This window comes from Acidovorax sp. 62 (assembly GCF_002754495.1).
In the GTDB taxonomy this organism is placed as follows: Bacteria; Pseudomonadota; Gammaproteobacteria; order Burkholderiales; family Burkholderiaceae_C; genus Acidovorax.
On record NZ_PEFJ01000001.1, the window covers coordinates 4,954,017 to 5,009,243 of the forward strand.

The following is a 55,227-nucleotide window of genomic DNA, read 5'->3' on the forward strand; positions in this document are numbered from 1 at the left end:
CCATAAGAATTTTTGAGGAGGAATGCCAGGGTTTGCCGACTGTGCGATACAGGTAGTCACAGGCAGGCAAACGGGTCGGAGCGAGTCTAAGCCATGCAGGGCATTGGTTAACAGTTTCCAAGTCACCACTGAGCAGGCGTGCGCGCCTGAGCAGGATGCCGCGCTTATGTGCTGGGTCGGGTCTGGAGGCCTAATCCTGACAAGACCAATTGGCAGATCAGCGCCTCCGCCTTCTCATAGTCCTTCTCCGTCAGCGCAGGCTTGCCCAGCAGCAGTGCAAACTGAGCCTCCTGGTCGGCGTAGGCCTGGGTGACCGACCAGATGATGAACATCAGATGGGTGAAGTTGACCTTGGCGATGCGGCCTTCCTTGGCCCAGCGCTCGAAGGTGCGCACTTCGGCCTTGAGGCGGGGGCCAACGCGCTCGGCGATGGCTTTGCCGTAACGTGGTGCACCGGCAATCACCTCTTTGGTGAACACCTTGGCGCCATCGGGGTGCTCACGGGAATACCGCAGTTTGGCCTGGATGTATTGGCGCAGGGCGGCCTCTGGCTCGTTGCTGTGCGACAGGTCGTCCATACCTGCCAGCCATTGGTTCAGCACGTCGTCCAACACTCGTTGGTACAGCGCCTCCTTGCTGGGAAAGTAATACAGCAGGTTGTGTCGGCTCAAGCCCGCTGCAGCGGCAATGTTCTCCAGGGATGCGCCTTCAAACCCAAACTGGGCGAAATGGCTCTGGGCTTCCTGAAGGATGCCGCGCTCTTTCAGTAAGCGTGATGGCTTGGGGGCTCGCGCGGTGCGCTCTGTGGTTGACGGGTTGGCAGTAGTCCGGGTTGCGGCGGTGCGTTGGCGGGCCGGGGACGGGGTTGGAGATGTATGGAGTGGGCGTGCGGCTGTCATCGCACCATTGTGGAACAAGCGCGGCCGCCAGAAGCTGGCACAGGCTTTGCTCTAGGGATTTTACCAATTGGTAAATTTTTACCACTGGGTAAATTGAACCACTGGCCGAGCACTGAGCGATTCAAACGCCGGGCATCGGCCGCCCTACCGAGGACCACGATGAAACCTCCGGAAATTGCAAGCGCTGGCACGCCTGGGCTCCAGGCTGTGGTGCCGCGACGGCGCGGCGCGGCAGCTTTGCCCGCGCCTTACCCCTCACCCACTCTCCACCTTCCGGAGGCTTTCTGATGGACACACCCGCAAGCCGTGCCTGCGGCATTCATGCCGCACGCCTGAACCTGGCCGACTACACCGCCAACTTCAGCGACGCACACCCGCCGCTGACCAAGCCCCAGGCCCTGATTGAGGCCGAGCGTTGCTACTACTGCCACGATGCGCCTTGCGCCACGGCGTGTCCTACGGGCATTGATATCCCGTCGTTCATCCACCGCATCGCACAGGACAACAACCGGGGTGCCGCTCGCGCCATCCTGGAGGCGAACCCGCTGGGCGGCATGTGCGCCCGCGTCTGCCCCACTGAGGTGCTGTGCGAGCAGGCCTGCGTGCGCAACACCAACGAGGACAAGCCGGTAGAGATCGGCTCACTGCAGCGCTACGCCACCGATGCCTTCTTTGCCCGGCCCGGTGCACCGCTGTTCCAGCGCGCAGCCGCCACCGGCAAGCGCGTGGCCGTGGTGGGCGCAGGGCCTGCGGGCCTGGCCTGTGCGCATGGCCTGGCCGTGCGCGGGCATGAGGTGGTGCTGTTTGAGGCGCGTCCCAAGCTCGGCGGTCTCAATGAATATGGTCTGGCCAGCTACAAGACGACGAACAATTTTGCGCAGAAGGAAGTGGAGTGGTTGTTGTCCATTGGCGGCATTGAGGTGCGCACGGGCCAGCAACTGGGCCGCGACATCACGCTCGACAGTCTGCTGGGCGCGTACGACGCTGTGTTCCTGGGACTGGGCCTGCAGGGTGTGAATGCGTTGGGTGTGGCAGAGCCTCTGGTGACCGGCTTGCGCAATGCGGTGGACTTCATCGCCGAGCTGCGCCAGAGCGCCGACCTCTCGACCCTGCCGGTGGGCCGCCGCGTGGTGGTGATTGGCGGCGGCATGACGGCGGTGGACGCCGCCGTGCAGTCGCGCAAGCTGGGCGCCGAAGAAGTGACCATCGTCTACCGCCGTGGCGCTGACGCCATGTCCGCATCGGCGGTAGAGCAGCAGTGGGCGCAGACCAATGGCGTGACCATCCGCCACTGGGCTGCACCGAAAGAAGTGCTGAGCGAAGGCGGTGCGGTGAAGGGCGTTCGCTTTGCTGCCACGGCCCTGAGCGGCGGCAAGCTGGTGGAAACCGGCGAGACCTTCACGCTCGAAGCCGACATGGTTCTCAAGGCCATTGGGCAGACCTATGTGGCCGGGCCTGCGGGCAAGACCATAGCCTTGGAGGCGGGCCGCATTGCCACAGACGCTGAGGGCCAGACCAGCCTGCCACGCGTGTGGGCGGGTGGTGACTGCCGCGCTGGTGGGCGCGACCTCACGGTAGAGGCTGTGGAGCACGGCAAGGTGGCCGCAGTGTCCATCCATGCCGCCCTGACGGCCCCCGTTGCACAAGCCGCCTGACGCGCAGCGGCATCCCCCACACAGCACAACACACGGGAGCATCCCATGGCAGACATTCGCAGCAATTTCCTGGGCATCCAAAGTCCCAACCCCTTCTGGCTGGCCTCCGCACCGCCCACGGACAAAGAGATCAACGTCACCCGCGCCTTCGAAGCAGGCTGGGGCGGCGTGGTGTGGAAGACGCTGGGCGAAGACCCCTCGGTGGTCAACGTCAACGGCCCGCGCTACTCCACTCTCATGTCGCAAGACCGCCGCGTGATTGGCCTGAACAACATCGAGCTGATCACCGACCGGCCGCTGCAGACCAACCTCGAAGAGATCAAACGCGTCAAACGCAACTGGCCGGACCGCGCGATGATCGTCTCGCTGATGGTGCCCTGCGTGGAAGAGAGCTGGAAGAACATCCTGCCGCTCGTGGAAGACACCGGCGCCGACGGTATTGAACTCAACTTCGGCTGCCCCCACGGCATGAGCGAGCGCGGCATGGGCGCGGCCGTGGGCCAGGTGCCTGAATACATCCAGATGGTCACGGCCTGGTGCAAACACTACAGCAAGCTGCCCGTGATCGTGAAGCTCACGCCCAACATCACCGATGTGCGCCAGCCCGCACGCGCTGCCAAGGCGGGCGGGGCGGATGCGGTGTCGCTCATCAACACCATCAACTCCATCATGGGCGTGGACCTGGACCGCATGGTGATGAGCCCGAGCACGGACGGCTGGGGTTCGCACGGCGGTTACTGCGGCCCGGCCGTCAAACCTATTGCGCTCAACATGGTGGCCGAGATTGCACGCGACGCGCAAACTGCGGGCCTGCCCATCAGCGGCATTGGCGGCATCACCACCTGGCGTGACGCGGCCGAATACATTGCGCTCGGCTGCGGCACGGTGCAGGTGTGCACCGCCGCCATGGTCTATGGCTTCAAGATCGTGCAGGACATGTGCGACGGGCTGTCGAACTTCATGGACGAGCACGGCTACGCTACGCTCGACGACTTCAAGGGCCAGGCCGTTCCCACGGTCAAGGACTGGAAGAACCTCAACCTCAACCACATCGAAAAAGCTGTTATCAACCAGGACGCGTGCATTCAGTGCGGCCGCTGCCATGTGGTGTGCGAAGACACCTCGCACCAGGCCATTACCTTCACCAAAGAGGGTGGCGTGCGCAAGTTTGAGATCAACGAGGCCGAATGCGTGGGCTGCAACCTCTGTGTGTCGATCTGCCCCGTGCCCGAGTGCATCACCATGCGCGCGCTGGAGCCGGGCGAAGTTGATGTGCGAACGGGCAAGAAAGTGACAGGCGAATACGCCAACTGGACCACGCACCCGAACAATCCGATGCGCGTGGCGGCGTAAGCGCGGCCTGCGCGCATGTAGCGGCGCAGCCTGGCTGCCGGGTTGCGCACCACGCCCGTCGCGTTGCTGGCGCAGGGTGCTCTGGTGTAGTTCTTGCGTGCGGCACTGCGGTATCGGCTTCGTTTTTCTCCCGTGGGCTGTCCGGTGTGCAGCGCGGGTTTTGTGCAAACCCTCTGAGGTCTTTGACAGGAGTTTCGGCATGACAAACAGTTCAGGCATCGCGGCCCCCGTGGCAGGGCATGCGCCCGGTGCGGCGGGCAATCCGCTGGCCAACGAAGATTTGCTACCCACCACCCCCGCGCAGCGCCACTGGGGCTGGAAGGACTTTGCCGCACTCTGGGTGGGCATGGTCGTGTGCGTACCCACCTACACCATGGCCAGCTCCATGCTGGACCAGGGTTTCACTTGGCAGATGGCCGTGTGGCTGGTGTTCCTGGCCAACTGCATCGTGCTGGTTCCCATGGTGCTCATCGGGCGCGTGGGGCCCAAGTACGGCGTTCCCTTCCCGGTGCTGGCGCGTGCATCGTTTGGCGTCAAAGGCGCCAACCTTCCCGCCGTGTTGCGTGGTCTGGTGGCCTGTGGCTGGTTCTCCATCAACTGCTACTTTGGCGCGCTGGCGTTGCATGGCTTCTTGAACATCCTGGGCATGGGGCTCGCGGGCCCGGCAGATGGCGAGACCATCAGCACCTCGCAGTTCATGTGCTTCCTGGCGTTCTGGGCCGTGCACATCTACTTCATCTGGAAGGGGCCGGAATCCATCCGCCTTCTGGAGGTCATCGCCGCGCCGCTGATGATCGGCGCCTCGATCCTGTTCGTGGTGGTGCTCGTGATGAAGGTGCCGTCGGGCCAGCTCTTCAACCTGCCCGCCAAGGTGGTGGAAGGCGGGCCCAAGACCTGGGCGGCCCTCACGGGGCTGGTGGGCTTCTGGGCCACGCTGGCGCTCAACATCCCGGACTTCACGCGCTTTGCCAAGTCGCAGAAGGACCAGGTCGTGGGCCAGGCCATCGGCCTGCCGATTCCCATGGCGCTGTTCTCCATGGTGGGCGTGATCGGCTTCTCGGCCTCGGCCATCCTGTATGGCAAGGCGCAACTGTTCCCTGATGGCCTGCTCACCCAGATGGGCAGCGTGGCTGCAGGCCTGGGCCTGCTGGTGATCCTGCTGGCCAACCTGACGACCAATGTGGCTGCCAATCTGGTGTCGCCTTCGTATGACTTCAGCCAGTGTGCGCCTTCCAAGATCAGCTTTCGGATGGGCGGCGTGATCGCTGCGCTGATTGGCCTGGTGTTCATGCCCTGGAAGATCCTGGCCACCTCGGGCGGCTACCTCTTCACCTGGCTGGGCGGCTACGGCACGCTGCTGGGCGCGATTGCGGGCATTTTGCTGGTGGACTACTACCTGGTGCGCAAGAGCGAACTGAAGGTGGACGACCTGTACCGCCGTGGCGGCGAATACGAGTACAGCAACGGCTGGAACCTGCAAGCCCTGATCGCCTTTGCGCTGGGCGTGCTGCCCTGCCTGCCGGGCTACCTGGCGGTATCGGGCGTTGTGGACAAGGCAGGCATGCCCGCCATCTGGTTGTCGCTGTTCGATGCGGGCTGGTTCTTCAGCCTGGCGGTGGCCGGCACCTACTACTACGTCACCGCCAAGAAGAAGTGACGCCCTGGACCCTGCCTGGGCCTGGTGCCAGCGCAGGGTCCCTTTTTTGAATTGATCCGTATCCCTGAAGGAGACCCCCATGAGCCAAGCCCTTGTGATCCGCGGTGGCACCGTGGTCAACGCCGACCGTGAACAGCGCGCCGATGTGTTGTGTGTCGATGGCCGCATCGTGGCTGTGGGGGACGACGCTGCGGCCCAGGCCCCTGCGGGGGCGCAGACGCTGGACGCCAGCGGCCAGTACGTGCTGCCCGGCGGCATCGACCCGCACACGCACATGCAGCTCCCGTTCATGGGCACCGTCACCATGGACGACTTCTTCACCGGCACGGCAGCCGCATTGGCTGGCGGCACCACGAGCATCATCGACTTCGTGATCCCCGACCCGCAGGAGCCCATCTTGGACGCCTACCGCAAGTGGCGGGGCTGGGCCGAGAAGTCGGCGGCGGACTATTCCTTCCACGTCGCCATCACCTGGTGGAGCGAGCAGGTGCGCGCCGACATGGGCACGCTGGTGCAGCAGGAGGGGGTGAACAGCTTCAAGCACTTCATGGCCTACAAGAACGCCATCATGTGCGACGACGAAACCCTGGTGAACAGCTTCAAGCGCGCGCTGGAGCTGGGCGCCATGCCCACGGTGCACGCCGAAAATGGGGAACTGGTGTACCTGCTGCAGCAAGAGGTCGCCAAGATGGGCATCACCGGCCCCGAGGGGCACCCACTGTCGCGCCCACCGATGGTGGAGGCCGAGGCCGCCAACCGCGCCATCGCCATTGCCGATGTGCTGGGCGTACCGATCTACGTGGTCCACGTGAGCTGCATGGAATCGGCCGATGCGATTGCCCGCGCCCGGGCGCGCGGCCAGCGTGTGTACGGCGAGGTGCTGGCGGGCCACCTTCTGGTGGACGACAGCGTGTACCGCGACCCCGACTTTGCCAAGGCCGCCGCCTATGTGATGAGCCCGCCCTTCCGCCCCAAGGGCCACCAGGAGGCGCTGTGGCGCGGCCTGCAGTCGGGCCAGCTGCACACCACGGCGACGGACCACTGCACCTTCTGCGCCGCGCAAAAGGCCATGGGCAAGGAGAACTTCGCAAAAATTCCCAACGGCACGGGCGGCGTGGAAGAGCGCATGGCCGCGCTGTGGGATGGTGGCGTGAACACCGGCCGCCTCACGCCCAGCGAGTTCGTGGCCATCACCTCGGCCAACGCGGCCAAGCTGTTCAACATCTACCCGCGCAAAGGCTTCATCGGCGAAGGCGCCGACGCCGATCTGGTGCTGTGGGACCCCGAGGGCACCAAGACCTTCTCGGCGAAGACGCAGTTCAGCAAGGGCGACTTCAACATCTTCGAAGGCCGCACCGTGCGCGGCATCCCCAGCCACACCGTCAGCCAAGGGCGCGTGGTGTTTGCCAACGGCGACCTGCGGGCCGAGCAGGGCAAGGGCCGCTACCTCAAGCGCCCCGCATTTGGCGCCAACTTCCAGGCCGTGCAAAAACGGGCGCAGGACCTGGCACCCACGGCGGTGGTGCGCGGCTGACGGCGCGAACCGCAGGCGAACGGAGATGGGGATTTCCACAGTTTCGCAACTCCCCCAGACCGTGCTGCCTTAGCTTGTCGAAGGCGGCCTTCGTGCCCCGGCTTCGACGGGCTCAGCCCGAACGGTGGTGGAAGCATTCAACATCCCAGACATCCCCCGGAGAACACCATGGACACCCAAGTCAAACCCAACATCGAAAACCTGCGCATCAACGGCGACCGCCTGTGGGCATCGCTGATGGAGCTGGCGCAGATTGGCGGCACCCCCAAGGGCGGTGTGTGCCGCCTCACCCTCACAGACCTGGACAAGCAAGGCCGTGACTTGGTGCTGGGCTGGGCCCGCGAAGCGGGCATGAGCGTCACTATCGACAAGATCGGCAACGCCTTCATGCGCCGCCCCGGGCGCAACAACAGCCTGCCGCCTATCATGACCGGCAGCCACATCGATACCCAGCCCACCGGCGGCAAGTTCGACGGCAACTATGGCGTGCTGGCGGGCATCGAGGTGGTGCGCACCCTGAACGACCATGGCATCGAAACCGAAGCGCCGATCGAGGTGGCGTTCTGGACCAACGAAGAAGGCAGCCGCTTTGTGCCCGTGATGATGGGCTCGGGCGTGTTCGCCAAGGCCTTCACGCTGGAGCATGCCTACGCCGCGACCGACACCGAGGGTAAAACGGTGAAGGGCGAGCTGGAACGCATCGGCTACATCGGCGAGCAGGAGCCGGGCGACCACCCCATCGGCGCCTACTTTGAAACCCACATCGAACAAGGGCCCGTGCTGGAAGACCACGACAAGACCATCGGCGTGGTCGAAGGCGTGCTCGGCATCCGCTGGTTTGACTGCACGGTGACGGGCATGGAGGCCCACGCGGGCCCCACACCCATGGCGCTGCGCAAGGATGCGATGCTGGCCGCCACGCGCATCATGCAAGACGTGGTGGCCGCCGCCCACCGCCACCCGCCGCACGGGCGTGGCACCGTGGGCATGGTGCAGGTGTTTCCCAACAGCCGCAACGTGATTCCGGGCCGGGTCAAGTTCAGCATTGACCTGCGCAACAGCACCGATGCGCTGGTCGATGCCATGGTGGCCGAGGTCAAGGCCTTTGCCGACCAGGTGGCCAAAGAGCATGGCGTGCAGGTGCAGATCGACCTCGTCTCCAGCTACCCGGCCCAGCAGTTCCACGCCGAATGCGTGCAGGCCGTGGGCCGCGCCGCCGCCAAGCTGGGCTACAGCCACATGCCTGCGGTGTCCGGCGCGGGGCACGACGCGGTGTACATGGCCAAGCTGGCTCCGGCGGGGATGATCTTCATCCCCTGCAAAGACGGCATCAGCCACAACGAGATCGAAGATGCCCAGCCCGCACACATCACGGCCGGGTGCAACGTGCTGCTGCACGCCATGCTGGAGCGTGCTTTGGTCTGATTTGCTATTAAAAACATAGCTGCTAGCGCTTTTAAATAAAGCGCTAGAGCCTGCTTTTATTGAAATTTCTGCACAAACCGACAAGGCCTATGGGGTGGGAGAAGAGAGTGCGCGTTTGCGCTGCGCCTCCCGGTGGCGCTGGGCCTGCGTAAGCAGTCCCCCGCTGCCTTAGGTCAAAAAGTGCGTGGAAAAATGCGCGGGTTATGAGAGCATGTAAGAGCCTGTAACGGATTTTGGAACAGGTTCTCTGAGCAGGCCTTTGGCCTCAGGTGTTCTCTTTGCCCTTTTTGCGTACCGACTGCGCTGCCTTCCCATGTTTGTTCCCGCTCCTTTGCCCACTTGGTGGGATGCCCTTGTCTGTGTCCGGCCCTTGGGCTGGCGGGCGTGAGGCTGGGCACCGTGGTTTCCCCCATCTCTTCTGGCGATTCTCCTGCGGCTTTGGCCATCCCCCTGAGCGAGCCAGACCCCTCGGCGCTGGCTGAACGGGCCCAGCGCTACGCCGCGCTGGAGTGGCTGTCGCGCCCCGTGTGGGTGTTCGACATCGACCACAAGCGGGTGCATTGGGCCAACACGGCGGCGCTGTCGGTTTGGCAGGCCGAATCGCTGCAGGCGCTGTGCGCGCGGGACATGGGGCGCGACATGTCGGGCTCTGTCGCCCAGCGGCTGGCCCAGTACCAGAGCGACTTTGCCGCCTCGGATGCGCGCTTTAACGAGCAGTGGACGGTGTACCCGGACGGGGTGCCCGTGTCACTCAATGTGCGCTTCAGCGGCCACCGGCTGCCCGATGGGCGCATGTGCATGCTGTGCGAGGCCGAGCCCGTGGGCAGCGTGGCGCCCGAATCCCTGCGTTCGGTCGAGGCACTGCTGCACACCGCGGTGATGATCACGCTGTACGGGCAAGACGGCCATGCGCTGTACCGCAACCCGGCGGCGCGCGCCGCCGTGTTCCAGCCCGACGAACGCCTGGAAGACCGCGTGGGCGACCCGGCTGCCTATGCCGCGCTGGCCGCCAGCCTGACCAGCCAAGGCGTGGGCACCTTGACCTTGTCGGTGCCCACGCCCACAGGGCAGCGCTGGCACGAGCTATCGGCCCGCCAGTGCCGCGACGCGGTGACGGGGCAACACGCCGTTCTGGTGAGCGAGGCGGACATCAGCGCCATCAAGCGCACCGAAGAGCGGGCCAACTTCCAGGCCCTGCACGACGCCCTCACCGGGCTGCCCAACCGCACGCACTTCATGCAGCGCTTTGCCTGGGCCGTGTCCGAGGCCCAGGCGCAGGGGCAAGAGGTGGCGCTGCTCTTTATCGACCTGGACCACTTCAAGGACGTGAATGACACCCTGGGGCACGCGGCGGGCGACCAGTTGCTGGTGACCATGGCCCAGCGCCTGCGCCACGCCAAGCGCAGCTCCGACATGGTGGCGCGCTGGGGGGGCGATGAGTTTTTGGTGCTGGTGATGTCAGCCGACATCCGCAAAGACCTGGCGGCGCTGCACGATCGCATCTCGGCCGCTGTGGCCACCCCGGTGCGCATTGGCGATGTGGACGCCCGCGTGACCCCCAGCGTGGGCGTGGCGCTGTACCCGCGCGATGGCGACACCATCGAGATCCTGCTGCGCAACGCCGACCTGGCCATGTACGCCGCCAAGGACCAGGGGCGCGACACCATGGCGTTCTATGACGAGCACATGGCGCAAACCGTGCGCAGCCGCACCGAGCTGGAGGCCGAACTGCGCCACGCCCTGGCGCGCCAGGAGTTCGAGGTGTACTACCAGCCGCGCGTGGCGGCGGGCAGCAACGCCATCATGGGGGTGGAGGCGCTGGTCCGCTGGAACCACCCGCGCCTGGGGCTGGTGTCGCCCGATCAGTTCATCCCTCTGTGTGAAACCACCGGGCTCATCCGACAACTGGGGCTGTGGGTGTTTGCCCGCGCTGCGCAGCAGCAGGTGGCGTGGGCGGCGCAGGGGTTTGACATGGTGGTGTCGGTCAACCTGTCGGCCCGCCAGTTCATGCACCCCGAGCTGCTGGCCGACCTGACCCGGGCGCTGCAGCAAGCGGGAGCAGACCCCGCGCGCCTGGAGGTGGAGATCACCGAATCCATGCTGCTGGGGCACGACCCCCGGCAGCTGGCGGTGTTGCAGTCCATTGCCGCGCTGGGGCTGTCGATTGCGCTCGATGACTTTGGCACGGGCTACTCCAACCTTGCCTACCTGCAGCGCTTTCCCATCCACACCCTCAAGATCGACAAGACCTTCATCCAGGGCTCGGACGCCAACCGTTCGCTGGCCGAGCTGATCGTGTCGCTGTGCCAGTTGATGAAGCTCACGGCCGTGGCCGAAGGGGTGGAGACGCAGGAGCAGCTGGACTGGGTGGTGGCGCAGGGCATCGCGCAGTACCAGGGCTACCTGTATGCCCGGCCTTTGCCGGTAGTGCAGTTCACCGCATTGCTGAAAAACCGCGCCCTTGGGGACGCGTAGGCGCTCACCCACTTCGGTTGTTAGGCGCTGTATTTACGCCACAAAGCCAAGGCTCAAATGCATTGGGTTACCACGTTGCTGTGACATCTCGGTGTATCGTCTGGTTACTTTTTCACCTCTTTTGAGATCACGCAAGCATGAAGCTGAAAACCCGAATCCTGTGGCTGTGCGCTGCCACCCTGCTGGGCCTGGTGGTGCTGTCGGCCGTGGCGCTCACCACGCTGTACCAGTCGATGATGAAAGAGCGCACCGCGCAGCTGTCCAACCTGGTAGTGCTGGCCCACGCAGCCGCGCAAAAGGCGCACGACAAGGAAAAGAGCGGTGCCCTCTCGCGCGAGGATGCGATCAAAGAAGCCTCCCGCACCATCGGCAGCTTTGTGGACAAGGACAAATACTTCTTTGTGCGCGGCTTTAGCAACGATGTGAACTACGTGCACCCCAACCCCAAGCGCATCGGCATCGTCGATGAAAAGGGCGGCAAGGAAGCCGGTGTGCGTTACCGCGCGGCACTGCAAGGCGTCACCATCGGCACGGTCACCGCGCCGGGCACCCGCCCCGGTGCGAAGGAACCGGTGGACAAGCTCTACGCCATCATCAAGTTCGAGCCCTGGGACTGGATCATCGGCTTTGGCGACTATGTGGACGACATTGAAAACGCCTTCTGGCGCAACACCGCCATCCTGCTGTCGATTGGCGCGGTGCTGATGCTGGTGATCGCCCTGATGGCCTGGCAAATGCTGCGCACCCTGGTGCACCAACTGGGTGGCGAGCCGCAATATGCCGCCGATGTGGTCACTCAGATCGCCGAAGGCAACCTGGCGGTGGATGTGAAGACCCTGCCGGGCGACACCACCAGCATCCTGCATGCCATTCGCGCCATGCGCGACAACCTGGCCCACCTGGTGCGCCAGGTGCGCGACAGCACCGACTCCATCACCACGGCCTCGTCCGAAATTGCAGCGGGCAACGGCGACCTGTCGGCCCGCACCGAGTCGCAGGCCAGTGCGCTGCAAGAGACGGCCGCCTCCATGGAGCAGCTCACCTCCACCGTGCAGCAAAACGCCGCCAATGCGCGCCGTGCCGACGAGCTGGCGCGTGCCGCCTCTGACATGGCGGTGCGAGGGGGCGAGGTGGTGCACGAAGTGGTCGGCACCATGAGTTCCATCAACCAGTCCTCGCGCAAGATCGTGGACATCATCAGCGTGATCGACGGCATTGCGTTCCAGACCAACATCCTGGCGCTGAATGCGGCGGTGGAAGCGGCCCGAGCCGGAGAACAAGGCCGAGGCTTTGCCGTGGTGGCCAGCGAAGTACGCGGGCTGGCCCAGCGCAGCGCCGCAGCGGCCAAGGAGATCAAGGCGTTGATCGACGACTCCGTCGCCAAGGTGGGCGTGGGCGCCGAGCTGGTCGAACGCGCGGGCAGCACCATGAGCGAGGTGGTGACGGGTGTGCAGAGTGTGACGGCGATGGTGGGCCAGATCAGCGCCGCCAGCAGCGAGCAAAGCGCGGGCATTGCCCAGGTCAACCAGGCCATCACGCAGATGGACCAGGGCACGCAGCAAAACGCAGCCTTGGTCGAAGAAGCCCTGGCCGCCGCGCAGTCGCTCAGCCACCAGGCCGTGGCCCTGTCGCAAACGGTGGGCAAGTTCCGCGTGGGGTGAGTGAGCACCCCCTGAGTCGCTTCGCGCCTTCCCCCTCTCTGGCATTGCTGCGCAATGCGGAGGAGGGCGCCCCCAGTGCGGCGGGGCGGCCCTTGCACGGGGGCACCGGTCTGGGGCCGCGTCCGTTTTAGCTGCTAAGCCCGTTTCGTACTGCTGAGCTGTTCGCTGGGTATCAATGAGCCTGTCAGTCCCAAAAAGTGGTCCAGCATGTGGAAGTGGTCTTCAAAGAATTCTTCTTCCAGGCCCGCCAGTTGGTCGAGGCGTGTCCACTGCACCAGCGCCGCATCGTCATCGGCTTGCACCACCGGAAACGGCGCGTCCCCCAGGTCAAAGTAGTGCGCGTGCGTCAGCGTGCGCCCGCGCTGGCTGCGGTCGGGGTGGTCGAACACGGCCACCGATTGCAAGGCGGCCTGCATGGTGGCCTCAGGCAGGTGGCAGTGGGTTTCTTCCACCAGCTCGCGCAGGCACGACTGCCACACGGTTTCGCGCTGCTCGATGAAGCCGCCGGGCACCGCCAGCTGGCCCTTGCCGGGGGCGTGGGCACGGCGGATCAGCAGCACATGGTTTTGGCAACGCAGCACGGCGTCCACGGTGACGAACACGGGTGGGTAAGGCGCCTTGGCCCAGGCTTCGCGGTAGCCGCGCAGCATGCGCCACTCTTGCTGCAGCGCCATGTAGTGCGGGGTCTGGGCCAGGGCCTGCAACTGCGCCCGTGTGCTGGCCGGGATGTCTGCCGCCAGCGGCGCCAGTGCTTCGCCCACGGTGTCTGCGGTGGCGCCAAAGTAGGCGTCGCGGATGGTGGTGGCGTCCATGTGGCCCTGGCGCGGCAGGTCGATGAGGGACCAGCCCGGGAAGGCGCGCAGGTAGCTGCTGGTCGCGTCTTTGAAGTGGCCCACCAGCGCGATGCGTGCACCGGGCTGCGTGCGCTCGGCCACGCCAGCGCGCACGGCCTGCACCCACACGGCTTCGTTGTAGTAGTCGCGCACCGGCAGCACTTGCACGCGGGCGCGGTCGGCTTCGGGCAAGGCTTGCAGCAGCATGGCCTGGCGTTCTTGCCAGGTGAAGGGGTTCTTGGGCGAGCGGGCCTGCCAGGCCGATCCCACCACCACGATGACCTGGGGCGCCTGCCGCAGGGCCTCTTGCAACAGAGCCAGGTGGCCGCTGTGCACGGGTTCAAAGCGGCCGATGAGGAGGGCGGTGTCGTGCATGGGTCTCCAGTGCTTTTGAGAGAAATAGGGCTCTTGCGCTTGATAGATCAGCGCAAGCAGCTATTGTTTTTGTAGTAATTTTACGCGGCGGGGTATGGCGTGCATGGTGGAGGGCTCCGTCAAACATACCTGGCAGCAATCGGCATCTGCCGCCCGCTGCCAAAGGCCCGGGCGCGCACGCGCACGATGGGCGGGGCCTGGCGGCGCTTGTACTCGTTGCGCGCCACCATCTGGCGCACGCGCTGCACCAGGGCGCGGCCCGCATCGCCCAGCTGCAACTGGGCCACGAAGGCTTCTGCCGCTGCATGCTCTGCGGCAGAGAGCCGGTCGCCTTCGATGAACAGCTTGAGCACTTCGTCCAGCACCGGGTAGGGCGGCAGGCTGTCCACATCGCGCTGGCCAGGGGCCAGCTCGGCAGACGGTTCCTTGTCGATGATGGCCTGCGGTATCAGCGCGCGCCCCGCGTGTTCGTTGACGTGGCGCGAGAGGGCAAACACTTCGGTCTTGTACAGGTCGCCAATCAGGCCCAGGCCGCCGTTGGTGTCGCCGTACAGCGTGCAGTAGCCCACCGAGATTTCGCTCTTGTTACCCGTGGTGAGCAGCAGGTGGCCGAAGGCATTGGAATATTCCATCAGCACCGTGCCGCGAATGCGCGCCTGCAAATTCTCCAGCGGCAGGCCCGCCAGCGGCTGGCCAAAGCTGGCCTCAAACTGCTGGGCGTAGCCCGCCACCAGCTCGGCGATCGGGTGCGTGAAGAGTCGCACGCCTAGGTTCTGGCACAGCGCCACGGAATCATCGACCGAGCCGCTGCTGGAGTAGCGCGAGGGCATGGTGATGCCCACCACGTTATCGGCACCCAGCGCCTCTGCGGCCAGCGCCAGCGTGAGCGCGCTGTCGATGCCGCCAGAGCTGCCCACCACCACTTGCTGGAAGCCGCAGCGCCGGGCGTAGTCCTTGAGGCCCAGCACGATCTGCTGGCGGTAGAAGTCCATGGTGGGCAGGCCCTCGGCGGGCACGCTTGCGGGGGTTGCGCCATCGGCGGTGCGGAAGTGGCCGTTGTCAAACTGCAGGGTGCGCACATCCTCCACAAAGCGCGCGGCCTCAAACACCACGCCCGCATCGGGCTCGGCGGCAAATGAAGCGCCGTCGTACACCAGCTGGTCGTGCCCGCCGATCTGGTTCACGTACAGGATGGGCAGGCCGTGGCGGCGTGCCGCGTCACCAAAAATCTGGTGGCGCTGTTCGCGTTTGCCGATGTGGCTGGGGCTGGCGTTGATGCTCACCACCAGGTCGGGCGCGGCGTCGCGCATGCGCTCGAAGGGGTTGGTGGCGTAGTCGGCGCCGTGGTCGTTCCAGCCGTCTTCGCAGATCAGCAGGCCCACCTGCGCGTTGCCCACGCGCAGCACCTTGGCCACGTCCGGGCCGGGCTCGAAGTGGCGGCGTTCGTCAAAGATGTTGTAGGTGGGCAGCAGCTGCTTGGCGTATTGCAGGCGCACGGCGCCGCCCTGCAGCACCAGCAGGCTGTTGTGCAGCTTTTTTCCGGGGCCTTGCGCGGGCGTGGGCGCACCCACCACCCAGTGCAATTGCGGCAGGGTGGCAGAGGCCTGCTGCAGCGCGGCCAGGCCAGCCGCGATGCGTTGCTGAAAGCCGCTTTCCTCCAGCAGGTCGCCGGGGTAGTAGCCGCACAGCGACAGCTCGCTGAACACGACGAGGTCGGCCTGCTCACGGGCCGCTTGCTGCGCGGCGGCCACCATGCGGGCGACGTTGCCTTCGATGTCACCCACGGTGACGTTGAGTTGGGCGAGGGTGATGCGGAGCATGGTGTCAGTCCTTCACATGGAAGACTTGGCGCAGATAGGCCAGGTAGGTTTCATCGTCGCACAGCGTCTTGCCAGGCGTGTCCGACAGCTTGGCCACCGGTTGCCCGTTGGCGCGCACGAGTTTCATCACGATGTTCAGGGGCTTGTGGTCCGCGCCCATGTCGTTGGTGAGGTTTGTGCCAATGCCAAACCCGAGCTGCGTGCGGTCGCCAAAGTGGCGGTACAGCATCAGGGCGCGTTCCAGGTCGAGCCCGTCGGAGAACACCAGCCGCTTGGTGTGGGCGTCGATGCGCAGGCGGGCGTAGTGCGCGAGGGCCTTCTCGCCCCAGGCCACCGGGTCGCCCGAGTCGTGGCGCAGGCCATCAAACAGCTTGGCGAAGTACAGGTCAAAGTCGGCCAAAAAGGCGTCCATGCCCACGGTGTCGGTCAGCGCAATGCCGAGGTCGCCCCGGTATTCCTGCACCCAGTCTTCGAGCGCGGCCTTTTGAAAGTCGCGCAGCCGCACGCCCAGGGCCTGGTAGGTTTGCAGGTATTCGTGCGCCATGGTGCCGATGGGCACCAGGCCCAGGTCGCGCGCCAGCAGCACGTTGCTGGTGCCCTTGAACCACTGTGGTGTTTGTGTGGCAAAGGTCTGCACCACCTCGCGCTGCCAGGCCCCGCTGTAGCGGCGGCGCAGGCCAAAGTCGAACAGCTCGAACGGGTGGCGCAGCGTGGCCTGCTGCGCCAGGGCCTGCAGCTGCTGCACCTTGGCGGCCAGGCGCTTGCGGCCGCTGGCGAGGGCTGCAGTGGCATCGAAACGGCGGAAGTACAGCTCGTTGACTATGGCCAGCACAAAAATCTCAAACCCCATCACATGCACCTGCGGGCCACGCGCCACGATGTGCAGTTGCTCGCCTTCGGCCCAGGCGCTGATGAAGCTGCGCTGGAACTGGAAGATGCGCAGAAAGTCCACAAAGTCGCTTTGGATGTAGCGCAGCCCGGCCACGTAGGCCAGCTCATCGGGCGTGAAGCGCAGCGTGCACAGGTGGTCCAGCGCGGCGTTCACCTCGGGCAGCAGTTCGGCCAGCGGGTAGGCGGGCGTGTTGCGGCACACAAAGCGGTACTCGCTTTGCGTTTGCGGGTGGCGGTGCAGCAGCGCCTGCCACATGGTGAACTTGTAGAGGTCGGTGTCGAGCAGGCTGGTGATGACGGGTTGCATGGTAGTGCTCACTTATTAATAGCTGCTTGCGCTTTATGGATAGGTGCTAGAGGCTGATTTCATTCATATTTGCAAGCTGTGCCCCCGCAGCGCGCATGCCCTCCAGAAACGCCTGGTGCTGCGCCTCAAACCCGCCCACGGGGCTCATGCCATCGGTCAGCAGCACGATGCGGCTGGCCTGCCAACCCGGCAACAGGCGCGGCAGGTGCTGCACGATGTGTTCGGTGGTCGATCGCACACAGTGGCTGCTGGCCTCGCCCGCAATCAGCAGCACATCGGCCTGGCCCAGCTGGCGTAGCAGGGCGGTGTTGAGGGCGGTGCTTTCGTCGTCCGCATCGGGCACCTCGGCCTCGATGGCGCTGTAGTGCTCGGTCCAGGGGTTGGTGCCCTTGAACACGTTGCGCACGGCGCGCTGGCGCTGCAGTTGCCAGGCCCCGCAGGCGGCCAGCACGTCGGCATGCACGCCGTGGCCCCAGCTGCCCACCTCGCAGTGCACGGGCCACACCATCAGGGTGTAGCGGCCTTGGGCTTCCAGCGCGTCCAGGTACTGCAGGGTGCGGGGCAGGGCGGCGGAGTCGCGCGGTGTGAAGTCGCCCGCCCGCACCTGGGTAGCGGTGATGGGTGTGAAGGGCGTGACATCGGCCCCCGCACCGGTCTGCCAGAAGCCGGGGTGGGCGATGTCAAAGCGCTGGTGCGAGTCGAGTGTGACGGTGATGTCGTCAAAGTGGCCGCCTTGCTGGCGGATGAACTGGGCCAGGCGCTGCATATCTGCATGGGCGCCCGGCACGGGCAGGGCGGGGGCGGTGCGCTGGCCGGTGAGCGCATCCACGGGCTGCCATGCGGCAGGCAGGTCGCAAAAGTCGTTTTGCGGGTCGATTACCAGCAGCTGGATGTTGCGGGCCATGGTCTTCTCCTTGGTGTGTGGGTGCAGTGTAATCTTGTTAGTACAAAAAATAAACTAAGTAAGTTGAAAAGACTTGTTTCATGGAAAGTGTGAGGAATTCGCTCTCGAAGGATCCGTGCCTGAGGCAGGTCTTGGTTTGTTCATGTTTGTGACAAACTCGGCGCATGACCGAACCCACCATGCCCGCTGTGATCTGTACCGTCGATGTGGTGCTGCTGACACTGCAGCAAGGCGCGTTGCAAGTGGCCCTGTTGCGCCGCGAGCGCGCGCCGTTTGCCGGGGCCCTGGCGCTGCCGGGGGGCTACATCCATGCGCAAGAGGATGCCGATGCCCAGGCCAGCGCGGCCCGGGTGCTGCGCGACAAGGCGGGGCTGCAGAGCCCTTACCTGGAGCAACTGGCCACCTTCTCTGGCCCGGTGCGCGACCCTCGGGGCTGGTCGCTGGCCGTGGCGTATTGCGCCCTGGTGCCGCCCGAGGTTCTGGCGGGCACGCCATTCACGCTGGTGCCGGTGGCCGGGTTGCCCGCGCTGCCGTTTGACCACCGTGCCATGGTCGATGCTGCCGTGGCCCGCGTGCGCAGCAAAAGCCAGTATTCGTCCATGCCCGTGCACCTGTGCGCCGAGCCGTTCACGCTGCCGCAGTTGCAGGCCGTGTACGAGGCGGTGCTGGGCGAGCCCGTCAACAAGGTGAGCTTTCGCCGCAAGATGGACGAGCTGGCCATGCTGGAGCCCGTGCCGGGGGCGCTGCAGACCGGGGCGGCGCACCGGCCTGCGCAGCTGTACTGCATCAAGCCGGGGTTTCGGGGCAGCTTGTCAACCAGCAGCCGTGGTTTGTAGGCCATTGCGGCGGTTTGGCAGAAATTTGTTGGACGGGTGGTGCCGAATCTGGCACAACCGCAGCCACGGTGGCCTGTCACACAGGGCGGGTAAGGTCACTGCACCCAACGCGCGGGGCTGCTGCTGAGCGGCGCGCACTATTTTTCTCATGATGCATGTGTCGGCTCCGGTGCCGAGACGCGGGAGTGTGGATGTCGATACGACTCAAATTCAATCTGGTGCTGGCGGTGGTGCTGCTGCTGGCGGCGGCGGGCGCGGGCTTTTATGTGCATGGCTTTTTGCAAAAGGCCGCCATTGATGAGGTGCGCCACAACTCGCAGCTGATGATGCATTCGGCCATGGCGATCCGCGACTACACGACCGAGCTGGTCAAGCCGCACTTGGACGAGAAGCTGGAAGAGAAATTCCTGCCCCAGACGGTGCCCGCCTATGCGGCCACCGAAACCCTCAAACGCCTGCAAAACCGCTTTCCGGGCTACGAGTACAAAGAGGCCGTGCTCAACCCCACCAACGCGCGCGACCGTGCCAATGAGTGGGAGGAGCGCGTGATCCAGGACTTTCGTGATGGCAAGGTGGACCTGAAGCAGGAAGTCAGCGGCGAGGTGGGCGAGGGCATGCACCGCGCGTTGTACGTGGCCCGCCCCATCACCATCAAGCAGCCGCAGTGCATGGCCTGCCACAGCAGCCCGGCCGTGGCTCCGCCCACCATGCTCAAGATCTACGGCGAGAAGAACGGCTTTGGCTGGGCCATGAACGAGACGGTGGGCGTGCAGGTGGTGAAGGTGCCCATGTTCTACCCGCTGGAGAAGGCGCGGCAAACGTTCTACACCGTGATGGGGGCGCTGGTGGGCAGCTTTGTGCTGTTGTTCGTGGGGCTCAACCTGTCGCTGTCGTCGCTGGTGATCGAGCCCATGGCGCGGCTGAACCTCAAGCTCGAAGACCTGGCCACCAAGGATTTCCTGACCGACTTGGTCAACCGCCGCCGCTTCTTTGAGCGGCTGGAGACCGAGATGTCGGCCATCCGCGTCAAGAACAGCAGCCTGTCGGTGGTGATGTTCGACATCGACTTCTTCAAACGCATCAACGACACCTTTGGGCATGACTCGGGCGACGTGGTGCTCAAGAGCACGGCGCTGCGCGTGCGCGAGCTGCTGCGCTCGTCCGACTGCGCGGCCCGCTTTGGGGGGGAGGAGTTCATCATCTTGCTCAAGGAAACCCCGCTGGACGCCGCCATGGCCATCGCCGAGGCGGTGCGCGCGCGCATTGCAGGCACGCCGTTTGACGCGGTGGGCCATGTGAGCGCCAGCTTTGGCGTGGCCACCTGGGACCACAAGGAAGACAGCCATGCCCTCATCAAGCGTGCAGACGAGGCCCTGTACGTGGCCAAGTCGCGGGGCCGCAACTGCGTGGTGCAGGCGAAGGAGCCCGGCGCGGCCGCGTGATGAGCGCAGCGGCTGGGGCGGTCACGCCGCGGCCGAAGAGGCCAGGCTCGCCTTGGCCGCCGCGTACTCGCTGACGTAGCCCCCGGCCAGCGTGGATTTTTGCGCGTCGGTCAGCAGCTTGCCGGCCATCTGAAAGAAGCGCTGCTCCTCTTCGTGCAGGTGGTGTGTCACCTTGTCTGCCAGCTTGCGCGCCAGGGGCAGCCAGCCGGGGCTGGAGGCATCGGTGGCTTGCAGCGCCTCGACCAGTTCGTCGATCGCGTGGTGCTCGGCAATCGCGTGGCGCGAGAGGTCCACGCCCGGGTCGAGTTGCATGAGCGGAATGTAGAAGTGCCGCTCTTCGGCCAGCGCGTGCACGGCCAATTCGTCTTTTAGCGTGGCAAAGAGGCTGTGGCGGTCGGGGGTGTCGCCGCTGGTTTGCAGCATCTTGGCTGCCAACGTGCGTTGCAGTTCATGGCTTTGGCGCAAGGCTTCAAAAATGGTCATCGCGCGCCCTCACTTCAGCGCACTGCGCACAGCACTGGCGCCCTTGATGGCGAGCACCACAAACACCACCGCGAGCACCAGAAACAGCACAAACAGGATTTTGGCAATGCCAGCGGCCCCGGCCGCTACGCCCGTAAAACCCAGCGCCCCGGCCACCAGGGAAATCAGGGCAAAGATGATCGCGTACTTGAGCATGGGAACGTCCTCCGTGGGTGGTGTGGGAGACAACCTGCGGGTTGCCAAGAGCCTTCACGATAGGTGCGGGCTGGCAGCGGCGCTGTAGGCCTGCCGAGCTGCGGTGTGTAGGAGGTGCACGCAAGAGGGGCGCACGCGCAAGGCGCCTGTGGGGCGATGGCCCTGCCCTTGGCGTCGTGCATGAAAAAGGGCCCCGAAGGGCCCTGGAGGAAGAGGCGATGTTTACCGCATTGTCCGTACCTTGGTCTGCGTTCACATCGCCGACGCGATATGAACTTCGCCCGAAGACCGATACCGCGCTGTCAGCGCGGCGGGCTTACAGCCCGGCTGCTGCGCGCAGCGCAGCAGCTTTATCGGTCTTCTCCCAAGTGAACTCGGGTTCTTCGCGGCCGAAGTGGCCGTAGGCGGCGGTCTTGCTGTAGATGGGGCGCAGCAGGTCCAGCATCTGGATGATGCCCTTGGGGCGCAGGTCGAAGTGGGCCTCCACCAGCTTGGCGATCTCGTGGTCAGGGATCACGCCAGTGCCTTCGGTGTACACGGTGATGTTCATCGGGCGTGCCACACCAATGGCGTACGCCACCTGGATCTGGCACTGGCGCGCCAGGCCTGCGGCCACGATGTTCTTGGCCACGTAGCGGGCGGCGTAGGCGGCTGAGCGGTCCACCTTGCTGGGGTCCTTGCCGCTGAACGCACCGCCGCCGTGGGGGCAGGCACCGCCGTAGGTGTCCACGATGATCTTGCGGCCTGTCAGGCCACAGTCGCCTTGCGGGCCGCCGATGACGAAGCGGCCGGTGGGGTTGATCAGGTACTTGGTGTCCTGCAGCCACTCTTTGGGCAGCACGGGTTTGATGATTTCTTCGATGCAGGCCTCGTAGAAGCTGGCCTTCATCTTGGTGGCGGTCTCCGACTGGTCGGGGCTGTGCTGGGTGGAGAGCACCACGGTGTCGATGCTGTGGGGCTTGCCGTCCACGTAGCGCATCGTGATCTGGCTCTTGGCGTCGGGGCGCAGGAAGGGCAGGCGGCCGTCCTTGCGCAACTGGGCCTGGCGTTCGACCACGCGGTGGGCGTAGTAGATGGGGGCGGGCATCAGCTCCGGCGTTTCGTCGCAGGCATAGCCAAACATCAGGCCCTGGTCGCCCGCGCCAATGTTCAGGTGATCGTCAGACGCATGGTCCACGCCCTGGGCAATGTCGTTGGATTGCTTGTCGTAGGCCACCAGCACGGCGCAGCCCTTGTAGTCGATGCCGTATTCGGTGTTGTCGTAGCCAATGCGCTTGATGGTGTCGCGTGCGACCTGGATGTAGTCGACGTGGGCGTTGGTGGTGATCTCACCGGCCAGCACGACGAGGCCGGTGTTGGTCAGCGTCTCAGCGGCCACACGGCTCTTGGGGTCTTGTTCGAAGATTGCGTCCAGGATCGCGTCAGAGATCTGGTCTGCCACCTTGTCGGGATGGCCTTCAGAGACGGATTCCGAGGTAAAAAGAAAGTCGTTCGCCATTTGAATAAACTCCTGTGTTCCGGCATTTTGGGCGTCGCCCGCAGCCTAGGGAGCTTTGGCGAACGCTTTAGCAGATTTTTTTTACGTCGCCCTGCAAGTTGCTCATTTAACTCAGCGACCCACATATTTTAATGCCAGTCGTCTTCCGTTTCTTTTCCGCGTTCCCGCTGTGGTTGCTCCACAGCATCGGGTGCGTGCTGGGCTGGGTGGCTTTTGCTGCCTCTGGGGTGTACCGCAAGCGTTTCTTGGCCAATGCCGCGTTGGCGGGGTATTCGTTTGCACAAGTGCGCGCCGCCGTGGGGCACGCCGGGCGCATGGTGGCCGAGCTGCCCCGGCTGTGGCTGGGCGCGCCCGTGCCTGTGCGCATTGAGGGCGAGCCCTGCGTGGAGCAGGCGTGGGCCGCTGGGCGAGGTGTGATTTTTCTCACCCCCCACCTGGGGTGTTTTGAGATGTCGGCCCAAGCCATTGCAAACCGCTGGAGTGCGCAGCAGGGCCCCATCACCGTGCTGTACCGCCCTGCGCGCCAGGCCTGGCTGGCCAAGGTGCAGGAAACCGCCCGCAACCGCCCAGGCATGCAGGCCGTGCCGACCACGCTGTCGGGGGTGCGGCAGATGATCAAGGCCCTGCGCCGTGGCGAGGCCGTGGGCCTGCTGCCCGACCAGGTGCCGCCCGAGGGGCTGGGCGTGTGGTCGCCCGTGTTTGGCAAAGAGGCCTACACCATGACCCTGGCCGCCCGCCTGGCACTGCAGACCGGGGCCACCGTGCTGCTGGTGCGCTGCGAGCGTGAGAGCGCCGGGCGTGGCTTTGTGATGTATGCCGAGCCATTGCCCCAGCCGCTCGATAGTGACCTCAACACCGCCGTAGGGCAGATCAACAGCGCCATGGAACATGTGATTCGCCAATGCCCCGGCCAGTACCTGTGGGGCTATGGCCGCTACAAGCAACCCCGCGCTGATGCGCCGCAGCCCGAGGTGTCCGCATGATGAGTCGGCTGGGGGTGTGTTTCATGGGCGTGCTGGCCCATCTGCCGCTGCCGCTGCTGCGCGGCATAGGCGCGCTGCTGGGGCGGCTGTTGTTTGTGCTGGCGGCGCCCAGGCGCAAGATCACCCTGCGCAACCTGGAGCTGTGCTTTCCTGAAGCGTCCGAAGCCCAGCGCACACAGTGGGCGCGCGAGAGCTTCATCGTGTTTTGCCAGACCTGGCTGGACCGCAGCTGGCTGTGGTCGGCCCCGCAGTCGGTGGTGGAGCGGCGCGTCAAGCTCAAAGGCGCCGTGCACGAGCTGGAAGGGGACGTGCCCACCATCATCTTCGCCCCCCATTTTTACGGCATGGACGCGGGCGGTTTGGTGCTGCCGCTGCGCACGCAGCGCGCATTCACCTCGATCTTCTCCACCCACCCAGACCCCGCCATTGACAAGTGGTTCATGCAGGGGCGCCAGCGCTTTGGCGATGTGCGCATGCTCAACCGGGCCGATGGCGTCAAGCCCATCATTGGCAACCTGCGCAAGGGTGGCCTGCTGTACTTGCTGCCCGACATGGACTTTGGCGCGGGCGAGTCGATCTTTGTGCCTTTTTACGGTGTGCAGACGGCCACCGTGCCGTCGCTCTCACGCTTTGCGCGCCTGGGCCGCGCCAAGGTGATCGGCATGTACACGCGCCTGACCCCCGAGGGCTATGTGGCCGAGCTGACCCCCGCCTGGGACCACTACCCCACCGACGATGTGGAAGCCGACACCGCCCGCATGAACCGCGAGCTGGAGACCTACATCAACACCATGCCCGGCCAGTACTACTGGGTGCACAAGCGCTTCAAGACGCGGCCTGAGGCGCAGGCGTCGGTGTACGAGTGAGGGGGCGCCACGCAGTGGCTGCAGCGGCGGTCGGTGGCTATTGAGCGTGGAAGTAGATGCAAAAATGGCCGCTAGCGCTTGCGGAATAAGCGCTAGAAGCTATTGATTTAATAGCTTACCAGTTCAGATGCAAGAAGTGCCCCAGCTCCTGGGCGATGCGCTCGGGGTGCTCGTGCACCACCCAGTGCGATGCCTGCTCGATCTGGCGCAGCTGCAGCCGGTGCACCCAGTCGGGCAGGCCATGCAGCAGGCCTGGCAGCAAGGCCGGGTCGTCCATGGCCCACAGCACCAGTGTGGGCACGTCCACGCGCAGCATCGACTCGGGCAGTTCCACGTCCAGCGCGGCGCGGTCGCCCTCGCGCGGCGGGCGCAGGGGGCTGGCGCGGTAGTAGTTGCAGGCGCCCGTCAGGCCCTGGCGCCACAGGGCGCGGTACTGCTCGCGCACGGGGGCGGTCAGCCAAGCGGGCGCCTGGCCCTCGGGCGTGTCGAAAAAGGCGAAGAGGCGCTCAAAGTCGTTTTCTGCCAGCAGCGCTTCAGAGTCGGGCCTGCACAAAAAGTGCATGTACTGGCTGGCGGCTTGTTGCGCCGGGTTGCTTTGCAGCTCGCGCAAAAAGGCCCCGGGGTGGGGCGAGTTGATGATGGCCAGGCGCTTGAGCCACTGGGGCTGCTGGTTGGCCAGGTTCCAGGCCACGGCGCCGCCCCAGTCGTGGGCCACCAGGCATTCCACCGCACCAGTGGGGCAGGTGGTGGAAATCAGGGCGATCAGGTCTTGCACCAGGTGCTTGGCACGGTAGGCCTCGGTGGCCGGGGGGCTGCTGGATTCGCCAAAGCCCCGCAGGTAAGGGGCGATGCAGTGGTAGCCGCCGTTTTCAGGCCGGGCAAAGTGCAGCAGCAACTCGTCCCAGATGAACGCCCCCTCAGGGAAACCATGCAAAAACACCAGCACCGGCCTGCCAGGCATGCCGCTTTCGCGGCACTGCAATGAAACGCCGTGGGGCAGGAGGGCGGTGCGGGTTTGGATCATGGCGAGTTGCTATGGGTTTGATAGCTTCTCGCGCTTTCTCATCAAGCGCTAGAGGCTATTTTTGCTGTGATTCCTCGTCGTCGCTGGCGGGCTCGGTGGATGCGGCGGCACCCGGGGCACCATCGGCGGCGGCTGGTGTGCCTTCTGCGCGCACGGGGTGCGCCCATTGCCACAGCAGCTGTGCCACATCGTCCACGCCTTGCTTCTTGAGGGCCGAGAACATCTTCACCTCTCCGCCGCCCGCGTTCAGTCGCGTAATGGACAGCACCTTGGCTTGCTCAGACCGCGTGAGCTTGTCAGCCTTGGTCAGCACGATGAGGAATTTCAGCCCCTCTTCAACGCGCGGGCGCACCACTTCGAGCAGGGCTTCGTCCAGCTCGGTCATGCCCAGGCGGGGGTCGCACAGCAGCACGATGCCGGTCAGGCCAGGGCGGCTGACCAGGTAATTGACCATCACCTGCTGCCAGCGCACCTTGTCCGAGCGTGACACGGCGGCATAGCCGTAGCCAGGCAGGTCGGCCAGCACGGCGTCGGTCACGCCCTGCTTGCCCAGCGAGAACAGGTTGATGTGCTGGGTGCGGCCGGGCTTCTTGGAGGCAAAAGCCAGCTGCTTTTGCTGGGTGAGGGTGTTGATGCACGTGGATTTGCCCGCGTTGGAGCGGCCCACGAAGGCGATTTCGGGCACATCGATGGGCGGCAGGTGGTGCAATTGGGCCGCGGTGGTCAAAAAACGTGCGGTGTGCATCCAGCCCATGGCCGTTTTAGCGTCTGGCACAAGCACAGGGGCGCCGTCAACTGGCGTGGAAGGTGGGGTAGTCATGGAAAGTTGGGATGCTCTGGAGCCTCATTGTAGAATCGTGACGCTTTTGCGCACACAAACAACACACCCTCGATATGAAGTTGCTCGCCTCCTTGCTGACGGCTGCCGTACTCGCAGCACCTGTTTTCACGGCCTTTGCAGCGGGTGATGCACCCAAAGCGGCCAAGCCGGATCTCGTCAAGGGCGAGGCCAGCTTCACTGCGGTGTGCGCGGCATGCCACGGTGCTGACGGTAACTCGGCCATTGCTGCCAACCCCAAGTTGTCGCAGCAGCACCCCGAGTACCTGGTCAAGCAGCTGCAGGAATTCAAGTCCGGCAAGCGCAACAACGCGGTCATGAAGGGCTTTGCCTCCATGCTGTCGGACGAGGACATGAAGAACGTTGCCTACTGGGTGGCCTCCAAGCCCGCCAAGGCCGGTTTTGCCAAGGACAAAGACCTGGTGGCACTGGGTGAGCGCATCTACCGCGGTGGCATTGCAGACCGCAACATCGCCGCCTGCGCAGGCTGCCACAGCCCCAACGGTGCAGGCATTCCTGCCCAGTACCCCCGCCTGTCGGGCCAGCACGCTGACTACACCGTGGCCCAGCTGAACACCTTCCGCGACGGCACCCGCGCCAACAGCACCCAGATGACCCAGGTGGCCGCCAAGCTCAACGACAAGGAAATCAAGGCGGTGGCGGATTACATCGCTGGCCTGCGCTGATTGATCTTGGTCAACAAACCGTGGCCTGTTTGACCGGGCAGCACGGAACCTACCGCCAATAACAACCCCAAAAAGGGCGGGTCCATCACACTGATGGCCCCGCCCTTTTTCTTTCGCCTCACCCCCTTCGCTTCTCGCTCCTTTATCTCCATGTCTGAAACCACCCAAGGCGTTCGCGTCCAGTCTGGCTCACGGGCCCTGCGCGCAGGGGTTGAGCTGCTGTCTTCCATGCGGTTTGCCATTGCGCTGTTGACGGTGATCTGCATCGCCTCGGTCATTGGCACCGTGCTCAAGCAGCACGAGCCTGCGGTGAACTACGTCAACCAGTTCGGGCCGTTCTGGGCCGAGTTGTTTGGCGCCGTGCAGCTCAATGCGGTGTACAGCGCGTGGTGGTTTTTGCTGATCCTGGCCTTTTTGGTGGTCAGCACCTCGCTGTGCATCGCCCGAAACACCCCCAAGTTTTTGAGCGACATCAAAGCCTATAAAGAAAATATCCGCGAGCAGAGCCTGCGCGCCTTCCACCACAAGGCCGAAAGCCCCCTCGCGCAGACCACCGAAGCCGAAGCGCGGCGCATTGGCGGCATGCTGGCCAGCGGCGGCTGGAAGGTGCGACTGCAGCAGCGCGACACCGCTGCCGGCCCTGGCACGGGCTGGATGGTGGCGGCCAAGGCGGGGGCTGCCAACAAGATCGGCTACATCGCGGCGCACAGCGCCATCGTGCTGGTGTGCGTGGGCGGCTTGCTCGACGGTGACCTGATCGTGCGCGCCCAGATGCTGCTGGGCGGCAAAACGCCTTACGCAGGCGGTGGCTTGATTGCCGAGGTGAAGCCAGAACACCGCTTGTCTGAGCGCAACCCCACCTTCCGGGGCAACCTGCTGGTGGCCGAGGGCACGCAATCGAGCACCGCCATCCTGAACCAGTCGGACGGCGTGCTGCTGCAAGAGCTGCCTTTTGCGGTGGAGCTCAAGAAGTTCATCGTCGAGCACTACTCCACCGGCATGCCCAAGCTGTTTGCCAGCGAAATCATCATCCACGACAAGGCCACGGGCGAGAAGATTCCGGCCCGGGTGGAGGTGAACCACCCTGCCAGCTACAAAGGCATCGAGATCTACCAGTCGAGCTTTGACGACGGCGGCTCGCGCCTGAAGCTGCGCGCCGTGCCCATGGTGGCGGGCGCCAAGGCGTTTGATGTGGAAGGCGTGGTGGGCAGCTCCACCCAGCTCACCAACAACGGCGGCGGCCCGGGCAGCGACACCCTGACGCTGGAGTTCACGGCGCTGCGCATCATCAACGTCGAGAACTTTGCCGGTGGGGCAGAGAACCTCTCGGGCGCCGATGTGCGCAAGGTGGATTTGCGCGAATCGGTCGAATCGCGCCTGGGCGCGGCCAACAAGACCGTGACCAAGAAAGAGCTGCGCAATGTAGGCCCCAGCGTGAGCTACAAACTGCGCGATGCCGCAGGCCAGGCCCGCGAGTTCCACAACTACATGCTGCCCGTGGACACGGGCGATGGCACGCCGGTCTTCTTGCTGGGCGTGCGTGAAACACCGTCCGAGCCCTTCCGCTACCTGCGTGTGCCCGCAGACGACCAGGGCGGCATGGACGGCTTTGTGCGCATGCGGGCGGCGCTGGCCGACCCGGCGGCGCGTGAAAAAGCCGTGCGCCGCTACGTGGCCCAGGCCATCGAGCCCTCGCGCAGCGAGCTGGCCGAGCAACTGTCTCAATCCGCATCGCGTGCCCTGGCCGTGTTTGCTGGGGCGCTGCCAGCGGCACAGGGCAAGCCTGCCGGTGGGTTGCAGGCCATTTCCGACTTCATGGAAGCCAACGTGCCCGAGGCCGAACGCTCGCGTGCGGGGGAGGTGCTGATCCGCATCCTCAACGGCTCATTGTTTGAGCTAGCGCAACTGACCCGTGAAAACGCCGGGCTGAAACCGTTGGAACAAGACGACCGCACGCGGGGCTTCATGACGCAGGCGGTGCTGTCGCTCAGCGATGCGGTGATGTACCCCGCGCCGATCGCGTTTGAACTCAAAGACTTCACCCAGGTGCAGGCCAGCGTGTTCCAGGTGGCGCGTGCCCCCGGCAAGAACATTGTCTATCTGGGCTGCGCCTTGCTGATCCTGGGCGTTTTTGCCATGCTCTACATCCGTGAACGCCGCGTCTGGGTGTGGTTATCCCCCCAAGGCCAGGGCTCGCATGCTTTGATGGCGCTCTCCACCAACCGCAAAACGATGGACGGGGACAAGGAATTTGTCCAGCTCGCTCAAAAACTGATCGGGGCCCAGCCGCAGCCCCAGACCCCAGCAGGCCACGCATGAACACCGCTACGACCACCACCATCACCCTGAACGAGGGCTTTTTCACCCGCCGCAACTGGCTTGACTGGCTGTTTGCCGCCGTGGTCGCCATCGGGGGGCTGTATGCGTTTCAGCGCTACAGCGCCTACATGGACGTGTATGAAAAAGGCATCTTGATTGGCGCCGTGCCGTGCACCGTGTGGCTGGGCTGGTTCTGGCGGCCCCTGCGGGTGCTGATGCTGGCCGTGGCGGCAGTGGCCCTCATGGCGATTGGGCTGTACCAGCAAGACGGCGTGGGCAACCTGGCGCGGGCGGACACGGTGTTTGGGCTCAAATACTTCCTCTCCAGCCAGTCCGCCATCTTGTGGATGAGCATGCTGTTCTTCATGAGCACGGCTTTTTACTGGGTGGGCATGTTCTCGCGTGGCGAGGGGCACACCATGGGCATGATCGGCTCGCGCATCGCGTGGGTGGCGGTGGCCATGGCCCTCATCGGCACGCTGGTGCGCTGGTACGAGAGCTACCTCATCGGCCCCGACATCGGCCACATCCCGGTCAGCAACCTCTACGAAGTGTTCGTGATGTTCTGCTGGATGACGGCGGCGTTTTACCTGTACTACGAAGAGCAGTACGAAACCCGCTCGCTGGGCGCCTTCGTCATGCTGGTGGTGAGCGCGGCGGTGGGCTTTTTGCTCTGGTACACCGTGGTGCGCGAGGCGCATGAAATCCAGCCCCTGGTGCCCGCCCTCAAGAGCTGGTGGATGAAGCTGCATGTGCCCGCCAACTTCATTGGCTACGGCACGTTTGCATTGGCCGCCATGGTGGCCTTTGCCTACCTGATCAAGCTGCAAGCCAGCGAGACCCGCTGGTACAAGCTGGCGCCGCTGTGGCTGCTGGGCGTGGTGCTGTGTTTTGAGCCCATCGTGTTTCGCCAGAACGCCACCGAAGGCGGCAGCAGCTACTGGATGGTGTATTTCGGCGTGTCTGCGCTGATCGTGGCGAGCATCTTGTTTGGCCGCAAACGCATTGCTGAACGCCTGCCCACCTTTGAGGTGCTGGACGATGTCATGTACAAGTCCATCGCGGTGGGCTTTGCCTTCTTCACCATTGCCACCGTGCTGGGCGCCCTGTGGGCGGCCGAGGCCTGGGGCGGCTACTGGAGCTGGGACCCCAAGGAAACCTGGGCGCTGATCGTGTGGCTGAACTACGCGGCCTGGCTGCACATGCGCCTGATGAAGGGCCTGCGCGGCGCCATCTCTGCCTGGTGGGCGCTGGTGGGGCTGGTGGTCACCACCTTCGCCTTCCTGGGGGTGAACATGTTCTTGAGTGGGCTGCACAGCTACGGCACGTTGTGATGCTTTGGGATCGGTCGCTTTCGATCCGTCCCACCCCAGACTTTTCGGGCTGAGCCCGTCGAAGCCTCGCATGGTGCTTCGATGGACTCAGCCCGAATGCATTTTTGCAAGCCTCTCGGTGCGGCTCATGGCGTGAAAAGCGGGGCTTTCCCCTCCGTCTGCAACTATTGCGTCCCCGGTGTAACCTGATCGGTGTGTAGTGCGAACTAACAGTCGCCAGTGTGCTCCTATGCACACCAGCCCTCAGTGCCCAATTACCGGAGACTTCCCATGCGGACACCGCCTCGCAACACGGGTTTTCAGCACCCGATTCCCAGCGAAATCACCCCCAAGGCCATCTATGAAGACCGCCGCCAGATGCTCAAGCTGATGGCGGGGGGCGCTGCCGGTGCCGCCATGGCAGCCTGGGCCAGTCGCGAGGCCATGGCCCAGCAGGTGCCACGCCCTGGCAAGCTGGCAGCGTTGCCCGGCGCCAAGTCGGCGGTGGCTGGGGCTGTGTCGATGGAGAAACTCACCGACTACAAGGACGCGAGCACCTACAACAACTTCTACGAATTTGGCACCGACAAGGCCGACCCTGCGCGCAATGCGCACACCCTCAAAACTGCGCCGTGGACGGTGGAGGTGGAGGGTTTGGTCAAGAAGCCCGGCAAGTACGGCATTGAGGACCTGATCAAGCTCAGCGCGCAGGAAGAGCGCATCTACCGCCTGCGCTGTGTGGAGGGCTGGTCCATGGTGATCCCATGGGTGGGTTACTCGCTGGCCGAGCTGATCAAGCGCGTGGAGCCCATGGGCAATGCCAAGTACGTCGAGTTTGTGACCCTGGCCGACAAGGCCACCATGCCCTACGTAGGCTCGCGCGTGCTCGACTGGCCCTATGTGGAAGGCCTGCGCATGGACGAAGCCATGCACCCGCTGACCCTGCTGGCGTTTGGTATGTATGGCGAGGTGTTGCCCAACCAGAACGGTGCTCCGGTGCGTTTGGTGGTGCCATGGAAGTACGGCTTCAAGAGCGCCAAGAGCATCGTCAAGATCCGCTTTGTCGAGAAAGAACCCGGCACCGCCTGGAACAAGGCGGCGCAGCAGGAATACGGCTTTTATTCCAACGTGAACCCCAATGTGGACCACCCCCGCTGGAGCCAGGCCACCGAGCGCCGCATTGGCGAGGACGGCCTGTTTGCCAAGAAACGCAAGACGCTGATGTTCAACGGCTACGAAGCCCAGGTCGGCCAGCTGTATGCGGGCATGGACCTCAAGAAGTTCTACTGACGTGCGGGCAGATACAAGCCGCCCTGCCAGCGCTACCAGCCCTGTGCGCGCCCAGGGCGATTGGCGCAAGGCGCTGCTGCACCCCGCCGCCAAGCCGCTGTTGTTTTGCGCGGCGCTGCTGCCTGCGGTGTGGCTGGTCGTGGCCGCAGCCACCAACCAGCTGGGTGCCAACCCGGCCGAAGCGCTGATCCGCTCCACCGGCGACTGGGCCCTGCGGGCGCTGTGCCTGGTGCTGGCCTTGACCCCGCTGCGCGTGGCGTTTGCGGTGCCCGCGCTGGCGCGGTGGCGGCGCATGCTGGGCCTGTTTGCGTTCTTCTACGTCTGCTTGCATGTGCTCAGCTACAGCTGGCTCGATATGGGGCTGGATGTGCCAGACATCCTGGCCGATATCGCCAAGCGGCCCTTCATCCTGGTCGGCACGCTGGCATTTTTGGTGCTGTTGGCGCTGGCGGCCACCTCGTTCCAGCGGGCCATTCGGGCGCTGGGGGGCAAGCGTTGGCAGGCGCTGCACCGCTCGGTGTACGCCGCCGCATTGCTGGCGGTGCTGCATTTCTTCTGGATGCGCGCTGGCAAAAACAACTTTGCCGAAGTGGCGGTGTATGCCGCCGTCATTGCGGGGCTGTTGGGCTGGCGGCTGTGGCGCAGGCTGAAGGGCTGACTCTGGTGGTGTCCCGTTTCCCGCTCCATCGGTTTTGCTATATCTTTAGTAGCTACTTGCGCTTATTGATAGTGCGCTAGAGGCCAATTTCTCTTCAATTTTATGGATTGACGGCACTCCTCCATTGCGGCGAGTGCGCTGAGATAGGTGGCTACACGAACTTCGTGGTCCACGAAGTTCGTGTAAACTGGCCTTCATGAAAAACGTCACCATCACGATGGACGACACCGTGGCCGAGTGGGTGCGGGTAGAGGCTGCCAAGCGCGGCAGCAGCGTCTCTCGCCTCATGGGTGAATGGCTGGCCGAGAAGATGCGCCAGGAAGACGCTTACGCCCAGGCCATGCGCGAGGCCCTGGCGTTTGAGACCTGGGGCACCTCATCAGGCCCCTATGTGCCACGCGAAACCTTGTTTCAGCGATGAGCAACCCCCTCATTTTTGTCGACACCGAAGTGCTGCTCGCCAGCGTGGACGAGCGCGATCCCGAGCGCCAGGCGCGTGCGCGCGAATGGCTCACTTTTTGCTGGAAAACGCGCAGCGGGCGCATCAGCTCGCAGGTGCTCAACGAGTTGTACAACCAAGCCATCCAGCGTTTTTCCGGCCCCCACGTGCTGCAGCAAGTGCGCGCCCAGGTGCGCCGCCTGCGGGTTTGGCTGCCGCCGCACCTGGATGCCTACACCGTTGATGGCGCGTGGGATCTGCAAGACCGCTACGGCCTGGGCTACTGGGATGCGCTCATCGTTTCGTCCGCACACCAGCAGGGCTGCCGCTACTTGCTGACCGAAGCCTTGCCGCACGACCAGGTGCTGGACGCCGTGCGCGCCATCAACCCCTTTGTTTTGGCCCCCAACGAACTGGACACTGCCGAATGACCTCTGCTACCTCCACGCCCACTGACAGCACCGACACGCTCGCCAATGCCCTGAGCCGCATCCGCCCCGATGTGCGCGCCATGCACTCGTACGTGGTGCAGCCGTCCACCGGCATGCTCAAGATGGACGCGATGGAGAACCCCTTTGCCTTGCCCGAGGCCCTGCAGACCGCGCTGGGCCAGCGGCTGGGGGCACTGGCGCTCAACCGTTACCCCGGTGCACGGCAGAACGACCTGAAAGCCGCGCTGGCTGCTTACGCAGGGGCTCCCACGGGATCCGACGTGGTGTTGGGCAATGGCTCGGACGAGCTCATCACCCTGCTGGCCCTGGCCTGCGCGCAGCCCGGCACTGGCCACCGCGCCACCCTGCTGGCCCCCATGCCGGGGTTTGTGATGTACCCCATGAGCGCACAACTGCAGGGGCTCGACTTTGTGGGCGTGCCTTTGACGCCCGACTTTGAGCTTGACGAGCCCGCCATGCTGGCCGCCATTGCGCAGCACAAGCCCGCCATCACCTACATCGCCTACCCCAACAACCCCACCGCCACGCTGTGGGATGAGGGGGCCGTGCAGCGCATCATCGACGCCGTGGGCGCACAAGGCGGCATCGTGGCGGTGGACGAGGCCTACCAGCCCTTTGCCAGCCGCACCTGGCTCACCCGCATGCAGGCCGAGCCCGCGCGCAATGCCCATGTGCTGCTGATGCGCACGCTCAGCAAGTTTGGCCTGGCCGGGGTGCGCCTGGGTTACATGCTGGGGCAGCCCGCGCTGGTGGCTGAGATCGACAAGGTGCGCCCGCCCTACAACGTGAGCGTGCTCAACTGCGAAGCCGCCCTGTTTGCGCTGGAGCATGCCGATGTGTTTGCCGCCCAGGCGGCCGAGTTGCGTGCGCAGCGCACCGTGCTCATCGCGGCCTTGCGTGCCATGCCGGGCATCGAAAAGGTGTGGAACAGCGAGGCCAACATGGTGCTGGTGCGCGTGGCCGACGCGGGCAAGACCTATGAGGGCATGAAAACCCGTAAGGTCCTCATCAAGAACGTTTCTACAATGCACCCATTGCTGCACAACTGTTTGCGCCTGACCGTGGGCAACGCCCAGGACAACGCCACCATGCTGGCCGCACTCCAAGCCTCCCTATGACCTCCTCCGCACTCGTCACTTCCACCGCCACCGATTCCGCAGCCGACCGCATTGCCGAAGTCAGCCGCAACACCGCCGAGACGCGCATCACCGTGCGCATCAACCTCGACGGCACGGGCCAGTCCAAGCTGCACACGGGCATCGGGTTCTTTGACCACATGCTCGAGCAGATTGCCCGCCACGGCCTGATCGACCTGGACATCGACTGCGCGGGCGACTTGCACATCGACGGCCACCACACGGTGGAAGACGTGGGCATCACCCTGGGCCAAGCGTTTGCGCGGGCCGTGGGCGACAAGAAGGGCATCTCGCGCTATGGCCATGCCTACGTGCCGCTGGACGAAGCATTGAGCCGTGTGGTGGTCGACTTCTCGGGCCGCCCCGGTTTGCACCTGCACATCCCCTTCACTGCGGGCAGCATTGGCGGCTTTGACACCCAGCTCACCTACGAATTCTTCCAGGGCTTCGTGAACCACGCGGGCGTGACGCTGCACATCGACAACCTCAAGGGCATCAACGCCCACCACCAGTGCGAGACGGTGTTCAAGGCGTTTGCCCGTGCGCTGCGCTCCGCGCTCACGCGCGATCCGCGCGCTGCAGGCACCATCCCGTCCACCAAGGGCAGTCTCTGATTTTTAAGCCAAAAAGGCCTCTAGCGCCCATCCAATAAGCGCTAACAGCTATGAATACAGAAGCAAAAACAGTCGCCGTGGTGGACTACGGCATGGGCAATCTGCGATCGGTCTCGCAGGCCGTGCAGGCTGCGGCGCAAGGCACTGGCTGGACGGTGGTCGTCACCTCCAGCCCCGACGCCGTGCGCGCTGCCCAGCGCGTAGTGTTGCCAGGGCAGGGTGCCATGCCCGACTGCATGCGCGAGCTGCGCGAGTCGGGCCTGCAGGAATCCGTGCTGGAAGCCGCCGCGTCCAAGCCCTTGTTTGGCGTATGCGTGGGTATGCAGATGCTGCTCAACCACAGTGCCGAGGGCGACACACCCGGCCTGGGCTTGATCCCTGGCGAAGTCATCAAGTTTGACCTGGCCGGCCGCACCCAGCCCGATGGCAGCCGCTTTAAGGTGCCGCAAATGGGCTGGAACCAGGTGCGCCAAGTGCCCCATGGTGGTGCTGTGCACCCGGTGTGGGCCGGTATTCCTGACAACAGCTACTTTTACTTCGTGCACAGCTTTTATGCGCGTCCGCACAGCGCGGCGCACTGTGCCGGAGAAGCAGACTACGGCGGAGTATTCGCCGCAGCCATTGCGCGCGATAATATTTTTGCCGCGCAATTTCACCCCGAGAAAAGCGCGGAACACGGCCTGGCCCTGTACCGCAACTTTCTGCACTGGAATCCCTGAATCCCTCAACCCGTTCGGGCCGAGTTTCACCTCGCCCTTTTCCTCCCGAACCCATCATGCTGCTCATCCCCGCCATCGATCTCAAAGACGGCCACTGCGTTCGCCTCAAGCAAGGCGATATGGACCAATCCACCACCTTTGGTGAAGACCCTGCGGCCATGGCCCGCAAGTGGGTGGATGCGGGCGCGCGCCGCCTGCACCTGGTGGACTTGAACGGCGCCTTTGCGGGTGTTCCGAAAAATTACAGCGCCATCAAGTCCATCCTCAAAGAGGTGGGCAGCGACATTCCCGTGCAGCTGGGTGGCGGTATCCGCGATCTGGACACCATTGAAAAGTACATCGATGGCGGCCTGCGCTACGTCATTATCGGCACCGCTGCGGTGAAGAACCCAGGCTTTTTGAAGGACGCTTGCAGCGCCTTTGGCGGCCACATCATCGTGGGCCTGGATGCCAAGGACGGCAAGGTGGCCACCGACGGCTGGAGCAAGCTCACCGGCCACGAAGTGGTGGACCTGGCCAAGAAGTTCGAAGACTGGGGCGTTGAGTCCATCATCTACACCGACATTGGCCGCGACGGCATGCTCTCGGGCATCAACATCGACGCCACCGTCAAGCTGGCCCAATCGCTGAGCATCCCCGTGATCGCTTCAGGTGGCCTCTCCAACATGGCCGATATCGAGCAGCTGTGCGCCGTCGAATCCGAAGGGGTGGAAGGCGTCATTTGCGGCCGTGCCATCTACAGCGGCGACCTGGACTTTGCTGCGGCGCAGGCGCGTGCAGACGAGCTGGGCGAGGGCTAGGCGCAGCGCAGCTTTTGATTGACCTTTGGTGCCTTAAGGCCTGGACAGTATTGGCTGTGCAGGCCTTGTTTGTTTCTGGGGTGGCTTGTGGTCTGTCATCAACCCTGCTGGGGCGCTCGTGTTTGGGGTTGGATGGGGGGCAGTGTGGGCCTTAGCCTCCCCATACCCAGTCAAAGCGCACATCCAGGGGGAGGTAGTGGATGCGGTAGCTGGGAGGGAGTTCTTCCAAAGGCCGCAGGCGCACCACAATCGAAGGCATGCGTGGCGTCAGAGGGGAAACGCGCTCTGCAGGGGTGCGTTCTGCTTCGGAAATGACGTCCTGTACCTCAGCGCGCAGGCTACGGCCGTCCATGAAATGCAGGGTGGCCTGCCTTCCGGGCTGGGCGTAGCGGGCCTGGCTGGGGGGCAAGTACGCATGCACCAGCGGTGGCTTGGCAGTGCCTTGCACTACCGCCACATCGGTCCCTGCCTCCACATGCTCGCCAGAGCGCACCAGCTGGCGTACGACCACGACATCAAAAGGAGCTTTCAGCGTGGCCTGTGGCGGGTCTTGGGGGGGGTCTTTGCTCTGCCCGCCTAACTCGGGTTGAGGTGTTGGGCGTTTGGCTGGTAGAGGGGTTGGCACTCGGGCTTGGGCCAGTGCCAACCGGGCCTCCTGTGCAGCGGCACGGGTCCTGCTGGCTTCGGCCTGTGCCTGGAAGACCTGCATCTGTGCGTTGTCCACCTCGCTGCGTGTGGCTGCACCTTCTGCACGCAAGGACTGTATGGCATTGAGCCGCTCTTGTTGCAGTGCCAGTTGCTGCTGGCTCAAGCGATGTGCTGCTTCTTGGGATGCCAAGCGCTCTGCCAAGGGCTCGCTGGGTGAGGTGGCTGCAATGGCGGATTCGAGCGGTGGTTCAGCCATTGGCTGGTTCATCGTGGCGGCGCTGGCGGGCGCATCTCGTTTCACGTCCATCAGTGCCTGGCCTGACGAAAGCCTGTCACCTACGCCCGCGATGTGCACCACTTGTCCTGGGGTGATGGAGCGCAGCACGGTTTGTTCTGTGACGACCAGTCCTGGCGTGGTTTCCCACCAGTAGGACACGACAAAGCGGCCCAGCAGATAGGCTGGTGGTGTCAGGACCATGGCCAGTAGCAGATACCAACGCCAGCGCGGAACCTGCCGTTTGGATGCTGCGTACTTCACAGACAAGCCGTTGCTCTCTTGAGGAGAACTGGGCGGAATATCAAACTGGATTTTCAAGGGCGCGCCTCTTTAAATTCTTCCCACGACTGCACGATCACTCCACTGAATTGGGGCAGGGCAGACAGTTGCTTTGCCAATACGTTCCAGCGCTGCAGCGCGGCAGCTTTTCCGAGCTGGAAATTGCTCTCCTCTGCCGCTAGCGCACGCTCCATGCTTTGCGCAATGGAGAGCTTCAGGCCCGGTGGCCCTTGCAGCAGAGGCCGCGCAATGTCAAAGACGCGGTCCGTGTTGCTCACATAAAGCATGGCGGTCAGTTCACCGGCACCCGCTTCTTGCAATCGCTGTGCGAAGCCAGGGGATTCAAGCTCGCGGTAGTGCGTTGTCAGTGCCACGGGCCAGGGGGTAATGTCCCGCACGGCCTTCACTGTGTCCAACACCCCCTGGTCCCACTGTGGTTGGTCTGCCTCTGGCAATTGGCTGCGCTCCAGGTCCAGGTGCAGTGCATCAAAAGGCAGGTGGCGCGCAGATTTGATCAGATTCAACAGCTGCTCTCGCCCCGCAGGCAAGACCCAGGTGGGCTCGCCCAGCAGCAACTCCACTCTCACGCCCCTGTGTTTGGCCTTCGCGACCAGCTGCGTCAAACGTTGCTGGCCTGTCGGTTCTACCAACGCTTGTAGTTGGCGATTCGTAAAGGATACGAGCACCCGTTGGGTGCCTGGCGGTAGCGCCTTTAACTGACTGGGAGTTTGCAATAGCGCTGGCCCGTTCCAGACATACCAGCCCAAGGCCGGGTGTACTTCGGCTGCGCGTGCGGATGTGCTCACTGTGCTGGCCTGCCGAGGAGCCAGAGGGGGGGGGGAGGCTTGAGCAAAGGGATTGCCCATCAGCGAGAGCAAAACAGGCCGGAGTGTGGATGTGCTGTGGGGCGTGGTGATGGCTTGGGCGCACCCTGCGGTGGACCAGGAGGCAAGCTCAGCCGTTGCCAAATCCAGCCGCTCTGCAGCTTCCACCCATTGCAACCCCGCTTGCAACAGGGCATAGCGTGCGTTCAGCACTTTGGCATAGGCATCACCGTCGTCGATGCGTTGCTGGCGCAGCATGGCTACACGCAGGTTCTCTTGCGCGACCAGGAGCAGGCGTTCAGCATTGGATTGGTCCGACTGTCTGATTTGCCGCAGCCCCAGCGCCAACTCAGCCGCCGTGAGGAATTCACCGCGACGCAGCTCCAGCTGGCTTTCCGCTCTGTAGCGCTCGCTTTGCAATTGGCCCAGCAGCGCATCACGATGGGCCTTCCATTCCAGAGGGACGGATAGGTCGATGCCCACGGTCGTGCTGTGGCCCGGTTGCCCCCCGAAATCTCTGCTGACGGATTGCGACAGCGACACTCCGGCTTCCACCGTTTCGCGGCGCAGGTGGGTCGCGATCTGGTTGGCGGCATCCACTTCCAGACGCGCCTGCTGTACGCTGGGGTGTTCGTCCACCTGTGCCAGCACGTCTTGGGATCTGGTGCATGCGTCGGGCCAAACCATTGGGGCAGTGTCCAGCGCGGTGATGCTGTGGTCGGTCAGCCGCGACAGCTCGCGCAGGGTGCTTTGCGTGGTGAACTGCAAAGTGCGTTGCAGGGTTTCGGCGGAAGAGAACAAGCCGCTCAGTCCCATGCGCTCGGCTGGCAGCATGTACCCGGCCTGTGTGCGGCGCTCCAGCGATGCTTCGATGGTCTCTTTTTCAGTGAGGAATGCCTGGGTCAGTGCGACACGCTGCATGCCATGCCGATGGCGCAAATACGCCTGGCGCACGGCGTGCACCGCTTCCTGCTGTACGGCCCGTAGGCGCACTTGCCGCGCTGCTGTTCCCTGCTCTGCTTCTGTCACAGCGCGCAGTTGCGCCTCACGGCTGCCCAGCAGGGGCCAGCGCACACCAGCCTGCAGTTGGGCGCGCTGGTAGCTGCGGCTCACGGTATCTGTCACGGCTTCGCGGGCGTTGCCTACTGTGGCACCGCCAAACAATCGTCCGCCCTGTCGGGCGCGCGCCGCATCTGCCCGGTGGGCTGCCACGTCCTTTTCTGCTTGGGCCAGCCGCACGCTGGGGGCAGACGTCTGGGCCCATGTCTCCAGGTCTGCCAGTTGGGCGGTATCTGCCCACGCTAGGCCTGCATGCAGGTTAAAGCCCACGCACAGCAGCACAGCGGTTTGTTGCAGGGTTCGGCCCCAGTGGCGTTTCAACATGTCAGAACTTGGTTTTGCGTAGCACCCACCAGGGCGCCATGGATGAGTCGAGGTGGGAGTTCATCGTCATCTCCGTCAAGATGGAGAACGCGCAGTGCAGGCGATTGGCGAAAGCGAACAGCGGCATCAATGGCAGGAACCGGAGGTAGTCCAGGTCTTCTTTTGGGCGCTCCGAAACTGCGATCACGTAGAGCAAAAAGTAAAAGATGATGGCCAGTAAGTAGGCCAGATAAATGAACGCAAGTACCCCAATGACTGCGCCGATGGGCAGGGTAAACAGCATCACGCCGGTATAGGCCACGATAAGGAACGGCATCAGCACCTGCATCACCAGCCCGTTGACGGCCACGAACATGAAATTGCGCCAGCCCAGCAGTCGTGGCCTGAGATTGAAGCGGAACTTGCGGATGAAGATGAAGAACATGTCGCCATCCCAGCGCAGCCGCTGGCGAAAGAAAATGCGCCAGGTGTCGGGTGCATCGGTGTGCCCTACGGCATGGGGGTCAAACACGATGCGCAGTCCGGGGTGCCTGCCAAAGTACTGTTTGATCCGCGTGGTCATGTCCAGGTCTTCAGCCGACCCAGCATCCCAACCGCCCAGGTTGCGGATGAACCCGGTGCGGAATACGCCAAAGGCGCCCGAGATGTTGTTGACGATGTTGAACTCGGACAGGCCGGTTTTGCCAGCACCGATCGACAGGATGTATTCCAGCGCCTGCAATCGGGTGACCAGGGTTTTCTTGGCGTTGCGCACGCGCAGATTGCCTGACACGCCCACCACGCCAGGGTCGTCAAAGTGGCGCGTTGCGTTGCGCACCATGTCGTTGTCGAAGGATGTATCGCCATCCAACGCCATGACGATTTCCCCCGTGGCGATGGAGAGTCCTGCATTGAGTGACGAAACCCGTCCCCCGCGTTGCCACTTGGGCAGCACCACCAGATCCCGCTTGGCTTGCCCTGCCAAAAGCCCGCGGGCATTGCGCGCGGCCAGTAAGGTGGGGCGGTTCTGTATGGCCCCGTCAATGACGGCAATGATTTCGATATGGCCTGGATACAACTGCTGCGCCAGAGACTGGATGGTCTTGCGCACGTCTTCGCCTTCCGAATAGCAGGTCACCACGCAAGACACACGTGGGTAGCGTTCCCGCTGTCGTTCAGGGCGGTGCCTGCGCAGGCCGTAACGCACCATGCCGGCGGTCACCAGCAAAAAGAAGGGGGCCTCCAGCACTACAACGAAGGGAAAAAATTTCCAGGCCAGCTCCAGCCAGTTTTGTTGGCTGGAGCTGGCGAACAGCGTGACAAAGGCAAAAACGACCTGATCCCACATGCGTCAATCCGCGTTTTGCAGGCGGCCCATGAGTTGCACGGCCGTGTCGTGATTTTGCAGATCGCGAGGGATTTGAAGGTGGCGAATGCGCACGCGCAAAGCTGCTTCGCCATGTTGGCTGGACTGCTCTTGCAGCACCTTCTGCAGCCGCGCTGTCAGGCCTTCGGGGTGAGAGAACGGCAGCATCAACCACAAGCGTTCTTCCTGGGTGCGCGTGGTCAGGTCCGAGGTGCGCAGCAACTCGTGCAGACGGCGTGCAAACTCGTCCAGCATGAGGAAGACGCGCGCAGCCCCTTGCTTTTCGATGACTTCGGCCGCGTTCTGGAATTCCACGAGCATGAGCGCGAAGTGCATTTCCTTGTGGCGGGCGTGGGTGGCCAAAGCCCAGTCCAGCAGACGGCGGAAGTACGCTGGCTCCACATAATTGGCCGTGTCCAGTGCGGCAAACGACTCTCGGATTTGCCCTGCCCTGAGGGCCGCACGCCCGTGGGCGCTGAGCCTGAGCGAGGCGATCTCACGCACATCCAGCGCATTGGGTTCGGTGGTGTTGCGGCAGTCCAGGCACCGTGCCACCACGCTGGTCTCGACAAACACGTGGTGGCAGCTGCCGCAGGCATATTGGGTGAGGGGGCGGTCGTAGTCCACGCCAATGTGACGCAATGCCGTGCTGCATTTGGGGCAGGTCAAGCCACCGTCGTCGTGAAAATCATTTTCTGGCGCCACATGGCCGCAGGTAAAGCAGTGCAGCGAAGGGGCTTTGTTGATTTGGATGCTGGAGCAATGGGGGCACACGTCCAGGTAGTGGATGTGGGCGCTGCCGCAGGCTCTGCAGTGGCGTGTGCGGTCGATTAGTTCGGCAGGCTCCAGCAGGCGCCGCCGCGACAGCGTGGCCAAACAGGCCGCCACGTCGTCTCCCTCGTGGGCCAATGCCTCCACCAAGGGGTAGCGATACAACTGTGCGCTGTTGCGGTCACACAAGGGGGTCAGCTCTGCGCCGTCGCGCAGGTACATGAAGTACAGCACTCGCTCGTCAAAATGCAGGCCAGAGGGGTCCAGTTTGAGGCTTCTGCGCGCCGCGAGAGCCCGCTCGCCTGCTGCGATGGCTTCGCTCAGTGGACCTGCCGCATCCGCCCACGCTGGTGGGGCGGCGGAGCTTTCTGATGCCCAGATGGGACGGTCCCACCATGGGCTGTGTCGTATGGATTCACACAGGGCGGCCAACGTGTGACCATCCCAGCCGTCCAGATAAAAGCCCAACGGGGCAAAGCCAGATGCGGTAAACGCAGGCCACGATGCAAAGGCCATGGCATCGCGTTCGCTCGGGAGTAAGCTGCCAGAAGGGCGCAGCACCACAGTGCTTTCAAGTGCGGAAGGCGGCGGCTGTTGCAAGGGCGCGGCGCCAGTGGATGGATTCATGTTCATGGGTGCGCACCATTGTGTAGTGCTTGACATGGTCAATTGTTAACAATGTTGACCGCTGGCGCCCAATGTCAAGGAACATCGTTCCCTTTTGGGCAGTGGAGCGGCCAGTATAGTGACGGGCCTATAGCGGGGTCGTCCGTTTTATCCACATTCTTAGGAGCGCAACAGCGTGATTCTTGTAACCGGCGGGGCAGGCTTTATTGGCTCTCACACCTGCGTCGCTTTGGCGAATGCAGGCATTCCATTTGTGGTGCTCGACAACCTATGCAACAGCCGCCGCTCGGTGTTGGAGCGTGTCGAGCGCATCACCGGCGTGCCTGTTCCTTTCATTGAGGGCGACATCCGCGATGCCGCTCTGCTGCGGCGCGTGTTTGCTGAGCATGCGGTGGATGCGGTCATCCACTTTGCGGCGCTCAAGTCGGTGGGGGAGTCCGTGCGCGAGCCGCTGCGTTACTACGACAACAATGTGGCGGGCACCGTGGCCTTGCTCGGCGCCATGCGGGCGGCGAATGTGCGCACGCTGGTGTTCTCCTCGTCGGCCACGGTGTATGGCGACCCGGCTTCTGTGCCCATCCGCGAGGACTTTCCGCTGTCTGCCACCAATCCCTATGGCTGGAGCAAGCTGATGATGGAGCAGGTGCTGGCCGATGTGGATGCGGCCGAGCCGGGGCAATGGCGCATTGCGCGCCTGCGGTATTTCAACCCGGTGGGCGCCCATGCCAGCGGGTTGATCGGAGAGGACCCGCAAGACATTCCCAACAACCTGCTGCCCTATGTGGCCCAGGTGGCCGTGGGCCTGCGCGAGGTGCTGAGTGTGTATGGCGGCGACTACCCCACGCCCGATGGCACTGGGGTGCGTGACTACATCCATGTGTGCGATCTGGCCGATGGGCATGTGGCGGCGTTGCGCTACTTGCGCGAACATCCAGGCTTGCTCACGGTGAACCTGGGCACGGGCCGGCCTGTGTCGGTGCTGGACATGGTGCAGGCATTTGAGCGGGCCAGTGGCCGCCCCGTGCCCTACCGCATCGTGGACCGCCGCCCTGGCGACGTGGCGCAGTGCTGGGCCGACCCGGCCCTGGCCCAGCAGCTGCTGGGCTGGTCTGCACAACTGGGCTTGGACCAGATGTGCGAAGACGCGTGGCGCTGGCAAAGTGGCGTGGCCGCGAGTTTGCAACGCTGAAGCGGCTGTGCGGGCTGTGCGCCGTGGTATCTTGCGCGACTGCGCAGGGGCTGGCGCCTTCGCCCAATGGGGCGCCCCCCCAGGTAGCCCATTTCTTTTTTGATTCTCTTTCTAATCTTCCCGCGCCATGCTTGCCAAACGCATCATTCCCTGCCTTGACGTGACCGGAGGCCGTGTGGTCAAAGGTGTCAATTTTGTTGAACTGCGCGATGCAGGCGACCCGGTGGAGATTGCCGCGCGCTACAACGCCCAGGGTGCCGATGAGCTGACCTTCCTGGACATCACCGCCACCAGCGATGGCCGTGACTTGATCCTGCACATCATCGAAGCGGTGGCCAGCCAGGTGTTCATCCCGCTCACGGTGGGTGGCGGTGTGCGCACGGTGGAAGATGTGCGCCGCTTGCTCAATGCGGGCGCGGACAAGACTAGCTTCAACTCTGCCGCCATCGCCAACCCTGAGGTCATCAACGCCGTGTCGGCCAAATACGGTGCGCAGTGCATTGTGGTGGCCATCGATGCCAAGCGCCGCTCTGAGGAAGATGCCTTGCGCCTGGGGGCCAACGGCCAGCCGGTGGGCCCAGGCTGGGATGTGTACAGCCATGGCGGCCGTAAGAACACTGGGCTGGATGCCTTGGCCTGGGCCAAGGAAATGGCCCAGCGGGGCGCTGGAGAAATCTTGCTGACCAGCATGGACCGCGATGGCACCAAGTCGGGCTTTGACCTGGCCCTGACCCGCGCGGTGAGCGACGCAGTGACCGTGCCCGTGATCGCATCGGGCGGCGTGGGCAACCTGGACCACCTGGCCGACGGGGTGCAGCAAGGTGGTGCTGATGCCGTGCTGGCCGCCAGCATCTTCCACTACGGTGAGTACACCGTGGGCCAGGCCAAGCAACGCATGGCCGAGCGGGGCATACCCGTGCGGTTGTGAGTCGATTGTTTGCTATTAAATGGATAGCTGCTTGCGCTTGATTGATAAGCGCTGGCAGCCAAAATGACTTAAATTTTGGGTGTGCAGTCAGGCGTGCAATCCAAATCACCGACAATCCGCCCATGAACTGGCTCAATGAAGTGAAATGGGATGCGCAGGGCCTGGTGCCCGTGATTGCGCAAGAGCAGGGTACGGGCGACGTGCTGATGTTTGCCTGGATGAACCGCGAAGCGCTGGCCAAGACGGCCGAGCTGGGCCGGGCCGTGTACTTCAGCCGCTCGCGCAAAAAGCTGTGGTTCAAGGGCGAAGAGTCTGGCCACGTGCAAACGGTGCACGAAATTCGCCTCGACTGCGACAACGACGTGGTGCTGCTCAAAGTTACCCAGCAGGGGCACGAACCTGGCATTGCCTGCCACACAGGCCGCCACAGCTGCTTCTTCAGCGTGCTCAAGGACGGGGCCTGGAAGCCGGTCGATCCGGTCTTGAAAGATCCCGAATCCATCTACAAATAAGCCCATGAGTTCCAACGATTCCCCAGCCCTGTCTTCGCAAGACGCCCTGGCACGCCTGGCCGCCGTGATCGAAAGCCGCAAGCCTGCCCTCGGTGGCGACCCGGAAAAGAGCTACGTCTCGCGCCTGCTGCACAAGGGGCCTGATGCGTTCCTCAAGAAAATTGGCGAAGAGGCCACCGAAGTGGTGATGGCCGCCAAGGATGTGGACCATGGCGCTGACAAGTCCAAGATCGTTTACGAAGTGGCCGACCTTTGGTTTCACTCCATGATTGCGCTGGCCCACTACGGCCTGACACCGGCCGACGTGATCACCGAACTGGTCCGCCGTGAAGGCACCAGCGGCATCGAAGAAAAAGCCCTGCGCAAAGTAGCGGCCAGGGCGGCAGACGAGAAAGGTTGAATCCCATGGCCGATGACTTCACCGACGTGCAACCCAAGGACCAGCAAGCCGAAGACCTCAAAGCCATTGGCTGGGTCAGTTACCTGCTGCACCTGATTGTGGCGGTGGGTGCGGTCATGCCGGGGGCTCAGCCTGGCGCTGTGCTGCTGGTGGTGGCATTGGTGATCGATCTGGTCAAAAAAAGCGATGCCGAGGGCACCTGGCAGGCCAGCCATTTCTCTTGGCGCATTCGCACGGTGGTGTGGGCCGGGGTGTTGTATGTGCTGACGGCACCGCTGTGGATTTTGGTGATTCCGGGCTGGATTGCCTGGGGGCTCATTTCCCTGTGGTTCCTGTACCGCATCGTGCGTGGCATGGTGGCGATGAACAAGAGCCAGGCCCTGGATGCCTGAGGGCGGCAAACCCCTGGTGCGGCTGAACCTTGCCTTGCAAGGTGGTGGTTCGCACGGCGCATTGACCTGGGGCGTGCTTGACGCTCTGCTGGAGGATGGTCGGTTGGCGTTGGAAGGCATCAGTGGCACCAGCGCCGGGGCCATGAATGCCGTGGCCGTGGCCCATGGGTTTGCGCAGGCGGCCCACCAGCACAAGGACCCTGTGGAGGCCCATGCCGCCGGTTGCACCCTGGCGCGCGAAACATTGACCCGCCTTTGGGAAGGTGTGGGCACCCTGGGCAGCTTGATGTGGGGGGCGCCCCTGGCGGCCGCCAACCCCTTGCTGGGCATGATGACGCAGTGGCTGTCGCCCTACCAGACCAACCCGCTCGACATCAACCCACTGCGCTTGCTGCTGGAGCGCGAGGTGGACTTTGACTTGCTGTGCAAAGCGCGGGGCGCTGCAATCCTCGCCACACCCAAGGTGTTTGTGTGTGCCACCAATGTGCGCACCGGGCGCGGCGAGATCTTCTCTGGCCCGCGGCTCAGTGCCGATGCGGTCATGGCGTCGGCTTGTCTGCCCTTGCTTTTCAAGGCCGTTGAGATCGACGGGGAGCGCTATTGGGACGGGGGTTACTCAGGCAACCCTGCGCTGCACCCCTTGATTTACCAGACCGAGACTTCCGACATCCTGCTGGTGCAGATCAACCCCATCGAGCACCGTGCGCTGCCCGATACGGTGCCCGAGATCATGGAGCGCATGAACGAAGTCACCTTCAATGCCAGCCTGCTGGCCGAGCTGCGGGCCATCGAGTTTGTGCGCCGTCTGCTGGCCGAGGGCAAGCTGGACGCTCGCCGCTACAAGAGCGTGCGCATGCACCGCATTGACGGCGGTGCCGTGCTGGAGCCCTACGGGGCTGACAGCAAAACCCGTGCGGACCTGCCCTTTGTGCGCAAGCTGTTTGCCCTGGGGCGCGAGCAGGGGCAGCAGTGGCTGGCCGACCATCGCCAGTCCGTGGGCCTGCGCCCGACCATCCAGATCGCAGACAATGCCTGACGGCGCTGCACCGCCCGCTGCAAAGCGGCGCCCCGCGCAGGCACTGACTCCTATTTTTCACCGCCCACCATGCACGATCCCAACTGCCTTTTTTGCAAAATCATTGCAGGCCAGATTCCTTCCCGCAAAGTCTATGAAGACGAAGAACTCTTCGCCTTTCACGACATCCACCCCTGGGCTCCGGTGCACTTTTTGATGGTGCCCAAGGCGCATATCCCTTCGATGGCGCAGGTTACCGCCGAGCACGCAGGCCTGCTGGGGCGCATGATGGCTCTGGCACCCCAATTGGCCCAGGAGCAGGGCTGCAACCCTTATCCAGAGGGCGGCTTTCGCATCGTGACCAACACGGGGCTTGAAGGTGGGCAGGAAATCCACCATCTGCACATCCATGTGATGGGTGGTCCGCGCCCTTGGCTCAAAGGCTGAAGTGTTTTGGCGCGACCCCTTCACGCTGGGGCCACATCGCGCGTCTAAAATGATTGCAATTCGTTAGGAGAAATTCCATGGGTTCCTTTTCCATCTGGCACTGGCTGATCGTGCTGCTGATCGTCGTCATGGTCTTCGGCACCAAGAAACTCAAGAACATGGGCTCCGATCTGGGCGGCGCCGTCAAGGGCTTCAAGGACGGCATGAAGGACGGCGCGGGCGATAGCTCCGCTGCGTCTGCAGCGCCTGCCCCGCCGGGCCAGGTGGCCAACAGCCAGGCCGCCGACAAGACCACCATCGACGTAGAAGCCAAGCAAAAGAGCTGATCGCCTGAGCGAACGCTGACTCCATGATCGATATTGGCCTGTCCAAAATGGCGCTGATCGGCGCGGTGGCGTTGATCGTCATCGGCCCCGAAAAGCTGCCTCGTGTCGCCCGCACCGTGGGCACTTTGCTGGGCAAGGCGCAGCGCTATGTGGCCGATGTGAAGTCGGAGGTCAATCGCTCCATGGAGCTTGATGAGCTGCGCAAGATGAAGGACACGGTGGAGGGCGCTGCGCGCGACGTGCAGCAGTCCATCCAGACCAGCGCCAGCGAGTTCGAGAAGGACTGGGTGCAAGCCACCAGCTTGGCGGGCGAGGGGTATGACACCGCTTCTGCTGTGGTGCCGGCCTACAAGCACCCGGGCAAGAACTGGCGCGTCAAAAAAGGCGCCACACCGCAGTGGTACAAAGCCCGCAGTGGTGTGCGCACCAAAGCCTTGTCGGGTGCCGCACGCGTGGCGCGCTACCGTCCCAAAAAGATCCATTGACGCTGCGCTTTCGCGCGCGTTTCGGGCTGCCTTGACGCCCCAGAAAACCCAACATGTCAGACACCCCATCCCAAGAAGACGAGCTTGCTGGCACCGAGCAGCCTTTTGTGCAGCACCTCATGGAGCTGCGCGATCGCCTGGTCAAAGCCATTATTGCGATCGCCGTGGCCGCGGCTTTCCTGTTCTTCTTCCCGGGACCCGGGCCGCTGTATGACTTCCTGGCGGCGCCTTTGGTGGCGCATTTGCCCAAGGGTGCGACGCTGATTGCCACCTCGGTGATCTCCCCCTTCATGGTGCCGCTCAAGATTTTGTTGATGGCGGCTTTCCTGCTCGCCTTGCCTTTTGTGCTGTGGCAGGTGTGGGCGTTTGTGGCGCCGGGCCTGTATTCGCACGAGAAGAAGCTGGTGCTGCCGTTGGTGGTTTCCAGCACGCTGCTGTTTTTCATTGGCGTCGCGTTTTGCTACTTTTTCGTGTTTGGGCAGGTGTTTGCATTCATCCAGAGCTTTGCGCCCAAGAGCATCACGGCCGCACCAGACATTGAGGCCTACCTGAGCTTTGTGCTGTCGATGTTTCTGGCCTTCGGACTCGCGTTTGAGGTGCCCATTGCCGTGGTGGTGCTGGCCCGCATGGGTGTGGTGAGCGTGGAAAAGCTCAAGAGCTTTCGCGGCTATTTCGTCGTGGGGGCGTTCGTTGTCGCTGCGGTGGTCACCCCGCCCGATGTGGTGTCGCAACTGGCACTGGCGGTGCCCATGTGCATTCTTTACGAGATCGGCATCTGGGCTGCGCAGGTGTTCATCAAGCACACCAAGGCGCCTGAGAATGCGGACGATCAGGCGGCATCCTCTTCTTCGTCCTCTTGAGAAGCGTACGAAACCCACGCTCCGCCTTGTAGCGTGGGGTGACCAGGGGGCGGCACTTGCCCCTTTGGCATTTTTCTTGAAATGATTTGGATATAAAAATAGCTGCTAGCGCTTTATTTTTAAGCGCTAGCAGCTATTTATTTGATAGCGATACGGTGATCGCTACTGTGCGTAGTCAGCGCCGCACGTTGCGCTGTGGACGGGGGCGCACCCCGGGGTTGATGCTCAGCTCCAGCTTTCGGTCGGTGCGCTGCACCTGGAAGGTGGAGGCGGTGCCTGGCTTGAGTGCAGCCACTGCCGTCAGCAGTTCAGAGACATTGCTCACGGCCTTGTCGTCCACTTTCACGATCACATCGCCAGGGCGCATGCCAGCTTGCGCGGCGGGGCCGTCTTGCAGCACGCCGGTGATGATCACGCCCTCGGTGGCTTTCACGCCAAAGGTCTCGGCCAGCTCGGGCGAGAGTTCGTTGGGCTCCACGCCAATCCAGCCCCGTGTCACTTGCCCGTCTTTCACGATGCCGTCCAGCACCAGCCGCGCAGTGGACACGGGAATGGCAAACCCGATGCCCATGCTGCCGCCAGAGCGGGAATAGATGGCGGTGTTGATGCCCAGTAGGTTGCCGTTCACATCCACCAGCGCGCCGCCCGAGTTGCCGGGGTTGATGGCGGCATCGGTCTGGATGAAATTCTCAAAGGTGTTGATGCCCAACTGGCTGCGGCCCAAGGCGCTGACGATGCCGCTGGTCACGGTTTGCCCCACGCCAAAGGGGTTGCCAATGGCCAGCACCTGGTCACCCACGGCCAGACCATCGGAGTTGCCCAGGGTGATCACGGGCAGCTTGTCGAGCTCGATCTTCAGGATCGCGAGGTCGGTGTCGGGATCGGTCCCGATCACGCTGGCGCGAGAGCGGCGGCTGTCTGTGAGGGTCACTTCAATTTCATCGGCGCCCTCGACCACATGGTTGTTGGTCAGGATGTAGCCCTCGGGGCTGATGATGACGCCGCTGCCCAGGCCCGTTTGCGCCTGCTGGCCCTGGTCGCCAAAGAAGAACTGGAACCAGGGGTCGTTGCTGCGTGGGTGGCGCACCGCTTTGCTGGTGTTGATGCTTACCACGGCCGGTGAGGCCTTGCGTGCAGCGCCGCTGAAGCTGCCCGGGGCGGGCTGGCCGGTGGGGGCTGAGGGGGCCTCTAGCAGCGCAATGCCCGCGCCAGATCGCTTGGCGCCTTGGCGGATCCAGTCGGGTTGGAGGGTGGCAACAACAAAGTATGCCGCAGCAAAAACTGTCACGGCCTGAGAAAACAGCAGCCAGATGCGTTTCATGGTCTTGGGTGTGAGTGGCAAAAAAGCGCGGGCAGAAAAAGTGCCAGGAGGACGATGCTGTCCCTGCGCAGTCGCCATTGTCCGTCAACCCAGTCCGCCAAGCCTGGGTGCCCCTGCAGCCGGGGCCAGCGCCGCGCGACAATACCGGGCATGAGCATATCCAGGCAACAACTCTTGCAGGCGTTTGACGGCCTGCTGCAACCCGAGCGCTTCAAGGACTACGGCCCCAACGGCCTGCAGGTCGAAGGGCGGGCCGAGATCTCGCGCGTGGTCAGCGGCGTGACGGCCAGCCTGGCGCTGATCGACGCCGCTATTGAAGCCCGAGCCGACGCCATCTTTGTGCACCACGGCCTGTTCTGGCGGGGGCAGGACGGGCGGGTGACTGGCTGGATGAAGCAGCGCCTGCAGCGGCTGCTGGCGCACGACATCAACCTGTTTGCCTACCACCTGCCGCTGGATGCACACCCTCTGTGGGGCAACAACGCCCAGCTGGGGCGGGTGCTGGGGTGGGCGAGCGAATCGCAATTTGGTGAGCAAGCGCTGGGCTGTCTGGCCAGCGCCAGTTACCCCAGTGCCCAGGCGGTGGTCGACCATGTGGCGCAGGCGTTGGGGCGCTCCGCCACGCTGGTGGCGCCCGGTGGTGCCATGGGGGCGCAGCGTCCCGTCGCCAAGGTGGCGTGGTGCACGGGCGGTGCGCAGAGCTACTTCGAGGCAGCCATTGCCGCGGGGGCGGACGTTTTTGTGACGGGTGAAATTTCAGAGCCGCAGGCCCACTTGGCCCGCGAGACCGGGGTGGCGTTTGTGGCCGCAGGCCACCATGCCACCGAGCGCTATGGCGCCCCTGCCCTGGCCGCTGAAGTGGCGCGAAGCCTGGGCCTCGCGCACCAGTTCATCGAGATTGACAACCCCGCCTGAGAGCGGCTAACACAACCCCCCTGGCGTCGCGTCGTTGTCTCGTCTTGTCGTACCTGTCGTACTGCCTGCGACGGGACGCCTGGCCAGGGTCGCTTCGCTGGGTTGTGTGAGCCGCTCCAAATGTTTGCTATATAAATAATAGCTGCTAGCGCTTATTTAATAAGCGCAGGAGCTTGATTTTGATAAGGATCTGCATGAAGCCCATCGCCATCACTCAAGGAGACCCGGCAGGCATAGGCCCTGAGATCGTGGCCAAGGCCTTTCGTGACGCGCCTGACCTGCTGCGGGGCTGTTTTGTGGTGGGTGACGTCGCCACCTTGCGCCGGGCTGCTGCGTGCATTGCACGCCCCGGCATTCCCAGCGTGCCTGTAGCGGTGTTGGACGGCATTCACGATGCCTGGGATGCCCCGACGCGTTGCGTGCCCGTCTTGCCACTGCCAGGGTTGGCCAGTGCGGTGCCTTGGGGGCGCATCAGTGCCGAGGCGGGGCGCGCTGCAGCCGATTGCGTGGAGTGGGCAGCCCGTGCGGCGCTGCGTGGGGATGTGGCCGCGTTGGTCACAGCACCCCTGCACAAAGAGGCCTTGTCGGCTGCGGGCGTGGCGTACCCCGGCCACACCGAGCTGCTGCAGGCCGAAGCTGCCGCCCACCGGGGCGTGGCCCTGGCGGACATGCCGGTGCGCATGATGTTGGCCGGTGACGAACTGCGCACGGTGCTGGTCAGCATCCATGTCTCACTGCGCGACGCAATTGCTGCAGTGACTTATGACAATGTGGTGCAGACCGTGCAGATTGCGCACCACGCGCTGCAGCGCACCTTGGGGCGCAGCCCTCGGATCGCGGTGGCGGGGCTCAATCCGCATGCAGGGGAGGGCGGTTTGTTTGGCCGCGAGGAGTGCGACACCATTGCCCCTGCGGTGGCCTGGCTGCAGGCCCAGGGTTTGGATGTGCAGGGCCCCCTGCCGCCAGACACGGTGTTCATGCGCGCCCGCAACGCGCCAGGCCATCCGGGGGCGTTTGATGTGGTGGTGGCGATGTACCATGACCAAGGCTTGATTCCCGTCAAGTACCTGGGCGTGGACAAGGGCGTGAACGTGACCTTGGGCTTGCCGCTGGTGCGCACCAGCCCGGACCACGGCACAGCCTTCGACATTGCGGGCCAGGGTGTAGCCGATGCGTCCAGCCTCATCGAGGCGGTTCGCATGGCGCGGCAGTTGGCTTGACTGCAGGCGCAGCCCCCGCCCGGGCGGTTGGCGCAACGTAAAACGCCCTGCTGGGCAGGGCGTTGGCGGCAGAGTCTGAAGCGCAAAAAACGCGAGCCTTGGCTGGCTCAGCGCTGCTTGAGGCTGTCGCGAATTTCGCGCAGCAGCACGATGTCTTCTGGCTCAGGGGCTGGGGCCGCAGGTGCGGCGGCGGGGGCTTCGCGCTTGAGTCGGTTGATTTGTTTGATCATCATGAAAATGATGAAGGCCAGAATAATGAAATTCACCGCCACGGTCAGAAAATTGCCATAAGCAAACACAGGAACGCCCGCTTTGCGAAGCGCGTCCAGCGTCATAGCCGTACCTGCGGGCACATTACCCAGCACCAGGAACAAATTGGAAAAATCCAGTTTGCCAAATACCAGCCCCACCATCGGCATGATCAGGTCGGCCACCACCGAATCCACGATTTTCCCGAAGGCCCCCCCAATGATCACGCCCACGGCGAGATCGACCACATTACCCTTGATTGCGAATTCTTTGAACTCTTTGATGATGGTCATGTTTCTTCCATTTTTATAAATTGGTTGACAAACGTACCCAGAGACGGTTTGAACCCCGCATTATCTAGGTGGCAGGGGCGCAGTATTACCCAGCGCATGGGGCTGTCAAGGCTGATTTCAAGAGGTTTGCCTGTTGTTACGAGTTTTCACTCCGCTACAATCCGCCGCTGACCCCAACATAGCGATGTATACCGAGGATCCCCATGAGTGACACACCAGTCGACACCAGTAAGCGGACGTGGCTGATTGCGTCCGGATGCGCTGGTGCTGCGGGAGGAGTGGCTGTAGCCGTGCCCTTCGTCAGCAGTTTTCAGCCTTCGGAAAGAGCCAAAGCAGCCGGCGCAGCTGTAGAGGTGGACATTTCAGCCCTGCAGCCGGGCGAAAAGTTGACCGTAGAGTGGCGCGGCAAGCCCGTGTGGATTCTCAAGCGCACCCCTGAACAGGTCGCCTCGCTGGCCAAGACCGAGCCCCAGGTGGCCGATCCCAAGTCAGATCGCAAGACGTACCCCACCCCCGAGTACGCCAAAAACCAACACCGCTCCATCAAGCCCGAGATCTTCGTCGGGGTCGGCATTTGCACCCACCTGGGCTGCTCGCCAGGTGACAAGTTTCAAACGGGCCCACAGCCTTCGCTGCCAGACGACTGGAATGGCGGCTTTCTGTGTGCTTGCCACGGCTCGACGTTTGACGTGGCCGGCCGCGTGTTCAAGAACAAGCCAGCGCCTGACAACCTGGAAATTCCGCCACACATGTTCCTGTCCGATTCGCGCCTGCTGATCGGTGAAGACAAGAAGGCTTGAGGTAGCACAACATGGCTGAATTCAAGGAAATTTCCCCTAACGCATCGGCAACGGCCAAGGTGACGAACTGGTTTGAGAACCGGTTTCCCACGGCGTTTGATGCGTACCGCGTGCACATGTCGGAGTACTATGCTCCGAAGAACTTCAACTTCTGGTACATCTTTGGTTCGCTGGCATTGCTGGTGCTGGTCATTCAGATCGTCACTGGCATCTTCCTCGTGATGCACTACAAGCCTGATGCCAATCTGGCTTTCGCATCGGTGGAATACATCATGCGCGATGTGCCTTGGGGTTGGTTGATCCGCTACATGCACTCCACTGGCGCTTCGGCCTTCTTTGTCGTGGTGTACCTGCACATGTTCCGTGGGTTGCTCTATGGCTCTTACCGCAAGCCACGCGAATTGGTCTGGATCTTTGGCTGCGCCATCTTCCTGTGCCTGATGGCGGAAGCCTTCATGGGCTACCTGCTGCCTTGGGGTCAGATGTCGTACTGGGGTGCTCAGGTGATCGTGAACCTGTTCGCCGCCATTCCGTTCATTGGTCCCGATCTGGCTTTGCTCATCCGTGGTGATTTTGTGGTGGGCGATGCGACCCTGAACCGCTTCTTCAGCTTCCATGTGATTGCGGTGCCTTTGGTGCTGCTGGGCTTGGTGGTGGCGCACTTGTTGGCGCTGCACGATGTGGGCTCCAACAACCCCGACGGCGTCGAAATCAAGGGCCCCAATGCGCCCCGCGATGCCAAGGGCAAGCCACTGGACGGCGTGCCGTTCCACCCTTACTACACCGTTCACGATATCTTTGGTGTTGCGGTTTTCTTGCTGGTGTTCTCGGCGGTGATCTTCTTCGCCCCTGAGTTCGGTGGCTACTTCTTGGAGTACAACAATTTCATCCCGGCCGACCCGTTGGTGACGCCGTTGCACATTGCGCCAGTCTGGTACTTCACGCCGTTCTACTCGATGCTGCGTGCCATCACCAGCGAGATGATGTACGCCCTGATCGCCTGCGTGGCCCTGGGTGCGCTTTTTGGTGCGGTGAAGGCTCAATTGCCTGGCATCTTCAAGGCCGCGATTGCAGGTGCTGGAGCGGTGGTCATCCTTCTCATGCTGGCCATTGATGCCAAGTTCTGGGGTGTGGTGGTCATGGGCGGTGCTGTGATCATTCTGTTCTTCTTGCCATGGTTGGATTGCAGCCCAGTGAAGTCCATTCGCTACCGTCCTGATTGGCACAAGTATTTCTACGGTGTCTTTGTGATCAACTTCCTGATCCTGGGTTACTTGGGCGTACAGCCTCCGTCTCCTGTGGGTGAGCGGGTTTCTCAAGTGGGCACGCTGTTCTACTTCG

At 63.6% G+C, this 55,227-nt stretch carries 53 protein-coding genes (2 of these 53 running past the window's edge); 36 read left to right on the forward strand and 17 right to left on the reverse strand.

The features are described 5' to 3' along the window. Positions 1 to 4 carry the start of a tetratricopeptide repeat protein gene (locus tag CLU86_RS22210; RefSeq protein WP_099743145.1) on the reverse strand. 2,006 nt of this gene lie to the left of the window's left edge, so the window shows 4 of its 2,010 coding nt (coding positions 1–4); its start codon is at positions 2 to 4; the stop codon falls past the left edge of the window. 160 nt (positions 5 to 164) lie between these two features. Next, positions 165 to 899, reverse strand: a complete 735-nt coding sequence (locus CLU86_RS22215; RefSeq protein ID WP_099743146.1) for a TetR/AcrR family transcriptional regulator — start codon at positions 897 to 899, stop codon at positions 165 to 167. A gap of 287 nt (positions 900 to 1,186) precedes the next feature. On the opposite strand from CLU86_RS22215, the gene CLU86_RS22220 reads away from it, so the two are divergent. The 7 genes from CLU86_RS22220 (at position 1,187) to CLU86_RS22250 (ending at position 12,659) form a co-directional block, all read left to right on the forward strand. After that, positions 1,187 to 2,554 carry an NAD(P)-dependent oxidoreductase gene (locus tag CLU86_RS22220; RefSeq protein WP_099743147.1) on the forward strand — a complete coding sequence of 456 codons (1,368 nt, stop codon included), beginning with the start codon at positions 1,187 to 1,189 and terminating at the stop codon, positions 2,552 to 2,554. Between the two features lie 45 nt (positions 2,555 to 2,599). Further along, entirely contained in the window at positions 2,600 to 3,907 is a 1,308-nt protein-coding gene (gene preA / locus CLU86_RS22225) for an NAD-dependent dihydropyrimidine dehydrogenase subunit PreA (RefSeq protein ID WP_099743148.1), read from the forward strand. 199 nt (positions 3,908 to 4,106) lie between these two features. Beyond that, positions 4,107 to 5,564 carry an NCS1 family nucleobase:cation symporter-1 gene (locus CLU86_RS22230; protein ID WP_099743149.1) on the forward strand — a complete coding sequence of 486 codons (1,458 nt, stop codon included), beginning with the start codon at positions 4,107 to 4,109 and terminating at the stop codon, positions 5,562 to 5,564. A gap of 79 nt (positions 5,565 to 5,643) precedes the next feature. Further along, a complete protein-coding gene (gene hydA, locus CLU86_RS22235) occupies positions 5,644 to 7,098 on the forward strand; it encodes a dihydropyrimidinase (RefSeq protein WP_099743150.1) in 1,455 nt (484 codons plus the stop codon). Between the two features lie 168 nt (positions 7,099 to 7,266). After that, positions 7,267 to 8,523 carry a Zn-dependent hydrolase gene (locus tag CLU86_RS22240; RefSeq protein WP_099743151.1) on the forward strand — a complete coding sequence of 419 codons (1,257 nt, stop codon included), beginning with the start codon at positions 7,267 to 7,269 and terminating at the stop codon, positions 8,521 to 8,523. 399 nt (positions 8,524 to 8,922) lie between these two features. Next, entirely contained in the window at positions 8,923 to 10,998 is a 2,076-nt protein-coding gene (locus CLU86_RS22245) for a bifunctional diguanylate cyclase/phosphodiesterase (protein ID WP_233195174.1), read from the forward strand. Positions 10,999 to 11,135: 137 nt separating this feature from the next. Further along, complete coding sequence (locus tag CLU86_RS22250) at positions 11,136 to 12,659, forward strand: methyl-accepting chemotaxis protein (protein ID WP_099743152.1); 1,524 nt, start codon at positions 11,136 to 11,138, stop codon at positions 12,657 to 12,659. Positions 12,660 to 12,793: 134 nt separating this feature from the next. Here the strand turns inward: CLU86_RS22250 and CLU86_RS22255 are convergent, their stop codons facing one another. From CLU86_RS22255 to CLU86_RS22270, 4 genes are all read right to left on the reverse strand, one after another. Beyond that, positions 12,794 to 13,867, reverse strand: coding sequence for a bifunctional nicotinamide-nucleotide adenylyltransferase/Nudix hydroxylase (locus tag CLU86_RS22255; RefSeq protein ID WP_099743153.1), 1,074 nt, complete (start codon positions 13,865 to 13,867; stop codon positions 12,794 to 12,796). 119 nt (positions 13,868 to 13,986) lie between these two features. Then, positions 13,987 to 15,687 (reverse strand): NAD+ synthase, encoded by a 1,701-nt coding sequence (locus CLU86_RS22260; protein WP_099743154.1) that lies wholly within the window; start codon positions 15,685 to 15,687, stop codon positions 13,987 to 13,989. Between the two features lie 4 nt (positions 15,688 to 15,691). Beyond that, positions 15,692 to 16,885, reverse strand: coding sequence for a nicotinate phosphoribosyltransferase (pncB, locus tag CLU86_RS22265; protein ID WP_099743155.1), 1,194 nt, complete (start codon positions 16,883 to 16,885; stop codon positions 15,692 to 15,694). A gap of 46 nt (positions 16,886 to 16,931) precedes the next feature. Beyond that, entirely contained in the window at positions 16,932 to 17,789 is an 858-nt protein-coding gene (locus CLU86_RS22270; protein WP_099743156.1) for a cysteine hydrolase, read from the reverse strand. Between the two features lie 164 nt (positions 17,790 to 17,953). On the opposite strand from CLU86_RS22270, the gene CLU86_RS22275 reads away from it, so the two are divergent. Continuing rightward, complete coding sequence (locus tag CLU86_RS22275) at positions 17,954 to 18,625, forward strand: NUDIX hydrolase (RefSeq protein WP_099657999.1); 672 nt, start codon at positions 17,954 to 17,956, stop codon at positions 18,623 to 18,625. Positions 18,626 to 18,816: 191 nt separating this feature from the next. Further along, the gene (locus CLU86_RS22280) at positions 18,817 to 20,067 is read left to right on the forward strand and encodes a diguanylate cyclase (RefSeq protein ID WP_099743157.1); all 1,251 of its coding nucleotides are present in this window, start codon (positions 18,817 to 18,819) and stop codon (positions 20,065 to 20,067) included. A gap of 21 nt (positions 20,068 to 20,088) precedes the next feature. Here CLU86_RS22280 and CLU86_RS22285 read toward each other — a convergent pair whose 3' ends face one another. The 3 genes from CLU86_RS22285 to metK form a co-directional block, all read right to left on the reverse strand. Beyond that, entirely contained in the window at positions 20,089 to 20,550 is a 462-nt protein-coding gene (locus tag CLU86_RS22285; RefSeq protein WP_099658001.1) for a hemerythrin domain-containing protein, read from the reverse strand. A gap of 9 nt (positions 20,551 to 20,559) precedes the next feature. Continuing rightward, positions 20,560 to 20,745: a DUF1328 family protein gene (locus tag CLU86_RS22290; RefSeq protein ID WP_099658002.1), complete on the reverse strand. Its 186-nt coding sequence runs from the start codon at positions 20,743 to 20,745 to the stop codon at positions 20,560 to 20,562. A gap of 316 nt (positions 20,746 to 21,061) precedes the next feature. Beyond that, complete coding sequence (metK, locus tag CLU86_RS22295; protein ID WP_099658003.1) at positions 21,062 to 22,243, reverse strand: methionine adenosyltransferase; 1,182 nt, start codon at positions 22,241 to 22,243, stop codon at positions 21,062 to 21,064. A gap of 131 nt (positions 22,244 to 22,374) precedes the next feature. On the opposite strand from metK, the gene CLU86_RS22300 reads away from it, so the two are divergent. Together CLU86_RS22300 and CLU86_RS22305 are read left to right on the forward strand one after the other, a co-directional pair. Then, positions 22,375 to 23,226: a lysophospholipid acyltransferase family protein gene (locus tag CLU86_RS22300; RefSeq protein WP_099743158.1), complete on the forward strand. Its 852-nt coding sequence runs from the start codon at positions 22,375 to 22,377 to the stop codon at positions 23,224 to 23,226. Next, positions 23,223 to 24,092 (forward strand): lysophospholipid acyltransferase family protein, encoded by an 870-nt coding sequence (locus tag CLU86_RS22305; RefSeq protein WP_099743159.1) that lies wholly within the window; start codon positions 23,223 to 23,225, stop codon positions 24,090 to 24,092. Before CLU86_RS22300 ends, CLU86_RS22305 begins: the two co-directional genes overlap by 4 nt. A gap of 115 nt (positions 24,093 to 24,207) precedes the next feature. On the opposite strand, the gene CLU86_RS22310 is transcribed toward CLU86_RS22305, so the two are convergent. Further along, positions 24,208 to 25,116: an alpha/beta fold hydrolase gene (locus tag CLU86_RS22310; RefSeq protein ID WP_099743160.1), complete on the reverse strand. Its 909-nt coding sequence runs from the start codon at positions 25,114 to 25,116 to the stop codon at positions 24,208 to 24,210. 55 nt (positions 25,117 to 25,171) lie between these two features. Next, the gene (gene yihA, locus CLU86_RS22315) at positions 25,172 to 25,870 is read right to left on the reverse strand and encodes a ribosome biogenesis GTP-binding protein YihA/YsxC (RefSeq protein ID WP_099743161.1); all 699 of its coding nucleotides are present in this window, start codon (positions 25,868 to 25,870) and stop codon (positions 25,172 to 25,174) included. A 140-nt stretch (positions 25,871 to 26,010) separates the two neighbouring features. On the opposite strand from yihA, the gene CLU86_RS22320 reads away from it, so the two are divergent. The 11 genes from CLU86_RS22320 to hisA all read left to right on the forward strand — a co-directional run bounded on the left by CLU86_RS22320 (position 26,011) and on the right by hisA (position 36,380). Then, positions 26,011 to 26,640: a cytochrome c gene (locus CLU86_RS22320; RefSeq protein ID WP_099658008.1), complete on the forward strand. Its 630-nt coding sequence runs from the start codon at positions 26,011 to 26,013 to the stop codon at positions 26,638 to 26,640. Positions 26,641 to 26,790: 150 nt separating this feature from the next. Next, positions 26,791 to 28,959, forward strand: a complete 2,169-nt coding sequence (locus CLU86_RS22325) for a cytochrome c biogenesis protein ResB (protein WP_099743162.1) — start codon at positions 26,791 to 26,793, stop codon at positions 28,957 to 28,959. After that, positions 28,956 to 30,293: a c-type cytochrome biogenesis protein CcsB gene (gene ccsB / locus CLU86_RS22330; RefSeq protein ID WP_099743163.1), complete on the forward strand. Its 1,338-nt coding sequence runs from the start codon at positions 28,956 to 28,958 to the stop codon at positions 30,291 to 30,293. Before CLU86_RS22325 ends, ccsB begins: the two co-directional genes overlap by 4 nt. Before the next feature lie 270 nt (positions 30,294 to 30,563). Continuing rightward, a complete protein-coding gene (gene msrP, locus CLU86_RS22335) occupies positions 30,564 to 31,562 on the forward strand; it encodes a protein-methionine-sulfoxide reductase catalytic subunit MsrP (RefSeq protein WP_099743164.1) in 999 nt (332 codons plus the stop codon). Position 31,563: 1 nt separating this feature from the next. Further along, entirely contained in the window at positions 31,564 to 32,220 is a 657-nt protein-coding gene (locus tag CLU86_RS22340) for a sulfite oxidase heme-binding subunit YedZ (RefSeq protein WP_369803866.1), read from the forward strand. 196 nt (positions 32,221 to 32,416) lie between these two features. Next, a complete protein-coding gene (locus tag CLU86_RS22345; protein WP_099658013.1) occupies positions 32,417 to 32,641 on the forward strand; it encodes a CopG family transcriptional regulator in 225 nt (74 codons plus the stop codon). Further along, entirely contained in the window at positions 32,638 to 33,090 is a 453-nt protein-coding gene (locus tag CLU86_RS22350) for a PIN domain-containing protein (protein WP_099743166.1), read from the forward strand. Before CLU86_RS22345 ends, CLU86_RS22350 begins: the two co-directional genes overlap by 4 nt. Continuing rightward, positions 33,087 to 34,229: a histidinol-phosphate transaminase gene (gene hisC, locus CLU86_RS22355; RefSeq protein ID WP_099743167.1), complete on the forward strand. Its 1,143-nt coding sequence runs from the start codon at positions 33,087 to 33,089 to the stop codon at positions 34,227 to 34,229. Before CLU86_RS22350 ends, hisC begins: the two co-directional genes overlap by 4 nt. Further along, the gene (hisB, locus tag CLU86_RS22360; RefSeq protein ID WP_099658015.1) at positions 34,226 to 34,861 is read left to right on the forward strand and encodes an imidazoleglycerol-phosphate dehydratase HisB; all 636 of its coding nucleotides are present in this window, start codon (positions 34,226 to 34,228) and stop codon (positions 34,859 to 34,861) included. Before hisC ends, hisB begins: the two co-directional genes overlap by 4 nt. Before the next feature lie 50 nt (positions 34,862 to 34,911). Further along, on the forward strand, positions 34,912 to 35,580 hold the full coding sequence (gene hisH / locus CLU86_RS22365) for an imidazole glycerol phosphate synthase subunit HisH (protein ID WP_099658016.1): 669 nt from the start codon (positions 34,912 to 34,914) through the stop codon (positions 35,578 to 35,580). A 56-nt stretch (positions 35,581 to 35,636) separates the two neighbouring features. Next, positions 35,637 to 36,380: a 1-(5-phosphoribosyl)-5-[(5-phosphoribosylamino)methylideneamino]imidazole-4-carboxamide isomerase gene (gene hisA / locus CLU86_RS22370; RefSeq protein WP_099743168.1), complete on the forward strand. Its 744-nt coding sequence runs from the start codon at positions 35,637 to 35,639 to the stop codon at positions 36,378 to 36,380. Between the two features lie 151 nt (positions 36,381 to 36,531). On the opposite strand, the gene CLU86_RS22375 is transcribed toward hisA, so the two are convergent. From CLU86_RS22375 to CLU86_RS22390, 4 genes are read right to left on the reverse strand one after another with little or no spacing between them, the layout of a single operon-like run. Then, the gene (locus CLU86_RS22375) at positions 36,532 to 37,623 is read right to left on the reverse strand and encodes an HlyD family efflux transporter periplasmic adaptor subunit (protein WP_099743169.1); all 1,092 of its coding nucleotides are present in this window, start codon (positions 37,621 to 37,623) and stop codon (positions 36,532 to 36,534) included. Continuing rightward, entirely contained in the window at positions 37,620 to 39,791 is a 2,172-nt protein-coding gene (locus CLU86_RS22380) for a TolC family protein (protein ID WP_233195175.1), read from the reverse strand. Before CLU86_RS22380 ends, CLU86_RS22375 begins: the two co-directional genes overlap by 4 nt. 1 nt (position 39,792) lies before the next feature. Then, on the reverse strand, positions 39,793 to 41,118 hold the full coding sequence (locus CLU86_RS22385; RefSeq protein ID WP_099743170.1) for a glycosyltransferase: 1,326 nt from the start codon (positions 41,116 to 41,118) through the stop codon (positions 39,793 to 39,795). Positions 41,119 to 41,121: 3 nt separating this feature from the next. Next, positions 41,122 to 42,540: a diguanylate cyclase domain-containing protein gene (locus CLU86_RS22390; RefSeq protein WP_233195176.1), complete on the reverse strand. Its 1,419-nt coding sequence runs from the start codon at positions 42,538 to 42,540 to the stop codon at positions 41,122 to 41,124. 169 nt (positions 42,541 to 42,709) lie between these two features. Between CLU86_RS22390 and galE the strand changes: the two genes are divergently transcribed. The 10 genes from galE to tatC all read left to right on the forward strand — a co-directional run bounded on the left by galE (position 42,710) and on the right by tatC (position 49,088). Next, positions 42,710 to 43,723 (forward strand): UDP-glucose 4-epimerase GalE, encoded by a 1,014-nt coding sequence (gene galE, locus CLU86_RS22395; protein ID WP_099743172.1) that lies wholly within the window; start codon positions 42,710 to 42,712, stop codon positions 43,721 to 43,723. Between the two features lie 127 nt (positions 43,724 to 43,850). Further along, entirely contained in the window at positions 43,851 to 44,651 is an 801-nt protein-coding gene (hisF, locus tag CLU86_RS22400; RefSeq protein ID WP_099658028.1) for an imidazole glycerol phosphate synthase subunit HisF, read from the forward strand. A gap of 122 nt (positions 44,652 to 44,773) precedes the next feature. After that, a complete protein-coding gene (gene hisI, locus CLU86_RS22405; protein ID WP_099658029.1) occupies positions 44,774 to 45,163 on the forward strand; it encodes a phosphoribosyl-AMP cyclohydrolase in 390 nt (129 codons plus the stop codon). Between the two features lie 4 nt (positions 45,164 to 45,167). Beyond that, a complete protein-coding gene (locus tag CLU86_RS22410) occupies positions 45,168 to 45,563 on the forward strand; it encodes a phosphoribosyl-ATP diphosphatase (RefSeq protein WP_099743173.1) in 396 nt (131 codons plus the stop codon). Positions 45,564 to 45,568: 5 nt separating this feature from the next. Further along, on the forward strand, positions 45,569 to 45,955 hold the full coding sequence (locus CLU86_RS22415) for a hypothetical protein (protein ID WP_099658031.1): 387 nt from the start codon (positions 45,569 to 45,571) through the stop codon (positions 45,953 to 45,955). Then, entirely contained in the window at positions 45,948 to 46,991 is a 1,044-nt protein-coding gene (locus CLU86_RS22420) for a patatin-like phospholipase family protein (protein WP_099743174.1), read from the forward strand. Before CLU86_RS22415 ends, CLU86_RS22420 begins: the two co-directional genes overlap by 8 nt. A gap of 69 nt (positions 46,992 to 47,060) precedes the next feature. After that, complete coding sequence (locus CLU86_RS22425) at positions 47,061 to 47,417, forward strand: histidine triad nucleotide-binding protein (protein ID WP_099743175.1); 357 nt, start codon at positions 47,061 to 47,063, stop codon at positions 47,415 to 47,417. Between the two features lie 77 nt (positions 47,418 to 47,494). After that, a complete protein-coding gene (tatA, locus tag CLU86_RS22430) occupies positions 47,495 to 47,743 on the forward strand; it encodes a Sec-independent protein translocase subunit TatA (protein WP_099743176.1) in 249 nt (82 codons plus the stop codon). A 23-nt stretch (positions 47,744 to 47,766) separates the two neighbouring features. Then, positions 47,767 to 48,228, forward strand: a complete 462-nt coding sequence (gene tatB / locus CLU86_RS22435; RefSeq protein ID WP_099743177.1) for a Sec-independent protein translocase protein TatB — start codon at positions 47,767 to 47,769, stop codon at positions 48,226 to 48,228. Positions 48,229 to 48,281: 53 nt separating this feature from the next. Continuing rightward, entirely contained in the window at positions 48,282 to 49,088 is an 807-nt protein-coding gene (gene tatC, locus CLU86_RS22440) for a twin-arginine translocase subunit TatC (RefSeq protein ID WP_099743178.1), read from the forward strand. A gap of 175 nt (positions 49,089 to 49,263) precedes the next feature. Here tatC and CLU86_RS22445 read toward each other — a convergent pair whose 3' ends face one another. After that, positions 49,264 to 50,409: a Do family serine endopeptidase gene (locus tag CLU86_RS22445; RefSeq protein ID WP_099743179.1), complete on the reverse strand. Its 1,146-nt coding sequence runs from the start codon at positions 50,407 to 50,409 to the stop codon at positions 49,264 to 49,266. Positions 50,410 to 50,559: 150 nt separating this feature from the next. Here CLU86_RS22445 and CLU86_RS22450 point away from each other — a divergent pair, with 150 nt between their 5' ends. Both CLU86_RS22450 and pdxA read left to right on the forward strand, forming a co-directional pair. Continuing rightward, entirely contained in the window at positions 50,560 to 51,324 is a 765-nt protein-coding gene (locus CLU86_RS22450) for a Nif3-like dinuclear metal center hexameric protein (RefSeq protein WP_099743180.1), read from the forward strand. A 194-nt stretch (positions 51,325 to 51,518) separates the two neighbouring features. Then, entirely contained in the window at positions 51,519 to 52,544 is a 1,026-nt protein-coding gene (pdxA, locus tag CLU86_RS22455) for a 4-hydroxythreonine-4-phosphate dehydrogenase PdxA (protein WP_099743181.1), read from the forward strand. Positions 52,545 to 52,651: 107 nt separating this feature from the next. On the opposite strand, the gene mscL is transcribed toward pdxA, so the two are convergent. Beyond that, complete coding sequence (gene mscL, locus CLU86_RS22460) at positions 52,652 to 53,086, reverse strand: large conductance mechanosensitive channel protein MscL (RefSeq protein ID WP_099743182.1); 435 nt, start codon at positions 53,084 to 53,086, stop codon at positions 52,652 to 52,654. A 203-nt stretch (positions 53,087 to 53,289) separates the two neighbouring features. Here mscL and petA point away from each other — a divergent pair, with 203 nt between their 5' ends. Further along, positions 53,290 to 53,886 carry a ubiquinol-cytochrome c reductase iron-sulfur subunit gene (gene petA / locus CLU86_RS22465; protein WP_099658041.1) on the forward strand — a complete coding sequence of 199 codons (597 nt, stop codon included), beginning with the start codon at positions 53,290 to 53,292 and terminating at the stop codon, positions 53,884 to 53,886. Positions 53,887 to 53,897: 11 nt separating this feature from the next. Then, on the forward strand, positions 53,898 to 55,227 hold the 5' portion of the coding sequence (locus CLU86_RS22470) for a cytochrome bc complex cytochrome b subunit (RefSeq protein ID WP_099658042.1). It continues 83 nt past the right edge of the window; only the first 1,330 of its 1,413 coding nucleotides appear in the window; its start codon is at positions 53,898 to 53,900; its stop codon lies off the right edge, out of view.

Excerpts from the sequence above, each read along its gene's own strand:
- CLU86_RS22215 (WP_099743146.1), bottom strand. The coding sequence starts at position 899 with ATGACAGCCGCACGCCCACTCCATACATCTCCAACCCCGTCCCCGGCC.
- CLU86_RS22220 (WP_099743147.1), top strand. The coding sequence starts at position 1,187 with ATGGACACACCCGCAAGCCGTGCCTGCGGCATTCATGCCGCACGCCTG.
- preA (WP_099743148.1), top strand. The coding sequence starts at position 2,600 with ATGGCAGACATTCGCAGCAATTTCCTGGGCATCCAAAGTCCCAACCCC.
- CLU86_RS22230 (WP_099743149.1), top strand. The coding sequence starts at position 4,107 with ATGACAAACAGTTCAGGCATCGCGGCCCCCGTGGCAGGGCATGCGCCC.
- hydA (WP_099743150.1), top strand. The coding sequence starts at position 5,644 with ATGAGCCAAGCCCTTGTGATCCGCGGTGGCACCGTGGTCAACGCCGAC.
- CLU86_RS22240 (WP_099743151.1), top strand. The coding sequence starts at position 7,267 with ATGGACACCCAAGTCAAACCCAACATCGAAAACCTGCGCATCAACGGC.
- CLU86_RS22250 (WP_099743152.1), top strand. The coding sequence starts at position 11,136 with ATGAAGCTGAAAACCCGAATCCTGTGGCTGTGCGCTGCCACCCTGCTG.
- CLU86_RS22255 (WP_099743153.1), bottom strand. The coding sequence starts at position 13,867 with ATGCACGACACCGCCCTCCTCATCGGCCGCTTTGAACCCGTGCACAGC.
- CLU86_RS22260 (WP_099743154.1), bottom strand. The coding sequence starts at position 15,687 with ATGCTCCGCATCACCCTCGCCCAACTCAACGTCACCGTGGGTGACATC.
- pncB (WP_099743155.1), bottom strand. The coding sequence starts at position 16,885 with ATGCAACCCGTCATCACCAGCCTGCTCGACACCGACCTCTACAAGTTC.
- CLU86_RS22270 (WP_099743156.1), bottom strand. The coding sequence starts at position 17,789 with ATGGCCCGCAACATCCAGCTGCTGGTAATCGACCCGCAAAACGACTTT.
- CLU86_RS22275 (WP_099657999.1), top strand. The coding sequence starts at position 17,954 with ATGACCGAACCCACCATGCCCGCTGTGATCTGTACCGTCGATGTGGTG.
- CLU86_RS22280 (WP_099743157.1), top strand. The coding sequence starts at position 18,817 with ATGTCGATACGACTCAAATTCAATCTGGTGCTGGCGGTGGTGCTGCTG.
- CLU86_RS22285 (WP_099658001.1), bottom strand. The coding sequence starts at position 20,550 with ATGACCATTTTTGAAGCCTTGCGCCAAAGCCATGAACTGCAACGCACG.
- CLU86_RS22290 (WP_099658002.1), bottom strand. The coding sequence starts at position 20,745 with ATGCTCAAGTACGCGATCATCTTTGCCCTGATTTCCCTGGTGGCCGGG.
- metK (WP_099658003.1), bottom strand. The coding sequence starts at position 22,243 with ATGGCGAACGACTTTCTTTTTACCTCGGAATCCGTCTCTGAAGGCCAT.
- CLU86_RS22300 (WP_099743158.1), top strand. The coding sequence starts at position 22,375 with ATGCCAGTCGTCTTCCGTTTCTTTTCCGCGTTCCCGCTGTGGTTGCTC.
- CLU86_RS22305 (WP_099743159.1), top strand. The coding sequence starts at position 23,223 with ATGATGAGTCGGCTGGGGGTGTGTTTCATGGGCGTGCTGGCCCATCTG.
- CLU86_RS22310 (WP_099743160.1), bottom strand. The coding sequence starts at position 25,116 with ATGATCCAAACCCGCACCGCCCTCCTGCCCCACGGCGTTTCATTGCAG.
- yihA (WP_099743161.1), bottom strand. The coding sequence starts at position 25,870 with ATGGGCTGGATGCACACCGCACGTTTTTTGACCACCGCGGCCCAATTG.
- CLU86_RS22320 (WP_099658008.1), top strand. The coding sequence starts at position 26,011 with ATGAAGTTGCTCGCCTCCTTGCTGACGGCTGCCGTACTCGCAGCACCT.
- CLU86_RS22325 (WP_099743162.1), top strand. The coding sequence starts at position 26,791 with ATGTCTGAAACCACCCAAGGCGTTCGCGTCCAGTCTGGCTCACGGGCC.
- ccsB (WP_099743163.1), top strand. The coding sequence starts at position 28,956 with ATGAACACCGCTACGACCACCACCATCACCCTGAACGAGGGCTTTTTC.
- msrP (WP_099743164.1), top strand. The coding sequence starts at position 30,564 with ATGCGGACACCGCCTCGCAACACGGGTTTTCAGCACCCGATTCCCAGC.
- CLU86_RS22345 (WP_099658013.1), top strand. The coding sequence starts at position 32,417 with ATGAAAAACGTCACCATCACGATGGACGACACCGTGGCCGAGTGGGTG.
- CLU86_RS22350 (WP_099743166.1), top strand. The coding sequence starts at position 32,638 with ATGAGCAACCCCCTCATTTTTGTCGACACCGAAGTGCTGCTCGCCAGC.
- hisC (WP_099743167.1), top strand. The coding sequence starts at position 33,087 with ATGACCTCTGCTACCTCCACGCCCACTGACAGCACCGACACGCTCGCC.
- hisB (WP_099658015.1), top strand. The coding sequence starts at position 34,226 with ATGACCTCCTCCGCACTCGTCACTTCCACCGCCACCGATTCCGCAGCC.
- hisH (WP_099658016.1), top strand. The coding sequence starts at position 34,912 with ATGAATACAGAAGCAAAAACAGTCGCCGTGGTGGACTACGGCATGGGC.
- hisA (WP_099743168.1), top strand. The coding sequence starts at position 35,637 with ATGCTGCTCATCCCCGCCATCGATCTCAAAGACGGCCACTGCGTTCGC.
- CLU86_RS22380 (WP_233195175.1), bottom strand. The coding sequence starts at position 39,791 with ATGTTGAAACGCCACTGGGGCCGAACCCTGCAACAAACCGCTGTGCTG.
- CLU86_RS22385 (WP_099743170.1), bottom strand. The coding sequence starts at position 41,118 with ATGTGGGATCAGGTCGTTTTTGCCTTTGTCACGCTGTTCGCCAGCTCC.
- CLU86_RS22390 (WP_233195176.1), bottom strand. The coding sequence starts at position 42,540 with ATGAACATGAATCCATCCACTGGCGCCGCGCCCTTGCAACAGCCGCCG.
- hisF (WP_099658028.1), top strand. The coding sequence starts at position 43,851 with ATGCTTGCCAAACGCATCATTCCCTGCCTTGACGTGACCGGAGGCCGT.
- hisI (WP_099658029.1), top strand. The coding sequence starts at position 44,774 with ATGAACTGGCTCAATGAAGTGAAATGGGATGCGCAGGGCCTGGTGCCC.
- CLU86_RS22410 (WP_099743173.1), top strand. The coding sequence starts at position 45,168 with ATGAGTTCCAACGATTCCCCAGCCCTGTCTTCGCAAGACGCCCTGGCA.
- CLU86_RS22415 (WP_099658031.1), top strand. The coding sequence starts at position 45,569 with ATGGCCGATGACTTCACCGACGTGCAACCCAAGGACCAGCAAGCCGAA.
- CLU86_RS22420 (WP_099743174.1), top strand. The coding sequence starts at position 45,948 with ATGCCTGAGGGCGGCAAACCCCTGGTGCGGCTGAACCTTGCCTTGCAA.
- CLU86_RS22425 (WP_099743175.1), top strand. The coding sequence starts at position 47,061 with ATGCACGATCCCAACTGCCTTTTTTGCAAAATCATTGCAGGCCAGATT.
- tatA (WP_099743176.1), top strand. The coding sequence starts at position 47,495 with ATGGGTTCCTTTTCCATCTGGCACTGGCTGATCGTGCTGCTGATCGTC.
- tatB (WP_099743177.1), top strand. The coding sequence starts at position 47,767 with ATGATCGATATTGGCCTGTCCAAAATGGCGCTGATCGGCGCGGTGGCG.
- tatC (WP_099743178.1), top strand. The coding sequence starts at position 48,282 with ATGTCAGACACCCCATCCCAAGAAGACGAGCTTGCTGGCACCGAGCAG.
- CLU86_RS22445 (WP_099743179.1), bottom strand. The coding sequence starts at position 50,409 with ATGAAACGCATCTGGCTGCTGTTTTCTCAGGCCGTGACAGTTTTTGCT.
- CLU86_RS22450 (WP_099743180.1), top strand. The coding sequence starts at position 50,560 with ATGAGCATATCCAGGCAACAACTCTTGCAGGCGTTTGACGGCCTGCTG.
- pdxA (WP_099743181.1), top strand. The coding sequence starts at position 51,519 with ATGAAGCCCATCGCCATCACTCAAGGAGACCCGGCAGGCATAGGCCCT.
- mscL (WP_099743182.1), bottom strand. The coding sequence starts at position 53,086 with ATGACCATCATCAAAGAGTTCAAAGAATTCGCAATCAAGGGTAATGTG.
- petA (WP_099658041.1), top strand. The coding sequence starts at position 53,290 with ATGAGTGACACACCAGTCGACACCAGTAAGCGGACGTGGCTGATTGCG.